The organism is Candidatus Eremiobacterota bacterium, assembly GCA_031082125.1.
Taxonomy (GTDB): domain Bacteria; phylum Vulcanimicrobiota; class CADAWZ01; order CADAWZ01; family Ess09-12; genus Ess09-12.
The window spans coordinates 115,343-161,738 of the sequence record JAVHLM010000010.1 but is presented as its reverse complement, the minus strand read 5'-3'; the positions used below and the strand labels follow the sequence as shown (position 1 = coordinate 161,738).

Genomic DNA, 46,396 nt, shown 5'->3' with positions numbered 1-46,396 from the left:
CTTTTACCGCTTCCTCCGTGACGGCTTCGACAGGCGCTTCCGTCACTGCTTCCGCGGGAGCCTCCGCCACTGCTTCTGCAGGAGCTTCCTCTGTCACCGCCTCAGGCTCTTCAACGGCAGCCTCAGCGGGCTCTTTTACCGCTTCCTCCGTGACGGCTTCGACAGGCGCTTCCGTCACTGCTTCCGCAGGAGCTTCCTCTGTCACCGCCTCAGGCTCTTCAACGGCAGCTTCGGCAGGCGCTGCCGCCACTGCTTCCGCAGGTGCTTCAACTGCTGCTGCCGCCACTGCCCCTTCCGGCGCTTCCGCCGCTTCGGCTGCTTTCTCAGCAGGAGCCTGCGGTGGCGAGGGCTCTATCTCATCGCTGATCAGTCCTTCTATTTCGGCAAGCAGGTCATCATCGACGATATCTATATGTACAGACTCTTTCTTCCCTATCTCAAGAATCTTTTGCGGCGTCTCCGGGGGCGGAGGCTCTTTTTTCGCTATCTCAAGAATCCTCTTTGGCGGCGCCTCTTTCTCTTTATCCTCCGGTGCTCCTTCAGCGGCAACCTCTGCAGGAGCAGCCTCCTTCCTGGTTATCTCGAGGATTTTACGCGGAGGAGACTCCTTTTCCACAGGAAGCTGAAGCACTGAAGCCTCTCTCTTCTCTTCCTCCACGTCAGAGTCCAGAAGAGCCTGAAGCTCATTATCTATCAGATCGTCAAGCGAGATGGATTCTATTTCCTTATCCGGGCCGCCGTGGGATTCCACTTTGACGGCTGCAGCGGCAGCTATCGCCTCATATTCCTCATCCACGGTCATCTCGGGGGACTGCTTGTCAATGCTCTCTTGATCAGCATGCCCCTGGATTTCAATGTCTGCCTTCTCTTCTTCATCATCAAGGGAGATATCAGCAAGGGCATCGTCAATCAGGTTTTTCAGCTTTGAGATGTGCTCTCCCGGTTCTTTACCCCCTTCGTCTTGGCTCTCCTGGGGTGTTTCTTCCGGCTTTCTCTCGTCACCCATATTCATGCTCCTTGTCGAGTGAGTCTGTTGAACCAGGAACTCTCTGCATGCGGGGGACTTTTGACCCATACGAGGCCTTCCCATGGGAAGCAGTCCCATGAAAGTAATTTTCTCTTCTTTGACTTTTACCTTCTTTCTGTGAAATCCAGGAGCCTGAATCGCATATGGAGAAGTCTTGAGGGGAGATGATTCCCTGCCTGATTCCCCAGTGGGGGAATTGTAAGCCCAAGAGAGTGAAAGGAATTCCTTGAATGGATATCACGTGCCCCGCCTGCCAGCGGGTCCATCCTCTTCCCCGGGAAGCCGAATTTCTCTCAGTCACCTGTCGCTGCGGGGCGCATATCGCCATCACATCAGGGCATCCTGACGACAGCCCTGCAAGGCCGAGGAAAGATGAGTTCGTGATGAGACGGGAGCTGACGGCCCTTATCGAGATTTCAAGGCTCATGGTATCCATTTACGATCGCGAGAGGCTTCTGGGTGAGATCCTGGCCCTCACTCCCGGGGTGCTGGGCGTTGAAGCAGCCTCAATCATCCTTTATGACAAAGAGCGGGACGATATGGCCTTTTACCTCTCCAGGGGGCCCGGCGAAAAAGAGGTGGCCAAGATACGCCTCGCCAAGGGTGAAGGCATTGCCGGATGGGTTTTTCTGAACAGAAAATCGGTAATCTCCCTTGATACCTCCCGCGATGAGCGTTTCTGCAGAAAGGTCGATGATTCGGTGCAGTACACGAGCAGAAACCTGATGTGTGTCCCTGTAATGGCCGGGGAGCAGGTGATTGGCGTCATGGAAGCCGTCAACAAGAAGGAGGGAGAATGCTTTACAGAGCTTGACCTGGCACTCTTCGAATCCATCGCTAACCACGTGGGAGAGGCCCTCGAAAAAACCCGTCTCATAGAGGAGAACATCAAAAGCATGCGCCTCGCCGCCATCGGACAGACCCTGTCAAGCCTGGCGCACTGCATCAAGAACATTCTGAACGGGCTCACGGGGGGGTCATTTCTTATCAACAAGGCTCTCGATGGAAAGAACTTTGAGATGGCACAGAACGGCTGGAATATTGTGGAAAAATGCATCATGCGCATCAAGGAGCTGTCGATGAACATGCTTGCCTATTCCAAGGACAGGAAGCCTGACTACAAAATGGAGAGCCCCAACAGGCTCATCCATGAGGTGGCCGATATTCTGTCAAAAAGGATTGAAGAGCAGAATGTCGCGGTGAGGTATGAACTGGACGAGGGCATAAAGGAAATCCCCCTGGATTCCTTCGGCATCTTCCGCTGCCTTCTCAACATCCTCATCAATGCACTGGAGGCCTGCCCCAGAGAGGGGGGAGAAATCACCATCCACACAGGAACCGCCCCTGACGAAAGCATCGCGATAAGGATATCAGACAATGGCGCGGGGATTGGCGATGACGAACTGGACAAGATCTTCAACCTCTTTTACAGCACCAAGGATGGAAGAGGCACCGGCCTCGGCCTTGCCGTCACAAAAAAAATAATTGAGGAGCATGGCGGGAAAATCTGGGTTCATTCCGCTCCCCTCACGGGAACCACTTTTACCATCGAACTCCCCTTAAGAATAGGCAATCAGGCACCCTGAGCCAGAGAGCACTGCAAAAGAGCGCCAATGCATCCTGGCGGGTAAAAATACCTCTTGCCGCCCCTTTATCACCTGTTGCACCTTTAGTGCTGCATGACAGCACTGCAGAGATTATAATTGGCTTGAAATGAACTGTGTTCCATGGGAGTGCCCGAATGACCTGGAAAGCCTTGAAATGTCCCGATATCGAAGTGACTGGCATCCCCCTCGGCAGCGCCCACAGCGCCCCGGGGAGCATCTATAACCATATGATAGACCAGTTTCAGAGAAAGTTATCGCCCCGCCTGCTTCTCGCTGCCACAAAAGAAACGCCTGATGCCATCTGCAGGAAGCTGAACAGGATGATGGAGACTGACGTGATAATAATGCCCTAGGCGCTCTCAGAATGCATGCTCATGCGCCTGTGAAGAAACCCGCACCGAATCATCGAGGCCCGTGATATCCTTTCCCAGTGAAGCCTGGGCGAGGACCTCCGAAGAGAGAAGATAAGGGTCTTTCAGCATCTCATCGCTCATGATGTCCGGAATTTCAAGCTCAAGCCTGTTGACGGCACTGAATACTCCCATACCCTTCTCCACTTCATCAAGCTCCCTCCTGTGCGGATCCGGTTCATTCCCATGCCCCTCCCTCCCCTCCTTGAGGGCAAAGGTCGCCGGGAGAGAAAAGCTCATGGTATCCCTTCTCCCATCCGTCTTCATGGAGTTCGCCGACCTGCTGAGGGAGGCATAGCTCCTGAGCTTGCCTGCGTGCTTGTCTATCGACTGCGAGGCTGACTGCATGAGATCTATTCCCTGCCTGAGAGACTGGATGGTCCAGTCCTGGTAAAACTTCCCCACCATAAGCTCATCATTGGGCCTCTCCTCCGATCTTCCCACTGGTGACTGGCCCTGGGGGAGGTCCGGATAGGACTGGATCTTTTCCGAGAGTTCATTGAAGACCTTGTGGGCCCCTTCAGGACCGACCTCCTGGCCAAGTTTCATTATCTCCTGGTTGCACTCGTTCATTCTCCTCGTCACCTGCGCCATCGGCCCCAGCATCCCCATGAAGCTCCGCATCGAGCCCATCACTGAGCGCATTGAGTTAATAAGGTCCTGGGGGGAGGAATAGACAAGGTTTGACGCTTTGTTCATGGACTGGATTTCCTTGGCAAGGTCGCGGTAGAACTTGGCATAGAGGTTGTTGTAATTGTGAAGGACCTTGGCGAGGCCGATCTTGTAATGTGCCCAGGAGCGGAGGGACTCCTCTTTTCTGGCGGTGGAATATTCCAGGGTGCCCAGGTCAAGCATTACCTGGGACTTCTGTTTGAGCCTGTGGAGATCGGCACCGTCGGCTGATTTCTTTTCATTGGAGCCGGAAAGGGATGTATCGCTGAAGAGGGTATAAAGCCTTTCATTTGTTACAAGAAGGTTCCAGTCCTTCCTGCCCCGCCGCGCCGATCCTTCACGCGGCGCCAGACCCGGCGCCTTCCTCTGTTCCTTCGACAGGTTTTCATGGGCTGCGCCAAGTGCAAACGATGCGGTGAGCTTCTCCATAGAAATATCCCCCGTTCCCTGGATTGTCTCTCTTCACATTGTAACAAAAGCGATGCCGGGGGTCAACCTGGCCTCCCTCTCCAGAGTCTTTTCAATATTCTTCCCTTCAGGCGGTCCAGGAGATCACCATAGGAAATGGTGCCGTTCAACACGGCGCCTGCTTCGGAAGATACATTCACAAGCCCCCCGTAGGTGATGGCAGGAAACGAATAGGCGACCTTCACGAAAGTTCCTGCAATGAGAAGCTCACGGCCCAGCTCATTGTGAATTCTCCTGGAATAGTCACCAGACGATCCTCTCCCTTCCAGCAGATCGCTCAGCACCGCCGCCGCAATCTCCCCGCTTTTCAGGGCATGCTTTATCCCCTCGCCGGAGAGGGGATCAGCCAGGGAAGCCGCGTCGCCGAGAAGGAGAATATTTCCCCTGGCAAGGCTGCGGCGCCCCCCGTAAACCTGAAGAGGGGTAACGCTGAAATCCTTGAGGGTTCCCTGAAGGGAGAGGTTGTCCATGAACTCCCTGGTCTTCCTGTAAAGCAAGGCACGCGATGCCGCACTCCTGGTGTAAAGGCAGAGAAGAAGACGGTCATGCTTGGGAATTATTCCTCCATAGCCGTTCCTGAGAAAGGCGAAATCTATATGAACCTTTCCCTGGTAAGAATCGAGAAGCTTTCTCTCCAGGGGAAAAAGATCGGCCACTGACGCCATGCCGAGTGATTCTTTGCGGTGTGAGAGGGGAAAGCAAAGGTGCGCCGGCAGGGAGAAAGCTCCGCTTGCCAGCGCTGCATAGCGGGCCGTATAGACTCTCCCCCCTGCGGTCTCAATGAGCACAGTCCCCTCATTTTCCCTCACACAGACAACAGCTTCCCCCTCAACAAGCCTGGCTCCCCTTTTCACCGCCTCACATGCCAGGTGATAATCAAATTCCCTGCGCTCGACGGAATAGACTTCAACAGCCCCGGTGCTCCTTTCGCAGTGCCGGGTGTTCCGGAACGAATAGCCCACCCTTGAGAGGCCTATGAATGCTTTCTTGATGGAATCAATGAAAGGATAAGCCTCGACGGTGGCGCGGGGAACTGCGCCGCCGCATGGCTTCTTCCTCGGGAGGCGCTCCCTTTCAACAAGAAGCACATTCAGGTTTCTCCCGGCGAGAAAGAGAGCGCAGCTCGCGCCGGCAGGGCCGGCGCCTACCACTGCCACGTCATATCTGGTCATGGTCCATGCTCCCTCCTGACCATCGCAGGCTTCAGTGAATATTTTTCCACCACCGCTCGTGGTCCTGCCAGGGAGGAGGAAAAATGAGAGGACCATGGAAGCGCAGCACTCCAGCCAATAGGAATCCTGCGGAGCAGCGTGGAACATTAACATTGAAGAGTGACGGGTAAAGAACAGGGGAGCAAAGGAGTGAGGCGCAATGGGAGAGAGACACTGCAGCCTGGATGAGCTCAATGCCAGGATCGAGCGGCATGGGGCATCGGCGGAAAATGCCGAGAACGCCCTATCGTGCTGTTTTTCTGACATAGTGGAATGTTTCAAACCAGGGCGGGCCTTTATGCAGCTCTATGACGAGCAGAAGGATGACTTTTTCATTATAGCGGGCCATAACGTGGATACGTCACATGTGATTGAATCTGAGCAGCTGAGCCTTACTATCCTCAACACGGTGATAAAAAACGAGGAGCCCGTTCTTACCGCCGATGCGATGGAGGATATCCGTTTCAGCAACAAGTCAAGCGTGGTCATCTCGGGCCTCCGGTCGGTCCTCTGCTCACCTATCCTTTCTGATGAGGGGCTGCTTGGAATCTTTTACATGGACAATAATTTTTACAAGGGCGTCTTCAAGAAGGAAGATATGGCCTCTCTGGAGGCAGCCTGCAGAAAGCTCGCCATGGTGGTGAAAAAAGTCCGCCCCGACATAAAGCCGAGGGAAAGGGACTGAGGGGAACCTGCAGATGCTCAGCCGGGGTGATTCATGAGGGCTTTCAGCTTCTCAGCCTGCTCAAGGTTGATCATGGAGAGGTAGGCAAGCTTCCCCCTGAGGGAACGGAGCTCTTCCGCAGCAGGGGAGCTTTTCTGAAAACGGTGAATCCGGGCGCGGATGCGCCTCCTTTCCTTCCTTGAGAGGCCGGGGACTTTGTTCACCACGATACCTGTCACTGTCTGGCGGCGACCTTTCCTCATCACCGAGGTTTTCCCGGGGTGCACCGTAAAACCTTCCTCGCTCACAATCCTTGCGGCGCCTCCCAGCAGGGCCTTCACTTGAGAGAGGTCATCACCCGAGAAGGTAAGGTCGTCGGCATAGCGCGTGTAGGTGAACCCCAGGGCCTTCCCGTACCCGGAAAGCCGCCGGTCCATTTTATGGACAATGGCGTTACAGATGCCTGGACTTGTGGGAGCCCCCTGCACACAATAACGGGGAGTCACCGGCACATGATAGATCGTCCCCTCGACATCCACAGGCTGACGCTCTGCTTCTGTCATAAGCACTGCCAGGACCGTGGCGACCACATAACCGTAACCCAGCGCCACCAGATACCCCCGCACCCTCCCGAAATGCACAGAAGGGAAAAAATCCTTGAGATCCATGTTCACCACGACCTGCCGGCCGGCGTGGGGCCTGGCACCGGTGACTGTTGACCGCAGGCGTATGAAGCCATGGGCACAGGGGCTCACGGGGAGCTTCTCCACGAGGGCCTGAAGAAGCCTGCGCTGCAGCTCCTTCAGGCGTTTCTTGGGTGCCATGATTACCCGCGCTCCTCCACTGCTCTTGGGGATGGAGAAGGTCACATAGTGGGGAGATCTTTCCATTTCGCGGTGTATGGAAAAAAAGGCAAGCTCACCCGGGGAGATGCCCAGGGCCCCTGCAAGGTCCTTTTCGGTCTTCCAGAGAGGGAGGCCGTACCGCTTCAACTGCTCCTCATCGGCAAGGAGATCCCTGATGGAGCGGTCATGGGTTCTCATCGTGGAAGAGAAAAATCGCCGTGCCTCGCGGGCCGGCATATAAGAGGGATGCTTTCCCCCCCCAAAGATCTGTTTCTTCTTGGGAAGAAGCCTGCCATCGCGGAAAGCCTGTCGGCGGTGATGCTCCCTGAGGGGTCCCCCGGACACATCCACTGTTTCAAACACAAGATCGACATCACTCTCGGGTACCGCCTGGAGGCGGGCCACCGAACGCTTCGGGGGCGGCGAGACCATACGCTTCAGCCAGTCAAGAATTCCTACGGTGACCACCTCCCCTGTATGAAGGCTCCGGCCCGGCGATGATGCCCCACGTGCAAGGCTCTGGACCCCTGGCCTCCCATCGTTTCGTACGATGGGAGCCGGGGCGGTGTGAGTGGTACAATAAGCGTCCACGGCGAAGCACCGTGGAATGGACCGCTGGGTGCAGGCCACCGCCGGGCCGGACAGGTAAATTCCTGAAGAATGACGCCGTACGGATCATTCTTCCACATTGCCTGAATTGTCACCTTTTTCTCCTTTATTTCCCTCTCCCTGCGGCAAGGCTGCCTCCACTGATGCGGGACGGTCTTTCTTGACCTTCTCCCCCTCGGCAAGGAGGGCTAGCATGTGCTCACAGGGGCCCCTGTTCAAGAGGTTGTCCTGGAAAAACCTGCAGCCGCAGGTGCCGAAAATGAGGGAGCCGGCATCATTCTGCACCACCTCAACTTCTTTCTCCCCGCCGGCAGATCCCATGATATGCCAGTCACGATAAAGGATCTCTCTTGTCACTTTTCCTGCGGGCGTATCCATGGTCCTTACTTTTCTTGTCTCCCTGGGAGTGCAGGATGCCACGGTGACTCTGTGCTCCCTGAGAAGCACCCGGGCATTCTCTTTTCTTTCATCAGGCGGAAAGATCTCGTGATGAGGCGGGATACTGTCAAGGAGCTCCCGGTAACGGTATTGTCGGTTCTCCAGGTCATAGACCACCCTTCCCTGTCGGCACAGCGCCGCGAGGGCAGCAGTGACTTCCTCTATTCCAGTGCCGAGAGACTCCGCTTCCCTCCTTGCATCAATGGCATATGACGAGGCGAGCTTTTCAGTGAGGCTCTGAAGAAGGCCGCCATCTATTTCACCGTCACTGATAAGGAGATCGAAGCCGGCCGTCTCTGTCCACTGCGCTCCCGACCAGCTTGAAAGGCCCAGGATGAAAGTGATGCTTCCCAGTTTCACGGCATAAAAGCTGGGGAGCGCTCTCCCCTTGAGATAGACCTTCACGGCATCAGCGAAAGGGAGAAGAGGCTCTATGAGGCGGAGCCTCCTGCGCCCCCAGGTCCTTATCACCTTGTGCTCCTCATAGTGGTGCGAGACGCCCCTCAGCTTCACGACGTGCTCCCAGGGCTCAAGGACAATACGGGCGTCCTCCCCCGGAGGGAATTCATACCTCAGGGCCCGCGGCGACATTTTTGCCTTGGTGTAGCGCAGAAACCTTATGGCCGAGAGGAGATCGACAGGCCTCACCTGAAGGGAAGTCCCGGGCATGGCCATGGCTCCCATGAGCTGCAGAAAACCCCGGATCCACGGGATCGGAAGCTCCACCTTCTGTTCAAAGCGACCGCCGCTCCCTGATGTTGCCACCTCGAAGCCGCCGGCATCAATACGTATCCATGTCTCGCGGTGGGACCTGAGCTCCGCAAGGGCCGCCCAGAGCCACGAGGTAAAATCCACATTGGTGGTGCCGCAGCTCACTTCCCCTTCCACCTCGAAGAGGGAGGGATCGACGAGCACCTGCGCATAGGTGCTCTGATCCTGGCTGAAGGCTTCAAAAATAATCCTGTCGGGATGGACAGTGATGACAGGATCGAGGAATGTGCCGCTCTCCCTCCACACATCGCTTGACCAGATGACCTCTCCCAGGGTGCGCAGGGCCAGGCGGAAAAGAAATATCTCGCCCGCCACGCGGCCGTGAAAGCGCACCGGGCGCCTCCTGTCGGACGTGAGGCTCAGATCGGCCCGCTCCCTTGTTGAAGAGAGAGCACTGGGCGTTGCATAATCCAGCACAAGGGAGATCATGGCCGTCCTCCTGTATAAAGCATGGGTTCCTCGCTCTCCTTTCTCAGGGAGGGCCATTTCGCCAGCAAGGCGCCGATGAGCCCTACGAGCTGTTCCTTGGGATAGCGGATATCAGGGAGATCAAGGGCCTCCCGCGCCCTCCTGAGTAATACCATCGCGTTTTCAACAGGAGCGGCGGCATTGAGAAGAGCCTTGAAGGCGGCGATCCTTGTAGCCCTTTGAAGAGGCCTCAGGAGTGTTCCCATCAGGATATGAATATTCTCAGATGCAATCTCCCCGGCCCTCGGATCATCCAGGCCCAGGACGCGGTAGGCAAGAAGCTGCACGTGGATCTCCGGGGCTTCAATAAGATTCCTGAAAGCAATACCGTCATCGAGATAGGAGGAAAAGGATCGCTCAAAAAGAAGGCGGGCAAGTCGGTTCTCCCTTATGAGGGCATCGTAACGATAAATTGCATAGGCGGGAACCTGCCCCAGGACCTCGCAGACCCTTCTTCCAAAGGCCCGGCTGTCAGGCCTGAGATTTTCATAATAAGCGGCAAGCCTCTCGACTACCTGGGCCATTGAGTCCTTCATGATATAACCGCTCCTTGTGAGGGCACGGCTCGCGAGAAAATCGATAAGGGGCTCGTCAGCGGCTTTGAAGAGAAGCTCAAGCAGCTTTGGATAGACATTTCCCCATGCGGCCATGATATGCATTTTGAAAGGGCCGGAGAGATGCCCCGGGAACCTTTCGTAGAGCCTTACTGCATTTGCATCGTCAAGCTGCTTCACTGAAGCTATGCCGAAACCGGGGAAGTTCACCTCGCGGGAGATGCCGCTGATCGCAAGCAGGCGCTTTTTGATCTCGCTGTCCCCCAGGGAGGTGCTGTCAAGGAGGGCCTTTATCTCCCTGTTGTATTCCGCGGGATTGGATGCCACCCTTACGAGCTCTCCCCAGAGGTCGAGCCAGCCTTTTTCCCTGGCAAGGTCCACGAGCTTTTCATAGCCGCTTTTCTGCCAGATGCGCCTGTACCACAGGCGGTGGAGATTCATCTTCACGTAGGGCAGCACGTCGCGGCCGCGCCTCTTAAGGAGCTCGGCAAAAAGATCGCCGGGATCTATGCCGTAACCTTCCGGGTGGCGTTTCTCAAGCTCCTCATTGAGACGGGCAGGGTCCTGGACGGTCCCGCAGAGGGAAATGGCATCTTTCTGCCACTCTGCGCAACGGACCTGCCTGCGGTACAGGGCAAAAGAAAGCTCTTCATCATGATGCTGCCCGGCCAGCCCCCTGAGACTCTGCCAGATGGCCCGCCTGCTCTCATCCCACCACGAGCGGGGAAGATGCCTGAGGATGAAGGCTTTTGAAGCATCGCGGTCAGTGCGGTACAGATCCATAGCCGAGGCCTCATCGAGGGCAAACCACAGATCAAATTTGGAAAGCACCATCACCCGCTTCGCCGGTGTCTCTGCCGACTTGAAGCGTGATACCACCGCTCTTGCTGCCTCCCCGGAGTCAATCCCCCATCCTTTTGCCCTGGTTATCTTCCACTGGAAGAGGCGGCGGAAGAGCTCGACATCGTCGAGGGAATCTGCCTCTTCGAGCCACTCCTGGAGAGATCTTCCCCTGGTGCCCTTCCACTCGATGAATTCCCCGCGAAAGTCGGGCTTCACGAGAGAAGAAGAGAAGTGGGCCAGGATTAATGGCCTGAAAAGCACGCGATTGCGGCGGTAAAGGGGGGGGCCCCAGAGCCACGTGAGCCCGGGAAAGGAGCGGTGCTTTGAGATAATTTCAAGCTCCTTCCTGAGATCGGCGTCACTGCGGGAAGAGATGAGAAGCTCACTGATTCCCGATTCCAGCTCTTTAAGGGAAAGCACCTTCTGTGCCATGACCTACCTCGCTTGCCTCACGGTCAGGGAGACTGGAACTCCTTCACAATGGGTATTATCTCCTCAGGGTATTCGAGATCGAAGATGCTCACCGGGTCCGGGATCACGACTGTCGGAATGCCGGGAAGGGAGAAAGGCTCCCGGGCAAGCTCAAGCCCTTTGAGAGGGGCAAGCACATTGTTCTGAATGGCCTGCAGCTTTTGCCATCTCTTGGCTTTCTCCTCGTCAACCTCTTCGGCTTTCCTCATGCATTCCTGCGACTTCGAGATCTTCTCCAGCCTGAGAAGGCAGAGGGAGTTGAGAAAGAGGGCCTCAAAAAAGAGAGGAAACAGCAGGAGGGCCTGGTTCACGCACTTGAAGGCATGATCAATCTTGTTGTCAATAAAGGCGATGAGGGCAAGGTTGAACCACACCGCAGGCTCCTTGGGAGCCATCTCGGAAGCCTTTTTGAAGCAGAGCATGCCCTCGCTGATCTTCTTCTGCTCCATAAGGATCACCCCTCTCAGAACCCAGACGGGAAGGGCATCGGGCAGTGCGCGGAGGGCGCTTTCAATGCTTTTCTCAGCCTCCTCAAGGTTTCCGTAAGCTCTGAGGCACCGGGCCCTCAGATGCCATGCAGGTCCATAGTCGTTCTTGAGCCTTATGGCTTTCTCCGCCCACTGCTGCGCCTCGAGAAGGCTCCCTTTCTCATAGAGCAGCACTCCCAGGTTCACCAGCGCAGGGGGGGAGATATTGTCCTGCAGAAGGGCCTGCCTGAAGAAGGTCTCTGACAAGGCCTCATTGCCGAGATGGTAATTCACGGCACCCAGATAGAGCCAGAGATCCAGGTTCCTGTAAGTCACTTCGGCAGCTTTCTGAAAGGAGGCAAAGGCCTCCGTAAAGCTCCCCGTCCTGTAGTGGGCAATTCCCTGCGCAAGCAGGCACTCCCTGTCGAGCCTGTTCCAGGTGACGGCAAGATCAAGGCCGGCAATGGTCTTGCCATACTCCTCCAGGGTAAAGGAGGTGAAGGCAATGGCCTTGAGAAGATAGAGGTTTTTCTGGTTCACCGGGAGGGCCCGCGTGAGGAGGTCCGTCGAAGGCCTTTTCTTGGCCATCAGCATGCTGTTGTGAAGGAGAAGGGCGGGAATGAACTTCTTGTCGGCCATGCAGAGCTTGTACGCGAGCTCCAGGCCATCGGTGTAATTCTGCTGCCCGCAGAGCACCTCGGCTTTCCTGAAGAGGAGCTCAAAGGAGCTCTTCCTCAAGGCAATGCCATCATTGATGACTTTAAAGGCCTTGTCTGGGAGGTTTTCCCTGAGATACAGCGATGCAAGCTCATAGAGAGCCAGAAGGGAGACATCTTCTACCGCGGAGAGCTTTTTCAGAAGCGACTCCGCCTCGGAGAGCTTCCCTGACTGCATTTTTATCCTGGCAAGCGCAAAGGCAGAGGGGCACTCATCGGGGTATTCCTTCAGAAGAGCCTCAAAAATCTCCGCTGCTCCTTTGAAACGTTCAATGAAGAGGAGGAGAAGCCCGTAGACAAAGAGATATTCACGGGAGGATTTCCCGAGAAACCACCGCCCGGAATAGGTGGTGATTATCTCCATGGCGAGGATCCTTGCCTGCTCACGATACCCGTGGGAGGCCATGAGCTTCAGGTATGATATCCAGCCGCGGTGGTCGTCAGGGAAATAGCCAATCCACCTTCTGTGGGCAGTGGCGCAGCTCTCAAAATCCATGGAGTCTCCGGCGCCTTTGATGAGCTCCCGGTAAAAGCCGGGAGACTGAGGAAAGGACTGGATGAAGTTGTTGAAGTACCTGTTGGCCTCCTCGCTGTTTCCCATCGCCTCAAAGACCTTGGCTCCGAAGTACCAGCACGCATGGAGGTGGGGATCCTTCCCAAGAGCTTTCTGAAAGGCTTCAAGGGCTTCCTTCAGCTCGTTTTTGTGGAGCTTTTCGATACCGAAGACCATCCACTCCTGGGGACTCCTCTTCTCCTCCCTCCCCAGGGAGAAGAACTTCAGGCCCGAGGACTTTTCTTCAAAGGAATCCATGATGACCTTTTTCATATTCAGGGCTTCGGCGTCATCTTTTTTCGAGGCTTCATTAAGACGGTCAATGTAAGAGAGGGCCTTCTCATTATCTCCTGACATTTTCTCCAGAAAGGCCAGGTAAAGATGGAGCACGGTGTCGGGCTCGTCGTCATGCTCAAGATAATAGCGGAGAAGCTCTTTTGCCCCGTCCACGCTGCAGGTCACGCAAAGCAGGGTGTTCAAATCTTTCAGGATGAAGGATTTTTCCAGGGCATCGCATTCCTCAATGTCTTCCATGAGGCGCCTCAGCTCGGCGAGCCAGTTCCTGGTGCATTTCAGCAGAAGCGCCAGGCGGAAGTTCCCCCGGTCCCTTTTCTGAAGGTCCCTGCAGAGCTCATAGCTTTCATTGTACAGGCCGAGCTCAAAATACACCTGCACAAGCTCGGCTAGAAGCTGGTCATTCTCCCTGTTTTTCTCATACAGGGTATTGATATAGTCCAGGGCCTCCTCGTACCGCGATGCTTCGACCAGGAGGCGGACCTTGGCCAGCTGTGCGGGAAGGCTCTCAGGGTCCACTGAGATGGCTTTTTGGTAAAAATCGAGAGACCTGGTGTATTCCCTGAGCTCCCGGTAACAGTCACCAATCCCCATCAGGCTCGGTACATACTCCCCGTCGAGGGAGAGCACCAGGTTGTGGGCCTTGATGGCCTCAGAGAAGAACCCTAGCTCATAAAAAGCGAGGCCGCGGTGAAACCATGCCTCAAGGTAACGAGGGTTGAGCTCCACCGCCTCGCTGAAGGCCTCCTGGGCCTGAGGATACCGCTGCATCCTCATGAGAAGCACGCCTTTGTAATCCCAGACCTCGGCCATGCTCTCGCTCTTCTCCAGGGCCTTGTCATAATACTCAAGGGCTTCGGTGAGCTTTCCCTGCTCCTCCATCACTTTCCCTATGGCACCGATGATAATGCCATGCTGGGAGGTGAGGGACATGGCTTTTTCCAGGTGGCTGAGGGCTTCCTCGTAATTCCCGCACTGCCTGAGGGTGTCACCCTTGTGATACCATACTTTCCAGTAATCGGGATGGAGCTTCTGGAACTCGTCAAAGGCCTCGAGGGCCTTTTCATACTCACCGAGGGCCGAGAGCGAGATGCCCTTGTGAATGATGGCAGGCGAGCGGTTGTTGAGCTTGAAGGCTTCGTTAAAGGTGATTATGGCCTCCCTGTGAAGCTTCAGTGAAGCCAGCGAGAGGCCTTTCTTGATCCAGTCTTCCTCGCTGAAGGTGTTCTCGCCGCTCTTCTGGACAAAGTCACTGCCGGTAACGCTTTTGAAAACCTCCCTCAGGTCCCGGGTGATCTCGCTGAAATCATTGTACCGGTCCTGGGGATCCTTCTCGATGCATTTATCGACGATTGCCTTCATCGCGGGGGGCACCTCGGGGTTGACCTGTGAGGGATCATCAGGGAAAAGGGTCAGGTGCCTTTCAATGACCTCGGTAGGATCGTCATCAAGGAACGGGTTCAGGCCCGTGAGCATCTGGTAGAGCATGACGCCGAAGGCATAGATGTCGGTCTTTATGCTGGCGCTCTTTATATCGGTAAAAAGCTCCGGCGCCATGAAAGGGAGAGTGCCCACCATCGCCGCCGATGCCAGCACGTCCTTGTCCTTTTCTGCGCTGAGCGAGAAGCCCTTCCTTTCCTTTGTGGACTCATAGACAATCTTTCCCAGGCCGAAATCGGAAATCTTTATAACCTGGTCTCTTGTGATAAAACAGTTTGAAGGCTTGATGTCCCTGTGTACCAGGCCAAGACGCTGAAAAGCATAGTGCATGCCGTCGCAGAACTGCAGTGCGTAATCCAGGGACGTATGAACAGCGAGGAGCCCTTCTTTCAGCAACGTATCGAGATCGCTGCCCTGGATATACTCAAGGATGATGTAGGGCTTTCCCTCACGCTGCATCACCCTCTCTGCCTGCACGATGTTCATGTGCTTGCCGAGGTTGATCCAGATTTCAGCCTCCCTTATGAACTGCTGGATCACCGTCTCCTCCCAGAGGTACTTTTCCTGGAAGGTCTTGATGGCATAGAACCTGGCCCTCAGATTGTCGAGGGCCACATAGACTATCCCCATGCCGCCCATGAGGACCTGCTGAATAATGTAACGGTTATCGATTATCCTGCCTTCTCTCCACTCCTCCCTCGAGGTTATGGGGCCCGTAAGAGTCTGTATCTCCTTGAGATAATCCTTGGAGGCCGGCGCCTCTTCAGAGATGCCCTGGGAGGAGTTAACCACTTTGTCACAGTAAGTGGCAAGCTCTTCCAGAGTGGCGCAGAGAGGGAGGGACGCAGTGCCCTGCTTGAGAAAATCCCGCAAAGGTCCGTCCACAAAGGTCCAGGAGAACTTCCCGCAGATCCTTGAGACCACATCCCTGAACTCGTCATCAATGGGGCTCGACTTCACTGCTGCGCGCTTTATGGAGATGCGCCTCATAAGGATTACACCCTCAAACATGAGCTTCATTGAGCCCAGGGCGCTCCCGTCAAGGAGGAAGTACTGGGGAAACTCCCTGGCCTTGAGGAGAAAAAAGGGAACATTGTGGATACCCTTCTTTTTGAAATAGACAAGAAAGGCATGGGTAAGGGAATCCCATGGAATCGAGGATTGTCCCTTCTCATGGTTCACCGTGACACCGCTTGAGTCCACGGAGCAGCCGAAAATGAGGAGAAACTTCTCAAGGTAGATATCTTTTTCCATTGCCGATTTTTTCTTCCTGTACACCGGCAAATCCTTTTTCCCTCCGGCACCGTCAGAAGGGAAAAATGCTTTACATTTTGCCCCATATCTGATAAAATTAGACTAAAGAAAAGCAAGGAGGGGTTCATATGTCCGGTATTAATCCAATTCAAGGGCAGTACGGCATGCCGGATCACCAGTTTAAGGCGGCCATGGTCACTACTTCCGCCCATGCGGCCCAGGGTACGGGAACGGCAAAAAAGCATACCGAGAGCCTGGAGACCGATCACGATGAAATCCATCTGAGCGACAAGGCCCAGCTTGATATGACCGACGATACGGCCAAGGCTGAGCAGCAGCAGCAGGAACAGAAGATGCAGAAGATGGACCAGCAGGATCAGCAGCTCCAGAAGCAGAGATTCAACCAGGTTTCGGACAAAGCCGCCATGGCTGCGGGAGCGAAAGACAGGGACTACGAAAAGGAAGCCGTCAAGGGCAAAAAGCATGTCGAGGCGGCGGAAGGCGGCGACACGCTCACCGACGTGGAGCAGCACGTGGTCGATCTGGGCCAGGCTCACACGGCGGGGGTGCTTGACGGAGATGCAAAAAAACTGAAGGGGAAAAGGCAGGAAGAAGATCCTCTCCGCAGGAACGCCGCGGAGATGCTGAAGGAGCAGTACAGGACCGAGGGCAGAATCGTTCACCGCAAAGAGCAGGAAGTCAAGCCTGAGCTCATAGAGAAGGTCCTCAACAGGGATCCCAAGGAAATCCTCGCAAACGTGCCCGAGCAGTTCAAGGCAACGGCACAGATGATGGTGAAAGGGCAGGTTGATCCCGCGGGGAAGCCCAAGGAGAGCCTTGTAAACCTGAAGCCGGAGCCAAAGACGGAGTGCTCGGCCCTGGAGCTGATGCCTGAAAAGGATCATCCTCCTCTGGGCATCTTTGACGAGTGCCCGCCGATCCCCGATCTCTTCGAAAGCCCTGCAGAAGTGTAACTCTTTTCCAATGCAGCAAAAAGCCCCGGCGTTCTCACCGGGGCTTTTTTATTATCACCTGTGGGGATATCATGTCACTTTCCTGTATTTCCCCTTCTCCTCCTTGACAAACTTGCTGAAGCCCATGCGGGAAAGTGACTTGTCGCTGAGAAGATCCTTTGTCTTGTTGGTAAATGAGTAGAAAGAGGTGATTATCCGCTCCACTTTCGCCCTGCACAGGGGGCATTCGCCAAGGGGGGCGTCGCTCATTTTCTGCACCACCTCAAAGGTTTCAATGCAATGCTCGCACGAGTGGGCGGGATCTTCAGCCCTGTAACAGTAAATTGGCATTACCTCTCCTCCCTCCTGCCGATTTTCCTTGAGGTGTTCTTTCTCAAAGGGGAAAACCCTTCTCACGCCCTCTCGCAGACCGGGAAGGCGGGCCGGGGGAAGGAGTTCCCGACCACAGGGAGAATGGACATGAAATATGAAAGCAATGGCATCTCAGAACATCATCATCATTTATGCCCTGGCAGCCACCCTTATCATCCAGGTGTCCCTCATCATAAGGGGCCATTCCATGCTGGTGGAACAGACGCAGGAGAAAGTGGAGTTCACGATAAGCATTTATGCCGGCCTGCTCTCATGGGTCTTCCTTGCCCTTCTTGTCCTGCTGTGGTCGGCACTTGGCAGAGAGCCCTGGTATAAAGCCTCGCCCTTCCACTACTTTTATCAGCTGTTCGGAAGGCTCCCCGATATCCTCCCGGGTTTCAGCTTCGCCCACATATTAGTTTTTCTCTGCTTCGGCATTGCCTTCTCCCTCTTCAACCTCATCATCACCTCTTATCTCTGCCGCACTTTCGTGCATGCCAGGATGAAGCGCATTTCCTGAAGGGAAATGACTCTTTCCCAGCAGGAGGGCTGATAAGGCCGCTCCTGCCGAAAGAGCGCCCAGAAGCATGAAGCCTGCCGCAAATCCTCCCGGGCCGTCAAGAATCTTCCCGGCACAATAAGGTCCGGCGAGGCATCCGCACATCATCGAGGAAAAAATAATGCCAAAGCCCGTATTCACCTGGCCGGCCTTCACCACCCGGGGCACCAGGACATACACCGGTGTCATCACAAGCCCCGACCCCATGGCAAGGAGAAACAGGTCCCCCGTGAGGGGGGTCGCATCAAAGGGGATTGCCGCAAGCCCGAGGCCCTGCAAAAAGCATCCCCCCGCAAGGAGAAGCTTTCCCATCGCCCGGTGGGTAGTCAGGTAGCCTGCCACAGGCGAGAGAAGAAGGCTTCCCCAGAGCACTGCCGAGAGCATGGTGCCTGTCCAGGCAGGGGGCGTTCCCCTCTCATGGAAGTAGGAGGGTGCTATGGTCACATATCCCATGGTGGCCATATTGGCAAAAAGCACCACAAGCGCCAGCAGCCAGAGAGGTCCTGTACCGGGCAGAGAGAGGGCATGGCTTCTGCTGCCTTCTCTCCCGCCGGGGAGGAAAAAGAGAAAAAGAATAAAGCAGAGAAAAGCGCAGGCGGCAGGAAAAAGGAAAAGCCGGAAAGGTCCCATGCCGGCGGCAAGAAAGGCGAAGGTGGTGAGGGTAAGAATCGAGCCAACCGGGAGGGCGGCATTGAAGATGCCCATGGCAGACCCCAGGCTCTTCCCCTTGAAAGCTCCTTCAATAAGGCCTGGAAGAAGGACCGACACAAGGGAGCACCCGAGGCCTGCCAGTATTCTCGCCGCGCAGAGGATCCCATAAGAGGGCTTGATGGCAAAAAGCAGGGCCCCTCCCCCCATGAAGGCCCACCCGGCAAGAAGGAGGCCCCTGGACCCTGCCCGGTCCGCCAGGAGCCCACCCGGAAGGGAGAGAAAGATTCCAGGGATCGAAATGGCGCCCATCAGAAAGCCAAGGCTGCCGTAATCGATGCCAAGGGCGCCCTGCACCTCGTGGCTCACGGGCGTAAGGGCCTGGATGGTGACCCCCATGGAGGCCATGCCCAGGGAGCAGAGAAAAAGCACCAGATAAGAGTTCCTGCTGTTTTCTGTCATAGGAACAGAAGCCATGACCCTGCCCCGGGCGCGGGTCTTTCAGGCGCTGCCCGGAGAAAGGCCATGGCATCAATACTCTCCTTGCAGAACTTTAAGATCTCAGCCTTGCGTATTAATAATCATCAATGGGAGGCCTGGTAAGCCAGTTATAGCGGGCCAGGTATTTCATTCTCTCGTCGGACACAGGGTAACCAAGGGCCTTCGCCAGCTTGTAGTGAGTGAGGGCATCTTCCCAGTACCCCATGTCCCAGTAAAGGTTTGCCAGGGCATTATGGGCTTCAGCCTTGTAAGGGGCCTCATAGTAACGGATGCTGTCCTGGAACTCCTTGACGGCCATCTGCCTGTCGCCGCGGGCGAGGAAAAGGGCTCCCGGGCCCGCCGGCACCAGCTCCATCAGGGACTTCTCCCCTGATGCCTCAAGATGGGTTTCGGCTATATTGGCAATCTTCCTCACAAAGGGATTGAATTTCGCAAGCTCTTCCATGGCGCTGTCGTATTCATCGGCAACGCTCGCATAGGTGGGCAGGGGCTGATATTTGTCATTGAAGGGATGGTCGGGATTCAGGGCAAGCTTGAGAGTGCCGATGTACACCACGTTGGATTTCTCGGGCACGACAAACTTGTAGGAAATGGGGAATATCTTGCCGCCATGGCGCATCATGAAGCCCGGGACAATGCCGAGGGGAATGCCCCAGGCATTGTAGTTCATACCTGCCAGCTCGCCTACATGCACATTCTCGATAATGTAAGTGCCTGGCTGAAGCTCAAGGAAGAGGTACCCCCTGCTGCTCAGGATGACGGGAAACTCCTCCCCCGTGTCGGCGCTCTGAATATTCACACAGATGGTGCTGAGATGGAATTTATCCCTTATCCGCTCAAGGTCGCCCCTTTCAATCTTTCCCACGACAACGGCGCGGCCGTCCGTCTCCCTGAGAATGAAATTGGGGGAAACATTTTTCCCATAGGGGGGAAGAGGCCTGTACATCTCGCATGCAGGGCGGGAAAGAACTGCATCGCCCACCTTCAGGCCCTTGGTCTCAGGGAGGGCCATTATCCTGCTGCAATAGAGGCCTGCCTCGCTCACCTCGGCCCTGCCCACGAAGGCCCCCTGGCGGTACACGTAGAGAATCATTCCCTGTTCAATGCCGGTGCTCTTGGGGAGGCTCACGACGGCCACATTCCCTTCCATGCTCGAGATCATGCCCACGAGCTCCTTTGCCTGCACAGCGGGGGAAAGGCAAAGCGCCACGAGGATCATCACGGTGAAAAACATCACTTTCCTCATTTTTATATCCTCCTTTCATATGCTCCTTTATGGTTTCGTCAGAGGGGGCCTCAACTCCTTGGAGCCCTCCCCCTCTTTCTTTACCAGGGAGAGAAAATACGAGGCATTCTCCCTGAGAGAGGCTCTCCGCAAGAAGAGGCTGGACCCGACAAGGAATACGACCTCATCGCCATAAAACCCGCGAAGGGCGGGAATATTCTCCAGCGACATGCCTCCCGCGGGAACGGGGAGGGCTTCTTTTATGCCGAAAAGGGGCTCACTGAGGGCCTTGTTGATGCTGAGGCACTGAGGGCCTGTAAAGGGGAACCTGCCGCAGAAATTCGGGTAAATCACCAGATCGGCTCCCGCCAGGCGCATCAGAGTTCCAAGGAGCACGGCCTGATCAATTCCCTGGCCGGGTCCCTGGAAAAACGAGCCCGTAAGGGCCGGATGAGCCATGAGGGGCACTCCGGCGAATCGGCTTGCCGCGAGATATTTCATGAAAGCCAGGCCTGTGATGAACGGAGAGATAAGAAGGCCCCCCACTCCCTGCCTGACAGCCCACCTGATGTGGCGCTCCATGTCCTCAAAATCGGAATTCACGCAGGGAAAATAGAGGACCCTTCTCCCTGTCGCCTCTTCCGCTCTCCTTACGGCCGCAATGCATTCCTTCACCCTTTCCCTGAAGGGCGAAAAAGACTGATCGGTTATCCCATGATCGTCCTTTATGAGGTCTATTCCCCCGCAGGCCAGCTCATAGCAGAGGGCTCCAAGCTCCTGAGGGCTTTTCCCCATCGGCTTGAGAGGGGCCGCCAAAAGCGGCCTTCCATGGACTCCCAGGATATCCCTCACCCCATGAGCCCCGAAACGGGGTCCCTGGAAAGAGGAGACAAAACTGCCGGGAAGGGAGAGAGCGGAGAGATAAATGCCCTTCTTGAGGGAGATGTTTCCGTAGAGCACGTTGAGAAGGCCGGTGAGGGTACAGGCGGTGATGTCGGGGGAGAAGGAGACTTCGACTTCAAAAAAGCCCTGGTACTGCCGGCATCGCTCTATCCTCCCCACAATGTGATCCCTTATCCATCCTTCCTTGACAAGCTCTCCGGGAACCTCGACAGTCTGCTCAAGACAAAGCTCCTCCGCCTCCCTGGAAGCATCTGAGGGAGGGCAGTGAAGCCAGTAAGTTGCCCGTATTCTCTCTTCAGAGGCCATGGGACTCCTTCATCCTTATGGCATTGAGGGCAGCCTTCTCTATGTGCGGCGCCGTGAGGCCGTACTTTTGGAAAAGGTAGTCTGGCGATCCCGGCTCAGCAAACATGTCAGGCACGCCGACCCGAACCAGGGGGACCGGGAAGCGGCTTCCCAGGATCTCGGCCACTGCCGAGCCAAGACCGCCGGTGGTAAGATGGTTTTCCACCGTCACGACGGCTTTCGCGGTCCGTGCACACGAGAGAACGGCATCGCTGTCAAGAGGCTTTACCGTGGGAACATGAAGAACGGAAGCGGAGATCCCGCTCTTCTCAAGGAGGGCATGAGCTGACAGGGCTTCCCTGAGCATCAGGCCGCATGAGAGAAGGGCCACATCTTCTCCCTCTTTCAGCAGCACGGCACTTCCAATCCTGAAGCGGTATCGGGAGGCGTCAAAGAGAACCGGTACCTCCCTGCGCAGGGCCCGCATATAGACAGGGCCCTGGTGCGCCGCCGCGGCGAAAAGAGCCTGCTCCATCTCAACGGCATCGGCCGGGTCAATCACGGTGAGAGATGGAAGGAGCCGCATGAGAGCCAGGTCGTCAATGGCCTGGTGCGTCGGTCCCAGCCTCGAGGTGAGCCCCGGAACCACGCCTATTATCTTCACATTGGCCCTGTGCATGGCAACCTGCACGCATATCTGCTCATAAGGCCGCCTCGTGGCAAAGACTCCGAATGTGTGCACTATGGGAATCTCACCTTCAAAGGCGAGGCCTGCGGCAATGTTGATCATGTTCTGCTCCGCCGTGCCCACGTTGAAAAAGCGCCGGGGGAACCGCTCCCTGAAGCCGTCGATCTCGGTAGAATTTGCAAGGTCGGCGCCCAGCACAATAATGCGCTCTTCCTGCTCACCCAGAGCGATGAGAGCTTTCCTGTAGGGAGCTGATACTGTTTCCTCCATCGGGAGGAGGCATGCGTCATACGGCATCCCATTCACCTCTGAGCTCTTCCCCTGCGGCCCTGAGCTCTTTCTCATCAAGCCTTGCATAATGAAAGGCGGGATTATTCTCCATGAACGTGATTCCCTTTCCCCTCACTGTATTACCTATCACCAGGCGGGGCATCTCACAGGCGGCGGAGACAGCCCCGTCCAGGGCCTCCACCACCTCGTCCATGCTGTTGCCGTCCACCTCGGAGACTTCCCATCCAAAAGCCCGGTATTTGTCCTGCAGGGGCTCCATGTTCATCACCTCCCTGGTGGGGCCGTCAACCTGGAATCCGTTCTTGTCAATGACGGCCACGAGGTTCGAGAGGGAAAAATGGGCCGCCGATGCCGCGGCTTCCCATATGGAGCCTTCATCCTGCTCACCGTCGCTCATGAATACGAAGATGCGGTGCCCCTTTCCCCTGAGGCGCCCGTGGAGGGCCATCCCGACGCCTACCGACAGCACCTGGGCCAGCGACCCGCCGGTGACCTCCACGCCGGGCACCGTGCCCCTGTGGGAGGCCAGCTCAAGGGGAGAGCCGTTTTCCTTGAAGGTGTAGAGAAGCTCCTCGCTGAAATAGCCCTGATCGGCAAGTATCACATAGAGAGGAAGAGCGTAGTGGCCGGGAGAGAGGAGAAACCGGTCGCGCCCGTCCCAGAGGGGATCGACGGCGCGGTTTCTCACATAGCGGTACCACAGGGCCGTCATCATATCAATGCCGGAAAGGGCCTGCGCAAGGTAGGCTCCTCCCGTGTGGAAGGTGATGTCAAGCAGTTTTTTCCTGTGGCGGGCTGCAATTTCCTTGAGTTCCTGGACGCTATATCCGGTCATCAGGGTCTCCTCCCAGAGGGATATCGCCCTGAGCGTGCTCATCTCTGACGCCTTCCATCGTTGTCTCCATGGGGGCTATCCCGCCCGTGAGGTGCCTGCCGCGCCCTCGTCCCCTCATCATGAAGGAAATTCCAAGGGCCAGAAACATGATGCTGATAAAGCCGCCGATCCCGGCGAGGGCCACGCAGACAAGCACTGTTCGGGTGACGCCCCCCATGAAGTTGTGCAGCAGCACAATCCTTACTTCAGCAGCAGGTCCCTCAATGGTAATAGCATATTCCCCGGCCTGCACCACGGCGAACCTGGCAAAGCTCTGCCCGTGGCGGCCATCCAAGCTGTACTTCGAGCCTTTCTGACTTTTCACCTCAAGGGCCTTTCCGGCGTCGTCTGTCACGGTAACGGCGGGATCGTGAGAATCTGCCTCGGCGCGGGTGTCTCTTTCCAGGAAAAAGGTGTACTCACCAGGCACCAGGTTCATTACCGTGGCACCCTGCGAGTTCACTGTAAGGGCATTCTTTGTAAGGTTGCCTATCCCGGTGATGAGCGTATAGAGAAAGGCTGCCAGCACTGCCAGCGAGAGGAGAGCGCCAAGCGCAATGAAAGCGCATCCTTTCCTGCTCACAGAGAGGCGGCCTCCTTTCCGCGGGTCCTGCGGGCTCTCACTCGATCAGCCCGTCAATCCGGAAAAACTGGAGAATATTGATAAACTCAGGGTAAAGAAGGGGGTTGCTTTTGAAGCGGAAAAGATGCCCCGCGCACCGGCAGTCTGATGAGCCAAAATCGGGAACGCAGTAGGCCGAGATGGAGAAGAGTGCCCTGGCAAGCTCGCATTCAAGCCTCTTGGAGGAGCGCACGGGGAAATCGTCAATAATCCTCGCATGAGACCTGAAGGTATCAATATGCCAGTGAACGGTCTTATTCTCCTTGTAATGGCGGCTGATGCGATCTGAGAGGTTGCTCATGGCAGAGCCGGCATAAATATAGTACCCCGGTTTGAGGCTCAATTCCCCGAGGCTGCCGACGGAGATGGTGATCGGATGGTCGAGCTCCATGAGGAGGAGATAGCTTCCCCTGTCCTGGGCCTCCCTCTCGATGAACTCCCAGGGAATCACCAGCTTTTCTGCGCCGGGGAGCAGGTTCATGTCATTATCCCAGCCCACGGCCACAGGCAAATAGCGGACCTTGTCGCGGCATTCAATAAAGGTCCTGGAAAAGGTGAGGTCGGTATGGAAATCGGGGATAAAAAACTTGGCCTGGGGGTAGTGAACCAGGAAAAACACTATCGGGTAAGCCCCCGGCTTCGCGAGGGCGGCAAGCTCCCTCAGGTGCCGTGCTCCCCTTTCTGTCTCCGCGTCGGGAAACATGGCTATCTTCTCGCCAAAGAGGGTGCAGGACTTTACCTCGAGAAAGACGTCCTGGCCCCTGGTCTCTATGAGGAAATCGAAACGGCTGTCTCCATGGGTGACTTCCTGGCCCTTGATGCGGGCGCCCGAGAGGGACTGCACAAGGTTCTGCTCGATGAGATGCCTCACCACATCATTACAGCGGTGTGTGTGGAGCATCACGTTGTGGCTCTGTTTTTTCACTCCCACGACAGTGTAGTGCGTCTTCCGTTTTGAAGAAGGGGGCTCTTTTACAAGGTAAAGGGTCCTGTTGGGGAGCAGAAGCTCATGGAGGCGCCCCGGGTTGGGAAGGTAGGCCGATACAAGGTTCCCTTCCATGGAGCACCTTACAAGAAATCTATTGGGGCGGTCCACAAAAAGAGCCTTTGTTACCGTATTGAAAAAACGCATAATATCTCTTTCCAAGGGGAATATATTGGGAGAATTATGCATTGCTTCCCAAACTCCTGCCGGGGAAACCGGCAGGCCCCGATACCTTCAGAGGGGCTTTCTGCCCCTCCGGCTACTGGAGATTTTCCATTGCCACGGAGGCTTCAAGATCTTTCAGGAGCTGACGTACATTCTCTTCAAGCTTCTCCACGACGCTCTGTTCTTTTTGAATTGCCTTTTCCCTGTCAAGAAGGCCCTCCCGCACCAGCACCGACAGAAAAAATCCGTCATTGGTGATGTGGTTCCTCTTGTACCCGCGGTAATTCAGGAGGTGGTGCAGTTTGCAGTCCTGGCGCGTTTCCTTTCCCATGAGAGTCTCCCACCCTATCTCCCTGTTGAGGGCTTCAATATGACGGTAAGGATCATAGGCGATGTACTCGTAAAAATACACGACCTCAATTCCCTTGCCCAGAAAGGAAACCTCGGTGAAAGGGTCAATACCGGCATAACGCTCAGGATTTTTCATGGTCCTGTTGTCGTTCACCTTATGGCAGAAGTGGCGCAGACCATGATACATGAAGGGGAGGTTCCAGAAATACTTGAGAACCCTGTAATCTCCGACAATGCCTTCATAGATTTTTTTGACCCTCTTCATGTTAAAGCGGTCGGAAAGGCTCCCATAGGTGACCTTGAACTGCGAGTCATCGCCCTTGAGGAACGCGTCAGGGGCGTCTTCAAAGTCAGTGGAGCTCCATATGATAAAGGGAATATTCCTGGTCCTCGCCTCGTTTATGGCAAAGGAGCGGAGGCTGTTCTCGCAGTTGACGCAGAGGCCCCCTACCCCTGTGACTCCCCCATAGCGGGGTCCGTACTTCGCCATTGCGAAGCTCTCCTGTATCATCTTTTTCCTGAAAGGCGTCGCCCTGCCTATCACAAGATCCACGCCAAGCGACGAAGTGATCTTCTCTATATTGGACTTGGTCTTTTCATCGATAAAGCCCGAGTCGAAATGGGCCGCCAGCGGTTTCAGGCCAAGCTTCTTCACCAGGTGCATGATGGCGTAGCTCGAATCCTTGCCGCCACTGAGGGGAACGAGGCAATGGTAAGGATTCGCCCCCTGTGACGTGAGCTTTTCCCTGAGCAGCTCCTCGCCTTTATAGCTCCGATTGACATGAGGCGCTTTTTCATGGACCCTGCAAAAGGAGCAAAGGCCATCCTCAAAAGTGATATCCGGGTAGGAATCGGGTATGATGCATTTTCTGCAGAGTGCCATCGGTGCAAGCCTCATTTCAAAGTAACCGGCCGTACCGGCCGGAAAGATCCACTGAACTTTTCGGCATTGAATTTGACTCTCCTTTCTGATTTTCTTTCTTTTCCATAGAAAACACAGAGTTTCACTTTAAAAGCCACTCCGGAAAAGGGCTGCTGCTGGAGCAGAAAGGAAAGTTCCCGGGAGCAGAGAAACCCATGGGATACGGTGCGAATTAAAGAAAAGAGGTGCCTGCCTTGTCAAAGTCCTTCTCCCTCCATTCCTGTTTTCTTGCCTTCCTTGTCATTGCGATCACCTTGGAGGCATATCCCTGCCTTGGAGCAGGCCCGGGCAGACAGTTCATCACCGCGGACACCGTGGAAAAGACGGCGGCAGCTCTGATAAAAACCCATGGTGATAAGGAGGCCGCCCTTGTAAGAAAGGGCGTCACGCAGGCCGCATCGCTGTGGACAGGCGAAGACGGAGATCAGAATGCCTTCAAGGCATTCTGCACCAGGCACTTTGCCTCTGATCCAAAAGTGAGGAATCTCATGTTCAGCCGTTCAGAATCCCACTACGACTCGATGAACGGCCACCTCCAGGAGCTGTCCCGGGAGCTCAGCGAGCCCCTCCAGCTTGAAGTGGGCCCCATGGTGCCCCTTGATTATCTCTATGGGGAATTTTCTCCCTGGGCCCACCTCCAGGACGATTACTTCAAGACAGGCATCGCCTTTTCGGCACTGCTGAACTACCCTCTCTGCACGCTTGAGGAGATGCTCGAGAAAGGCCCGAAGTGGTCAAGGAGGGAATGGGCCGAAGCGCGCCATGTCCAGCGCTTCGACTCCCGGGTCCCCGCCGAGATCAACCAGAAGAGCACCGTGGCCTATCTGAATGCAGAGAACTACATATCAAGCTATAACATCCACATGTATCACCTGCTGAACCCTGAGGGGAAGCGCCTTTTCCCTCATGGACTGAAGCTCATCACCCACTGGGGCCTCAGGGACGAGCTCAAAGGCCAGTATAGAAACGCCGACGGCCTGGCGCGCCAGGAGCTCATCGTGAAAGTAATGGAGAGAATCATCACTCAACAGATCCCCGGGGAAGTGATCGGCAGTGCCGACCTTGACTGGGACCCTTTCAGCAACAAGGTTTACAGGGAGGGGAAAGAGGTTGCCGCCACCAGTGAAGCCAATGTGCGGTACCGCCACCTGAAAAATATTTTTGATGTGGCATGCCTGAGTGATCCCTACTTCCCGGCTCACCCCACCCTCATCTCGCGCAATTTCGAGCAGGGCATGGAGATTCCCGAAAAAACCGTAGAAGAATACCTCGTGGCAATGCTCTCCGATCCCTCCGTCAGGGAATGCGCCCGGTTCATTGAAAAACGGCTGGGGAGAAAACTCCGCCCCTTTGACATCTGGTATGACGGCTTCCGCTCCACTGTGAGCATAAGCGAGGGCGAGCTTGACAAGGTGGTGAAAAAGCGCTATCCCACCGTGGAGGCCTTCCAGAAAGACCTGCCCGAAATCCTTAAAAAGCTGGGCTTTTCTGATGAAAAGGCCCGGTTCCTGAGCGAGCACATCGTAGTCGATCCTTCCCGAGGAGCAGGCCACGCGATGGGAGCCGGCGGGCGGGACTTCAAGGCCCACCTGCGCACCCGCTTCGGCCCCGACGGCATGAATTATAAGGGCTTCAACATCGCCATTCATGAGCTCGGGCACTGCGTGGAGCAGGTTTTCTCCCTCAACCTGATGGACTACACCCTCCTCTCGGGCGTCCCCAACACGGCCTTTACGGAAGCCTTCGCTTTCATGTTCCAGGCCCGTGACATCGAGCTCCTGGGCCTTGAGGAAAAAGGCGAAAACAGTGAAGAGCTCCACGCCCTGGATTGCCTCTGGGATACCTATGAGCTTTCAGGTGTCTCTCTCCTCTGCATGAGGGTCTGGCACTGGATGTATGACCATCCCGGCGCAACACCCGAAGAACTGAAGGAGGCTGTCATAACCCTTTCCAAGGATGTCTGGAACCGCTATTACGCCCCGGTCATCGGCGAAAAGGACTGTATTCTCCTCGCCGTTTACTCCCACATGATAGAGTCAGGACTTTACCTTCCCAACTACCCGGTGGGGCACCTCATCGAGTACCAGATGGAAAACCATATGAAAACCAGGAGTATAGCGGGGGAGATGGAAAGAATGTGCCGCCTCGGCCGTGTCACTCCCGATTACTGGATGAAATGCGCCGTGGGCGGGCCTGTCTCACCGGAGCCGCTTCTCTCTGACGCCCGCGCAGCCCTCAAGAAATTCGGGGGGAGGGCCGGAGAAGGTCAGAACCTGAAGGTGGCACAGTAGTTCAGCATGCGGGCTTCAGGTTTGCGGCTCACCGTGGAAAAGCCGTACCACACGTGGAATGACGAATCCTCGCCGACATTGCATTTCACCTTGGGCCCCAGGTAAGCGTCAGGATGGGCCTTGGCATCCATGAAGAGATAATATGAGAGGTCCAGGTTCTTGCAGAGCTTCAGATCGGCAAAGGTCTGGTTGAAATCTATCTCGGTGCCGGCGTAACTTTTCTGCAGCACCGAGAGGCCAATTCCAGGTATGCTCAGGTTGAGGTGGCCCCCGTAAAAGAACCGGTCATATTTCTCGCCAGCCCTCGGCAGAGCGGTGTTGATGACCATGATGCCGGGAAGATAATTGAGCTTGACGCTTTTGCTGTCTAAGAGCGGAATTTTCCCGATATTGAGCCAGTATCTCCGCCTGTCAATATTGTATTGATCATACCTCAAAGTGACGCTGTCATAGGCAAGCTGGGTATAGATGAAGGAGAAGTCCGCCGAGCGGCTGGAATTCCTGAATGACTCGACCCACGACCCCACTGAGACCTTGACCGGCTCATGCTTCTTTACGGTCTTCTCTTCCGCTCCGGCATGAGAGGGGGCAAGGGCGGCAACAAGAACGGCGGCAAGAAGAACACCGCAAAGAAACGGGCCTGCAGGATACTTCATAGTTACTCCCCCCGGCGAGAAGATTCACACGATACGAGCGTCATCCTTCACCTGTATCACTTCATTCACAGCTGATCCTGTGGGCCAGGACATAGCGGATAATATCGGCATTATTCTTGAGATGCAGCTTTTCCAGTATACGGAAGCGGTAAGTGTTGATCGTCTTTACGCTCAGGCCGAGCTCTGCCGCTATATTCTTGGGCTTCTTGCCCTCTGCTATCTCGCACATGATCTGAAACTCGCGGCGGGAGAGATCTTCATGATCAGGCTTCCTGGACCCCGCTTCAATCTCACCGGCAATTATCTCTGCCACGGTTGGGCTTATGTAACGCCCGCCGGAGGCGACTTTCTCCACGGCCTTCAGCAGCTCCTCGGGAGCGCTTTCCTTGGTCAGATAGCCTGTCGCCCCGGCCTTGAGAGCCCTCACGGCAAACATCTCCTCGGGAAGAATGCTGAGAATCAGCACCGGGCACCGGGGGCAGGTCTCCCTTATCTGGCTCAGCACATTGAGGCCGTCAATATCCGGGAGAGAGATATCAAGCAGCACCACGTCATATCGGTGAGCGGTCACCTTCTCCATGGCCTCGGAGCCTTTTGAGGCCTCGTCCAGCTTCACGCCGCCCGGCAGGTCGGCCAGTATCTGCATCATGCCTTTTCTCACGACGGGATGATCATCAACTATCAGGATTTCAAGCATTCTTCTCCCCCTCTTTCAGGTAAGGGATCCTTATCCTTATTTTTGTGCCCTGCCCGGATTTCCCTTCAATGTGAAAAGTTCCCCCCATGGAAGCCACACGCTCCCTTGCTCCTATTATTCCCAATGAAGAGGAGCCGGAAATTTCTTTCCTTTTAATCCCCCTGCCGTCATCTTCTATGACAAGGGTAAGAAATTCCCTTGTTTTTTTCAGGGCGATGGTGACTTCCGAAGCGCCCGAATGGCGGGCCACGTTGGTGAGGGCTTCCTGGCATATCCTGAAGATCGCCACTGAAAGATCCTTTCCCGGAATTATCATTCCCGGGCTCACCTTGAGGCGGCAGCCTATGGAAGTGCGCTTCTGGAAATCCTCGGCAAGCCATTCTATGGCGGCGACCATGCCCAGAACATCAAGTATCTGGGGGCGCAGCAGCGTGGTGATACGCTTGACGGTGTCAATGGCTGAGAGGATCATTCCCTGCATGCCCTCAATCTTGTCACTGTAAATGGCATCGGCGCCTTTAAGCCTGCTTCCAAGCCACGCCACATCGAACTTGAGAGCCGTGAGAACCTGTCCAAGCTCATCATGTACTTCCCGCGCAATGAGCTTCCTCTCTTCCTCCCTTGCCGCCTCGAGACGGGATGAAAGGGAGCGGAGGGCTTCATTTGCCCTCTTGATATCGCGGGTACGATCCCGGACTCTCTCTTCAAGTGAGGAGCGGGCCTTGAGAAGGGCCTGCTCGGCTTGCTTGCGCGCGGTGATATCCCTGTTGCTGGCCCTTCTGCCCATTAAAATCCCGCTCCTGCTGAACATGGGCTGGCAGTAATGGCTCAGCCACACCACAGACCCGTCCTTCCTCACCACCCTGAAGTCAATGTTGTGGATCTTGCTGTACTCTCTGAGCTCAAGGTTCAGATGGTCCAGGTAACGCTTGCGGTCATCAGGATGGATCACCTCAATGAGAAGCTCGGGCCTCTCATTGAAATCAGCCACATCATAGCCCGTGATGCGCTCACATGACGGAGACAGATAAAGGTAAGAGCCCTCCGGGTCGCTCATGGTCTCAAAATCATAGGTGAAATCGGCGATGGTGCGGAACATCTCCGCGCTTGTGAGGAGGGCTCTCTCCCTGCCCTTGAGCATTGCAATATTGGTGCCCATCAAGAAAAGGCTCCCTGGAGATCCCTCACTCTTCCCGTAAACCGTGACATCGCAGAGCACAGGGGTCTCATGGCCGTTGATATGAAGGACTTCCAGCTCGCAACTGCCTGCCGCTCCCTCGATAAAAGCTCTCCTGAGAGCCTCACGGGCTTTTGCCGCCTTGCTGAAATACCTGGCAAAATCTGTGCCGATGAGGGCTTCCCTCTGGAAGCCCGTCATTTCTTCGGCGGTCCTGTTTGCCTCAATGATTATTCCCCGGCAGTCGGTGTGAAGAAAAAGCCCGGGGCTTGCCTCCATGAGGTGGCGGTAAAAGGAAGCCTCCCATGAAGGCTCCTCATGGGAGGATTTTTTGCACCTCGCCTTGTGCTCCATGTCACTTGATGGTAATCCCTTTTTTTTCAGCCTGGACCTTGATGAAGCCCGTCACTTTCGCATCAAAGGACGAGAGGCCGCCGCCCTTCTTTCTGCTCTGCTCATCCATATACTTTTCGCGATCCTTTGAGAGCTCGACGATCTTCTTCTTTATCTCATCGCGCTTCTCTGCCTGCTCTTTCACGTACGATTCCCTTTCCTTCTCGTCCAGCTTCTGGAGCTCCTCGGGAAGCTCGGCAAGCTCCATCTTGTCGAGCTTTACCTCCTTGTTCTTGACGGCGTCCACAAGGTCGCCGCGGTCCACAAAGCTGCTCTTGGCGCTGAACTCGGCACGCTCGGCCTGCATCGAGGGAGCGAGTGACTCGCTCTTGCTCTGCCGCGTAATCACCCCTGCCCGCCTCTCGCTGCTCCCATAGGGGATAAGGGTCGTGCCAAGCTCCGCATTGAGGTCGGCAAGCTCCTTATCCATCGGCGTGTCGATAGTCACCATCCCTCCCGTCTGCTCAATAGCTGCATACTGGCCGCTCCCGCGAGAAGCGATGTCCTTCCAGTAAGTGGTCGTTTCGCCTATGTTCCCGCACTGAATCGTGTTGATGATGATATCCTTCTGCCGGGCCTCCGTGCAGAGCTTCCTGTAGTTATGGCCGTCCTGGTAATCCATGTGGGGAGGATAATCGCCCACCAGAAAAATCATCTTGAGGACCTTGTCACCGCTGCTCCACTGAATCTCCTTTATTGCATCATTGAGAGCCTTGCTGACATGCTCGGGGCCGTCGCCGCCGCCTTCGGCCTTGAAGCTCATAAGATTTTCATAGGTCTTGTCCATGCTGTCGGTGAGGGAGAAGACCTTGGTGACATACTGGTCACCATTGTCGCGGTAGGCCACAAGCCCCATCCGCACAATGGGCTTTGGCTCCGCCTGGAGAATGTAATTGGCGATGGTCCATATCTTTTTCTTTGCACCGGCGATAAGGCCGCCCATGCTTCCCGTGGTGTCCACGACAAAAACAACCTCCACGCGGGGCACATTGGCCAGGTTCCCGGTGTACGGAGTCTCCTCCTGATTTGCTGATTTCTGAATGGCTCCCGTCTGATCCTGAGGTGTCTGGGCGGTGCCTGGTGAGCGCACCACAGAGATGCTGCCCGACATGGGAGTGCTTGTGCCTTGTTGAACAGCCGGTGGCGCTTTCTGAGTGCAGGATACAAGGACCGCGAGAAGAGCGCACAGGATAATCCCCCTGGTGAGTTTCATAAGTTCCCCTCCCTTTGATTTGTTCACTACTCCATAGTATTACTTTCCGGTGAAAAATTCCCTTTTATACCAGTAAACCTGAAGGCACCTTCGGCCCCTCTGAAAGGAAATACTGCCCGGGGAAAAGAACTCTATGTGAACACTTGGCCGTGAAGAGGTGATAATTCTGTTGAAGCTCACTGTCCGGTGGCTCTGGGCCTTTCTTTTTCTTGTGATGGTCGCTTGCAGCTGCAACGACGCAAAGCAGAATGCGAAGATCCATTATGAGCAGGGACTTGCCAGTAAAAAAGAGGGGAACGTCAAGAAGGCCACCGAGGAGTTCTATAGCGCAATCAGGCTTAACCCGGGCTTCATTCAGGCTCACAGGGAATACCAGGACCTCATGCTCCAGAGGGGCAGGAAAACTGAGCTTGTAGAGTTTTACCGCAAGCAGACGCGGGATAACCCGAGAAACCCGGCATACTTTTACCTCGAGGGGAGGCTCCTTGACAGCTCCAAAGAACGTATAGGAAGCTATCAAGAGGCACTCTCGATAGATCCCAATTATCTGTGGGCTCTTGATGCCATCGGCCTCGAGTACCTCAAGCAGGGCACCATCGAAAATGCCATAAAGCAGATGAAGAAGGTTATCGAGATAGATTCCGAATTTGCCCCCGTTCACCTGAGCCTCTGCAGAGCCTTTCTTGTGAAAGGTAACTATGATGCCGCTTACAGCGAGATAAGAAAGTTTCTCGAGCTTGAGCCCGGCTCGGCCCAGGGCAATGAGCTCCTGGGTCAGGTGATGTGGAAGAGAAAGCAGCCCCAGAAAGCCATTGAGGCTTACCAGAAAGCCCTTGAGCTTTACCCTGAAAGGATGCAGCCTCTTATTGACACTGCCCTGATCTACCATGAGCAGAAAAACCATGAAAAAGCACTGGAGATCCTCCGCGATGTGAGAAAGCGGACTCCGCAGAACCCGGCCCTCCCTCTGCTCTTTGCCTCCATTTACAAGGAGCAGGGCAGGAATGACGAGGCCCGAGCTGAAACCCTCAGGGCTCTGGAGCAGAAACCTGACAGCCTCGAGGCTGAAGAGCTTCTGGGAGAGCTGCTTCTTGCTTCAGGAGCTTATGAAGAGGCGAAGGAAGCCTTCAGCAAGGTGCTCTCGAGAAACCCGCGAAAAACAGGAGCCCTCACAGGTATGGCTGAAGTATCGCTTCTGGAAGGTGACATGGCAAGAGCCCTCTCCCTTCTCAAAAGCGCCCTGGCCATCGACGGGAGGCTTGCAGAAGCTCTCAGGATGAAGGCAGATATCCTGGCCGGCCGGGGAAACCTCCAGGAGGCTCTGGGCGATTACAGGGCGGTGCTGAAGACCGACGAACAGACAGCCCGTGACCACTTTGAAGCGGGCCTCCTGCTCTGGCAGCTGAAAGAGATAAAGGCTGCCCGGGAAGAAATGGCAGCCGCAATGCACCAGGAGCCGGACAACATTGACTTCATCGTGTTCACCGGCCTCACAGGGGAGGTGAAGAATCTCTCCCATGACGCCGCCAGGTTTCTCCGGGAGCTCTCCCAGGAGACGGCCCTCACAAAAATATCACAGCTCTATACGATAGCCTCCTTAACGGCCGAGGGGAAGAATGATGCCGCCCTCTCTCTGCTCTCCCGGATACCGGAGAACCAGAAAAACACCTCCCTGGCCTTCTTTCTCGCCTCAAAGGCCTCCTACGGGAAAAAGAAAAATTCCGACGCCCTCCTCTCGGCAGAGAAAGCTTTTGCCCTCAAGGACAGCAGGGAGCGCACGGTAAGGCTCCTTGCACTCTCCATGATTTACCGCATAGAGGAAGAGGGGAAAAAGCATCCCACCGGAGGGGAGATAACCGATCTGGTCGAAGGGAACCGCCACTACCTTTTGAGGGCAAAGATGAATTATGAGGCGGCAAGGCTCTATGCACTGATGCCGATGGAGAAAGAGAGCCTCCTGTATCTCAGGAAAGCCTTCAACGAAGGGTTCCGTAACAAAACCCTCATTACGGGCGACAAGGCTTTCGCTTCTCTCAGGAAAAACAAGGAATTCCAGGATCTGTTCAAGGAACGGAGCCTCGAGAACAAAGCCCCGGCGAAATCTTCCAGGGGAGAGAAAAAATGAATGACAGGATTCCTGCAATGATCGTGGCAGGCAGCAAAGGGTATTCCCTGTAAAGAAGGCTGAAAAGAAAAAAGGGGAGCCCGCGCGGGCTCCCCTTTTATTTATGCCTGCCTATCCTTTGGGCCCCTGAGCCTCTCTTGATGGCGAGTTGTTGAGCATCATGACCAGAACGTTCTCGAACTGTCCGCTTGTATCTCCCTTGATGGCATTCTCGAGGGACTGGCCGTAAGTCTGCTGATAGACCTGCTTGATAAGGTCAATCTGCTCCCTGTTCCTCCCGGAGAGAATATTGACGATGGTCTGCTCATCAGTGCCCCATCCATCAACGGCCTTGTGAATAGCCGCCGCATCGGCGCGGGCCTCGCCCTCGTTCGGAGCCCCGTTGCTGCGCCTGCCCTGGCAGAGAGCAATGAGGGTGTTCTCATACCAGCCGCTCGTATCACCTTTAATATCATCTTCGAGGGAATGGCCGTAGAGTGACTGGTACTCTTCCTTGACAGCCTGTATCTGGGCGTTGCTCCTGCTTGAGAGGACCGAAGAGAGGACCTGCTCGTTGGTCCCCCACCCTGCCATGGCTTCGTGGAGCGCCACAGCATCGGCACGGGCGGCTCCCCTGTCAACGGGGGGCTGCCCAGTCTGCTGCGTCGTCGCAGGGCTGGCATTCGGCGTCTGGTTGGGCGTCTGATTCGGCGTCTGATTCGGCGTCTGATTCGGCGTCTGATTCGGCGTCTGGTTCGGCGTCTGATTCGGCGTCTGATTCGGCGTCTGATTCGGCGTCTGATTCGGCGTCTGGTTGGGCGTCTGGTTGGGCGTCTGGTTGGGCGTCACGCCTGTACCCTGCGTTCTCCCGGAAGGCGCATTGTTGATGATGCTGATGAGGGCATTTTCAAAATGACCGCTCGTATCGCCCTTGATGGCTTGTTCAAGGGACTCGCCGTAGGCCTGCTGATAGACCTGCTTGATGAGCTCTATCTGCTCCTTGTTCCTATGGGCAAGGATGTTGATAATTGCCTGCTCATCAGTGCCCCAGCCTTTCACGGCTTTATATATCCCTGCAGCATCGGCACGGGCTTCTGACTCGTTGGGGGCCCTGTTGCCCTTGTTGCCCTCGCTGAGGGCGAGGAGCGTCGTCTCGTACCATCCACTCGTGTCACCCTTGATATCTTTTTCAAGGGGGTGGCCGAACATTGACTGGTATTCCTGTTTTATGGCGGCAATCTGGGCATCGTTCCTGCTCGAAAGGATGGACGTGAGAACATGCTCATCGGTCCCCATGCCCTCCATCGCGTTATGGAGCGCCACGGCATCGGCACGGGCAGCTCCCCTGTCAACGCCCTGGGTGCCCTGGGTCTGCTGGGTGCCCTGAGTGCCCTGGGTCTGCTGGGTGCCCTGGTTTCCCTGATAGGAGGGAGGTGGCGTCGATGGGAAATTCTGCTGTCCCATGAGCTGCCTCATCTGCTCCCAGGGAAGCTGATTCTGCTGGAGAAGCATGGCCATCAGCTGCTGCTGCATCTGCGCCTGCTGCTGCATCATGAAGCACATCATGATCGTCATGTTGCTCTGCTGCTGCTGCATCTGCAGATACTGCATGATGGAGGGATCCAAGTAAGCAAAGGTATTTGATGAAGGCATCCCTGCCATGAGCCCGCCCATTGTGGAACCTGGAGGCATCCCCTCAAAGAGCCCGCCGGGGAAGGGCACTCCGTAGCGGAGCTGCTGGATATGGCCCAGGCACCCGTTATAAAAGCCCTGCATGCTCATGACCTCGGCAAGGCTGGGCTGAGGCATGGGCATGTAAGCCCCTTCCAGGGCCGACTGCCTCATCATCATCCTCTGCTGGTACGCCATCATCTCGGGCGACCCCACCTGGAATCCGAGGTTCACTCCCACATTGAAGTTCATCGGGTAACTGCTCATTATCTCTGCCTCCTTATCTCTTTAGCTCTTTCAATTCAGTTTTTACTGTCAACACTTTCTACCGTCAACTTTATTATAATATATATATGAAGAAAATGCAAGAGGTTTTCAGGGCAAAATAGTTCTTTTAACATATTTTTAACATTCTCTTCCCTTTCCCTGCATCTGCCCGGACAGACCGAACTGAAACATTTCCTGCCTTAGATCTTTCCCCGCTGTGCTTCTGCCGGGTGAAGGCCGTGATACAGCCAGAACGGAGACAGCCTTGAAGAAGGATTAAAAAGATACCTCAACGAATGTTATTTCAGGCCATTTCTGTAAATGGACCTCCGGCACAGAGGCAGGGGCGCAAAGAAAAACCTTTCTGAAGGGGGAAACCTATGTCCAAGGCTCACAGCAACGAATTCACCGAGAAATCTGACACCGGAACCCTGGAGGAATCAAAGGATCCGGAGATTCACTATAACTCAGGCGTCAAGCATGCCCAGCGGGGTGAATGGGGGCTCGCAAGCAAGGCGTTGAAAAAAGCCATCGATCTTGACCCTCATCACTCAAATGCACGCTATATGCTCGGCATTGCTTACCTTTCCATAGGAAAGCTTGCTGAAGCCGTGGAGATTTACCAGCAGGCCATCGAGTTTGATCATGCCGATGTCTCGGCCTACAACAACCTTGGGCTCATTCTTGCCAGGCAGGGGAAGTACAACGAGAGCATAGATGTCCTCAGAAAGGCCATCGAGATTGATCCGGATTACAGCCAGGCCCATTATCACCTGGGGCTCATTTACTCAAAACTGGGCAAGATAGACGAGGCTGTCAGCGAGTACAAAACAGACCTCCAGATAAACAGCAGGGATGTATATGCCCACAACAACCTGGGCCTCCTTTATGCGCAGCGGGGAGACCTTGAAGAGGCAATGACGGAGTTCCGGCTTGCCATCGAGATAGACCAGAACGATCTCTATGCCCACAACAATCTGGGCAAGGTCCTTGAAAAACTGGGAAACATCGAGGAAGCCGAGGTGGAGTTCCGCCAGGCTCTGGAGATCAATCCCAACGATATTTACGCCCGCAACAATCTTGGAAGGGTTCTTGCCAAGCAGAGCAGGTGGAATGAGGCGCTGGAGCAGTTCAACGGGATCATCGAATACAACCCGAAAGACGCCGTTGCCCACCATAACCTTGGAATGGTCTATGCGCAGCTTGCACAGTGGGAGAAGGCAATTGACGAGTTTCACAAGGCCCTTGAGATCAATCCGATGGATACCTATGCCAGAAACAACCTGGGCAGGGCTTATCTTACCATTGACAAGCTCGATCTGGCCGAGACGGAATTCAGGGTATCCCTTTCCATTGATCCCAGGGATATTTACGCCCACAACAACCTGGGGCTCTGCCTTATAAGGATGGGGCGGATCCGGGAGGCAATAACCCAGTTCAGGCGCACTGTCGAGCTTCAGCCCCAGGATATTCTTGCCCTCAACAACCTGGGATTCGCCCTCTGCTCGATGGGGAACCTTTCAGAGGCAATCGAGCACTTCGCGCGGGTTCTCTTCATTGATAACCATGATACCTATGCTCTTAACAATCTGGGACTCTGTTACGCGAGGACCGGCCAGATAGACAAGGCAATACATCATTATGAAAAATCACTCACCATAAATCCCCGGGACCTTTTTACCTATAACAACCTTGGGCTGGCCTATATTTCCATAAATGACACGGCAAAAGCAATCGAGGTGTTCAGGAGAGCCCTCGAGATTGATCCCCAGGATGCCTATACCTACAACAACCTGGGCCTTGCCTTCACCTATCAGAATCAGCTGGAAAAGGCCCAGGAGGCTTTTGAGAAATCAATCCAGCTTGATCCCAATGATATTTACTCCCATAATAATCTCGGCATAGTCTATGCCCGGCAGAGAAAGATAGAAGGGGCCGTGGAGATGTGGAAGAAGGCCATAGCCCTCAACAGCCGCTATGCTGAAGCACATTTCAACCTGGGCCTTGCTTACTCGGAGCTGGGGAATCTGGAGTCGGCCATTCTGGAGTACCAGGCCGCCATAGAGATAGATCCCAACCTGCTCCCCGCACAGGGGAACCTGGGACTTCTCCACGTAAAGACCGGCGAGATTGATAATGCAAAGGTGCAGCTTGAAATCGCCCTCGACCTGGCAAAGCGCCAGGGAAAGGCAAAATACCAGGCCATGATAGAAAAGGAACTGGAGAACCTCACGGAGCATCCCAGGACACAGCCGGCGAAAAAGGGCAGAAAAACCCCTGAAAAGCCGCCGCAGGCCACTACCGAGGACAAGGTGAAGACCGCACCGAAAAAGAAAAAGAAGCCCTCTTCAAAGAAATAACCGCGGGGCTTCGAGGCGTGCTTTTCAGGTCAGCGCGCGAGACCGATGAGAACCTTCTTTTTTTCCGCTATCTCTTCCAGGCTGCTGAGGATGTTATGGGCAGTCCGTGCTTTCCCAAGTGCCGCAATGAGGATCTCCCTTCTCTTTGAAGAGATGTTCTCCTTTATCTCGTGAATGGAATCGAGATAAAGCTCGATCCCCTTTAGCATGAGTCCGTTCATCTCGGTAGAAAGGGTATCCTGAGGGGCTTTCTCCTGATAAGCACACTTGAGCTTCTCCAGGTTCGCTATCACCTCGTTGAGCCACTCCTCAACCTCTGCCCTGTTGTATCTCCCCAGGATGACACGGCCGCAGAGCTTCTGCAGAAACCTGAGAAGGTCCATCTTCTCGGCCCGGTGCTTCATTATCTCGTTGTCGCGGGCCTTCTTGAAAAAATCCACGACACCCTCCCGGATATCGGAATCAAGATCGAGAAGATACTCCTCCACATACTTGCCCGCCTCGTCGGATCGGAGCCATGAGCTGAGCATTCTCTCCAGGTACAGCTTCAAGGCATCGAGAAGAGTCTTTTCGGAAACCTCGCTTGTTGAGGCAGAGAGAAACTCCTTCCAGGCGATTTTGGACTCTGAACCGAGAAGGGCCTCGAGGTAAGCATGGGCCATCTCACGCTTTTCATCCTTTCCCGTGACATCAATGAGCACATCAAGCTCCTTGCTCTTTTCCTCAATGAAGAGCTTCTTGATCTGCTTGAGGGAAAATCCCCTGTTCTTGAGCTGAAATATCCTTTTGAGCTCATCGATAACCCGGGCGGGATAGAATTTAATCCTCTTGTCTCCCTGGGGATAGGGATTCTTTACCGGTTTAGAGATGATCTCAAGGGAGAGATAATATTTGAAGGTCCGCTCATCAATCTCAATGGCAAGCTCCTTTGAGAGATCAAGGACCTCTTCCATGGTATAGAAGTCTTTTTCTTCAATGTTCATCGCTACCCCGCCACGAACTCACTGAGCCACTGCTTGTTCTGCTCAATGATGTACTCTATCGAGCTGAGGATGTCATTGGCTTCCTCTGCATTCATCACGCCAATTCTGAGATGCTCGACGTCACCGTCCTCAAAGAAGGTAAAGAACTCTCCGATGGCGCTTTCAAAAAGGTCAAGGGCCTCCAGCATGAATTCCCTGATGGTTTCCGTCCCGGGAGGGGAAGGATTCTGATACTCGGCACGGATTGATAACACATTTTCTATCACCGCGTGGAGGCTGTTTTCTATCTCGCTTCCTTCGAACTTCACTCCTGCAGCCAGGTAATCAGCCAGATTCCTGAGGAACGTGAGGAGATCCATCCTGTCATCACCGAATGTCATATTGCCCCAACTCCTTCTGATAATCTTCGACTCCCGTCTTCATCACTCGCGGAAGAAGGGAGAATCATCGAGCTTTTCTTCCCTCCTTGGCACCAGCTTCCTCTGCACGAGCTTTTCAATGTTCTCGCCTATGCGGCTGTAAAATTTGTAAAGCTCGTCAAGGCTCTGGTTGGACACTTTCCCTTTCGAGAGGACTTTTTCTTCAAGCTCTTCACCGCTGGTCTGATCAAGGAGGAGAAGAATAGCCTCTTCGGGCGAGATGCCGCCTGTTGCCATTCCACGCAGCAATTCCTGCTGCTGCAGCATCTTGTATTTTATCAGGTTGCTCTGGAATCGCTGCGATATGATATCGCTCACCACGAGCTTGAGCTGATCCTCCTTTATGGGCGCCTTCCCCTCTTTTTCCATCATTTCCTTTATCTTGGTGATGGGTGTTCTTTGCGGACGGGACTCGTCCATGTCGGGGAAGCTCTGGTACTTTATGTACCTGATGCTGGAGAGGAGGTGATCATAGAGGGGGAGGTTTCCCGCTGCTGAGAGACTATCCTTTTTTTCCATGGTCATTCAGTTCCTTATCAAGATTTATCGCCGGGGGAGCGCCCCTTCCCCTGATCTTCTTCTTTCAGCACCGCATTATCAAGAAGAACCAGGCTCAGCTTGTGAAGGTCCTCGAAAATCATTGTCTGTGCCGTCAAGCCGCATTTTTTCACCCCATGGGCGAAATAGGGACACTCTGTGAAACATTCCTTTTTCTTGAAGGGACAAAATGGCATGATTACACCTTTCCCAAATATTTGACAGTCTCCCTCACTATTCCTCTCACATCCTATCGTGAGGGAGAGGGAAGAGCCTTTGGAAGCGATGGCGCCATAGGCTCGGAAGGTACTGCCGGCGGGGTTCCCTGAACCGCGCCGGGCTTTACCCCCGGCGACCCGCCCGGTGAAAAGGGCGGTACCCCTGACGGCATAACATCAGGTGAAGCCGGCGCTCCTGAAGGCATAACGCCCGGCGAGGCTGGCGCCCCTGAAGGAGCAGTGCCCGGCTTCACGGAGGGCTCAGCTTCAGGCTTCATCTTCGCGATAATCGGCGCCAGCATATTGAGGCGCTCCTGAATCCCCTTCAACATGCCCTTGTCATTCAGCACGTTCGTCACGTATATCTTGGACACTTCAAAGGATCCCTGGGCTTTCCGGTAATCCTTCTTCACCACGTAAATATCTCCCTGAAGCACCAGTATCTCCACGGTGAGCTTCACCAGGTTGCCCTTCATCACCGGGTCGTTCACCATGCCGAGCTTTGCCTGCGAGATCTCGAGGGCATCTTTGAGGAGCCCGAGGGATTTTTCGCTGTCCTTCTGGCCGAAATAAGCCCTTGCAAGGTAATAGAGCACATTGTAATTTCCCTGGTCCTTTTTGAGAACTGCCTCTCCTATCACTATGGCATTCTTGTTGTCACCTGATTTCACATAGGCATCGCAGAGCTTTTCCATGAGCACAAGCGTATCCCTGTCGTCAAGGTTGACTGCCGGTGTTCCGTCATTCTCAAGCTTGCCCTGGCTCTTCAGGAGACTTTTCAGCACCGTGAGCGCTTCCTTGTGCTTGCCGGTGCTCAGGTAGATATCGGCAAGGTTTGTCGCGGCAAACACGTAGTTCCTGTCAACGTCAAGGGCTTTCCTGTAGTACTCCTCTGCGCTCTTTGAATACTCATCGAGCCTGGTTTTGTCCTCGGGGGCCATGGCGCTTCCCGAATCCTTTGCGAGGATCTCAAAGACTCCCTCCTGGTAGGCATAGGCAAGGTTGCTCAGGCTTACGGCATCATTGGGCTTTTCCTGGACCCGCTCCTTCCAGTACCTGACATTCTCGCCTATTTTGTCCACCTTCTGCACGTCAGGTGACTTCTTCTCCTTCTCGGCCTCATTAAGCTGATTCACATAGAATATGGCACCAAAACCTATGCAGGTGGAGGCAAAGGCAATGACCAGAGCCCAGGTGACGAGGCTCTTATTACGCTGGAACCAGTCTCCAGACTGCTTGAGCGATTTCGAATCGGCCTTTTTTGCTCTCGCTTTCCTCTTTGCCACAGATTCAGATTCGTTGCTTCTTCCAGTAGCCATTGCAAACTCCCTTCATGCGCTGTCGCGATCATTTCACTCCCAATTTCTGCACCACTTTTGTAATTACCTCTTCATCCTGCACTCCCAGAAAATCCCCTGCCACGGTGCCGTCCCTGCTGACTATCACAACCCTTGGCACGGCATCGACGCCATAGTTCTTTGAAACACTCCCTGCGGTATCATAAAGGTCAGTGAAGGTAATCCCATGGAGCGCGCGGAACTTCTCGCGCGCCGTCCTGTCGGCCTCTTCATTGATGCCGAGCACCACGATCCCTTCTGCCTTGCCCTTGTTCTGGATATTCTGCATTATTTTCATATCCTTTATACAGGACTTGCACCATGAATCCCAGAAATCCAGGATCAGCACCTTGCCTTTCAGGGAGGCGATGCTCACCTTCTTCCCCGAGGCATCCTCCAGCGTGAAGGGGGGGGCTTTTTTCCCCGTGAGGTCAACCCTTGCGGCCTTCCCTCTCTCCTCATCCTCTGAGACTATCTCCACTCCATCAGGGGGCTTCCAGGCAAATTTCTCATCAGGAATCCCCTTGTCAGCCTCCACGACCTTCATGGTCTCCGTCGAAACGAGCAGCACCTCAGATTCCGGATCCTTCTGCCCCGGCGACGGCGAGGGAACAATTGCCTCCCCTATCAGAGAAGCCTTGGTGACTGTTATCATGTTTTTCCAGATGAAGAGATCGTGCACCCCGATCCAGAGGGTCTGCTTTTCACCGGTAGGGAGAGTGATATCGATGACATGACACTCCGTGGTGCCGATTTTTTCGCGCTTCTTCCGGATCTCTGACGATTTGATCCCTTTTGCGGGAAGCTTCCCGTCCAGAAGGTATGTCTCAAGTATCACATGGGATGGCTTGATGAGACCTCCACCCCCGACTTTCTCGTAAAAAAGAGAGATGCTACCGGGAGCGGCTCCTGTATGGCATTTGTTGAGGGAGCTCACAAAGAGATAGAAGAGCTTGCTGTCGCAGGCCGCTACCGCAGAAACCTGGCCCGAATTCGAGGTGAAGAGGATCCTGTTGGGCTTCCGGTACCACATTTCCGTTTCCGTGGTGCTCACCTTGCCTTCATCAAGGTTATTCACCACTTCGGCAGTGGAGACCTCGTGGAAGTCCGCCACCTGGGAATACTTTGTCTTCACCATGTTCAGCAGTTCCTCGGGGGTCCTCCTTTTCTCGCAGCCGCAGAAAAAAACCACCATTGCAAGGGCAATGCCAAAAAAAATAATGCCTGTCCTGCTTTTCATTCTCTCCCTCTCTCCTGTCAACAGGCCGATTGAGGCGCCTTTTCTCTGGAAGAAGTTATGGTACATTCTTCCTTTTTATGAAAATTCCTACCTGAGCATTTCAAGGAAACTTTCAAGGCGCACTTTTGTCCGCTCGTCAAGCCCTCCAGGCCTGTCCCCTTCAAGCAGAAGGAGAGGGACCCTGAGCTTTTCACGCAGCAGTAAATGTTCCATCTGGTGGTGGCAGAATGACTGGGTATAGTGGATGATCCCCCAGAGGCCCCTTGCCGCCGTCTCCCTCCTGATATCATCTATTCTTTCAGGCAGGCCGTAAGGATAGGTATACTCCAGGAACCTCTCAACGAGATTTTCCTTCAGGCCGGGCATGGAAAACTGCCGCTGCACCTCGTTGAAGATCACCTTCGCCCCCTTTTCCTCAAGGAAATCATAAAAATCGGAAAAAATAGGCGGCACCCCGACAAAGCCCAGAGGCACCATGGAAAAGTCGCTCTTTCTCTCCGAGGCCTCTGCGATAAACTCATCAAGACGCTTCTCATAACTATCGGGCTCACCTTGAAAATCACTGGAAGAGACCAGGTAAAGATGATTTTCCAGGCCGGTAACCTTCCCCTCCTTCCAGCAGAGCTCATCAACCCTGTGGACTTTCCTGCGTATTGCATCAAGCCTTGTTCTCCAGGCTTCAAGGGCGTCCTTTTCAGAGGGAAAGCGGGCGGTGAGCTTTTCCATCTCCCTCTCCAGGTGATGACGGTCCCTGTCGAAGGGGAAAGAAAAAGGTATCACCTCCCTGCCTTCGTCCCTGAGGATTTCCAGGAGGGGAAGGGTGTTGCTGCAGTCCCCTTCAACGACGGCCACGACAGTCTCGATATCCTGCCGCTCGCAGAGGATTCCGTATATGCCTTTTATCCAGCTGCAGAGAGTTCTTGGAAGTCCTCTGAACTCGGCACGCTCTATCAGCTCGAGAGGGTTCTGACGGGTAATGAAGATATTGTTCAAATCAACGGGCACATGGCCCGAGGCGAAGAGCAGCTCAACAGGGATGGTGGTGGTGATGCCGATTAAAGCCATAATGATTGTTGTGTGGGCGCACCAGGGGCCGGCTTCAGATATGCTGGTCGTAGCTGTGAACAGTCTCCTCCCTTTGCCCCTCCCTGAAGCCTTCCATGGAGAGCTGTTCCCTGAGCCTTCTCACCGCGCGGCTGTGGATCTGCGAGATCCTCTGCTTGGAAACTCCCATTATCTGGGCAATCTTGTCAAAGGGAACGCCATCAAAATAGTGCATCTGGATAAGGGTCCGCTCCCGCTCGGAAAGCTCCTCAACGCTGCGCCGCAGTATCTCGCGCTGCTCAATGAACTCGATCTCTATCGAGGGATCGGTGCCGTCCTTGTCCTCTATGATATCAAGAATGCTTGCCTCGTCATCGTCGCTTGTGGGGAAGGGCTGATCAAGCGAGAGCAAGTAAACACAGCCAAGATCGGTGATGAGCTCATAAACTTCCGAGGTGCTCATTTTGAGCTCTTCGGCAAGCTCCTCCTCGGTGCCGGGCCTCCCGTAGAGCACTGAAAACTTCTCCATGGCGCGCTGAAGAGCCCTTGCCTTCCCCCTGGTGCGCTCAGGCATCCAGTCCAGGGCGCGGAGGCCATTATAAATAGCACCCCGAACGACAGGAGTGGCGTAAGTTTCAAACTTCACTCCCCGTCCGGGGTCAAACTGCTCCACGGCCCGCATGAGGCCAAAAGTGCCGTCGCTTATGAGGTCGTCAAGATCAACACCCGGCCTGAGCTTCTTGATGATGCTTACTGCAATCTGCCTCACCAGGGGGAGATAGGAGGCAATAAGCGTCTCCTTGGCCCCGAGATCAGCCTGGGATTTGAACTTTCCCCACAGCTCAGCAACGTCTACCGGCATGCATAAACCTCCATAAGGAGAAGAAACTACCGGCAGCCATGCTCCCTTTCGCTCACATGATATCCTTCATCTGCTGATAGAGAATATTGGCCATACCGATTCCGCCCGAAGCCGCCATTGACTTGGAGATCTCCTCGTACATGAGATCCTCATACATATCCTTGTCTTTTCCCTCTTCACCTTCGGCCTTTGGTATGGATTTTTTCATCTCCTTCAGAATCTGGGACAGGAAAAGAGACTCGAACTGCTGGCAGGCATCCTTCAGCTTCGACTCCTCCTGCTTCTTGGAAGGGGTGACATCAGCTGCATCCTTAATCGGTTGGGGTGTAATACCCTCGATCTGCATCTTCCCCTACCTCCTTTATTAGTCAAGATATCCCCGTTTTCCTTCCGCTCCCTCACACCAATGGGCAACTTTTTCACCCTGGGCTGTCCCTCATGGTTATTTCTGGAGCTGGTTGGCCATTCTCACCATTTCATCGGAAGCCTGAACGCCCTTCTGGTTCATTTCATAGGCGCGCTGGGCCTGCACGATACTGATCATCTCCTCGATGACATTCACGTTGGCTTTTTCAAGGTGGCCCTGGGCAAGCGTACCCAGCCCTTCCTTGCCGGGCGTGCCCTTGAACATGTCACCGGCAATGGGCGTCCTGTCATAGAGGTTGCTCCCCATCGACTTGAGGCCCGCAGGGTTCAGGAAGCGCACCAGGGTGAGATGGCCTATCACCTTGGGCTCTGTCGAGCTTATGGGCGTTCCCTTGATGGTGCCGTCAGATTCTATCACAAGGTTGGAGACATCCT

At 54.9% G+C, this 46,396-nt stretch carries 39 protein-coding genes (1 of these 39 only partly in view); 8 read left to right on the top strand and 31 right to left on the bottom strand.

From position 1 onward, the window contains the following. Positions 1–1,006: hypothetical protein (locus tag RDV48_13465; protein ID MDQ7823801.1), on the bottom strand; the 1,006-nt coding region annotated here is incomplete at its 3' end. A 251-nt stretch (positions 1,007–1,257) separates the two neighbouring features. Between RDV48_13465 and RDV48_13460 the strand changes: the two genes are divergently transcribed. After that, on the top strand, positions 1,258–2,613 hold the full coding sequence (locus RDV48_13460; GenBank protein ID MDQ7823800.1) for an ATP-binding protein: 1,356 nt from the start codon (positions 1,258–1,260) through the stop codon (positions 2,611–2,613). A 155-nt stretch (positions 2,614–2,768) separates the two neighbouring features. Continuing rightward, positions 2,769–2,987, top strand: coding sequence for a hypothetical protein (locus tag RDV48_13455; GenBank protein ID MDQ7823799.1), 219 nt, complete (start codon positions 2,769–2,771; stop codon positions 2,985–2,987). A gap of 6 nt (positions 2,988–2,993) precedes the next feature. On the opposite strand, the gene RDV48_13450 is transcribed toward RDV48_13455, so the two are convergent. Together RDV48_13450 and RDV48_13445 are read right to left on the bottom strand one after the other, a co-directional pair. Then, a complete protein-coding gene (locus RDV48_13450) occupies positions 2,994–4,145 on the bottom strand; it encodes a hypothetical protein (GenBank protein ID MDQ7823798.1) in 1,152 nt (383 codons plus the stop codon). Between the two features lie 62 nt (positions 4,146–4,207). Further along, entirely contained in the window at positions 4,208–5,356 is a 1,149-nt protein-coding gene (locus tag RDV48_13445; protein MDQ7823797.1) for an FAD-dependent oxidoreductase, read from the bottom strand. 199 nt (positions 5,357–5,555) lie between these two features. Here RDV48_13445 and RDV48_13440 point away from each other — a divergent pair, with 199 nt between their 5' ends. Next, positions 5,556–6,080 carry a GAF domain-containing protein gene (locus tag RDV48_13440; protein MDQ7823796.1) on the top strand — a complete coding sequence of 175 codons (525 nt, stop codon included), beginning with the start codon at positions 5,556–5,558 and terminating at the stop codon, positions 6,078–6,080. A gap of 17 nt (positions 6,081–6,097) precedes the next feature. Here the strand turns inward: RDV48_13440 and RDV48_13435 are convergent, their stop codons facing one another. From RDV48_13435 to RDV48_13420, 4 genes are all read right to left on the bottom strand, one after another. Continuing rightward, positions 6,098–7,372 (bottom strand): reverse transcriptase family protein, encoded by a 1,275-nt coding sequence (locus tag RDV48_13435; GenBank protein MDQ7823795.1) that lies wholly within the window; start codon positions 7,370–7,372, stop codon positions 6,098–6,100. A gap of 207 nt (positions 7,373–7,579) precedes the next feature. Beyond that, positions 7,580–9,151, bottom strand: coding sequence for an SWIM zinc finger family protein (locus RDV48_13430; GenBank protein MDQ7823794.1), 1,572 nt, complete (start codon positions 9,149–9,151; stop codon positions 7,580–7,582). Further along, a complete protein-coding gene (locus tag RDV48_13425; protein MDQ7823793.1) occupies positions 9,148–11,019 on the bottom strand; it encodes a gliding motility protein in 1,872 nt (623 codons plus the stop codon). The genes RDV48_13430 and RDV48_13425 overlap by 4 nt, the downstream gene beginning before the upstream one ends. Positions 11,020–11,042: 23 nt before the next feature. After that, entirely contained in the window at positions 11,043–15,806 is a 4,764-nt protein-coding gene (locus tag RDV48_13420) for a tetratricopeptide repeat protein (protein MDQ7823792.1), read from the bottom strand. Between the two features lie 104 nt (positions 15,807–15,910). Here RDV48_13420 and RDV48_13415 point away from each other — a divergent pair, with 104 nt between their 5' ends. Next, positions 15,911–16,756 carry a hypothetical protein gene (locus tag RDV48_13415; protein ID MDQ7823791.1) on the top strand — a complete coding sequence of 282 codons (846 nt, stop codon included), beginning with the start codon at positions 15,911–15,913 and terminating at the stop codon, positions 16,754–16,756. 69 nt (positions 16,757–16,825) lie between these two features. On the opposite strand, the gene RDV48_13410 is transcribed toward RDV48_13415, so the two are convergent. Beyond that, complete coding sequence (locus tag RDV48_13410; GenBank protein MDQ7823790.1) at positions 16,826–17,086, bottom strand: zinc ribbon domain-containing protein; 261 nt, start codon at positions 17,084–17,086, stop codon at positions 16,826–16,828. 136 nt (positions 17,087–17,222) lie between these two features. On the opposite strand from RDV48_13410, the gene RDV48_13405 reads away from it, so the two are divergent. After that, the gene (locus tag RDV48_13405) at positions 17,223–17,627 is read left to right on the top strand and encodes a hypothetical protein (protein MDQ7823789.1); all 405 of its coding nucleotides are present in this window, start codon (positions 17,223–17,225) and stop codon (positions 17,625–17,627) included. Here RDV48_13405 and RDV48_13400 read toward each other — a convergent pair. The 8 genes from RDV48_13400 to RDV48_13365 all read right to left on the bottom strand — a co-directional run bounded on the left by RDV48_13400 (position 17,523) and on the right by RDV48_13365 (position 26,087). Continuing rightward, a complete protein-coding gene (locus RDV48_13400) occupies positions 17,523–18,791 on the bottom strand; it encodes an MFS transporter (protein ID MDQ7823788.1) in 1,269 nt (422 codons plus the stop codon). The genes RDV48_13405 and RDV48_13400 overlap by 105 nt on opposite strands. 97 nt (positions 18,792–18,888) lie before the next feature. Then, entirely contained in the window at positions 18,889–20,061 is a 1,173-nt protein-coding gene (locus RDV48_13395) for a tetratricopeptide repeat protein (GenBank protein MDQ7823787.1), read from the bottom strand. Between the two features lie 27 nt (positions 20,062–20,088). Next, positions 20,089–21,249, bottom strand: a complete 1,161-nt coding sequence (locus RDV48_13390) for a RuBisCO large subunit C-terminal-like domain-containing protein (GenBank protein ID MDQ7823786.1) — start codon at positions 21,247–21,249, stop codon at positions 20,089–20,091. Then, positions 21,239–22,213 carry a transketolase C-terminal domain-containing protein gene (locus tag RDV48_13385; GenBank protein ID MDQ7823785.1) on the bottom strand — a complete coding sequence of 325 codons (975 nt, stop codon included), beginning with the start codon at positions 22,211–22,213 and terminating at the stop codon, positions 21,239–21,241. The genes RDV48_13390 and RDV48_13385 overlap by 11 nt, the downstream gene beginning before the upstream one ends. Further along, the gene (locus tag RDV48_13380) at positions 22,203–23,042 is read right to left on the bottom strand and encodes a transketolase (protein ID MDQ7823784.1); all 840 of its coding nucleotides are present in this window, start codon (positions 23,040–23,042) and stop codon (positions 22,203–22,205) included. Before RDV48_13380 ends, RDV48_13385 begins: the two co-directional genes overlap by 11 nt. Further along, positions 23,029–23,664: a hypothetical protein gene (locus RDV48_13375; protein MDQ7823783.1), complete on the bottom strand. Its 636-nt coding sequence runs from the start codon at positions 23,662–23,664 to the stop codon at positions 23,029–23,031. Before RDV48_13375 ends, RDV48_13380 begins: the two co-directional genes overlap by 14 nt. A 37-nt stretch (positions 23,665–23,701) precedes the next feature. Next, on the bottom strand, positions 23,702–24,835 hold the full coding sequence (sfsA, locus tag RDV48_13370; protein MDQ7823782.1) for a DNA/RNA nuclease SfsA: 1,134 nt from the start codon (positions 24,833–24,835) through the stop codon (positions 23,702–23,704). A 112-nt stretch (positions 24,836–24,947) separates the two neighbouring features. Beyond that, positions 24,948–26,087 (bottom strand): hypothetical protein, encoded by a 1,140-nt coding sequence (locus tag RDV48_13365; GenBank protein ID MDQ7823781.1) that lies wholly within the window; start codon positions 26,085–26,087, stop codon positions 24,948–24,950. A gap of 233 nt (positions 26,088–26,320) precedes the next feature. Between RDV48_13365 and RDV48_13360 the strand changes: the two genes are divergently transcribed. After that, a complete protein-coding gene (locus tag RDV48_13360; GenBank protein MDQ7823780.1) occupies positions 26,321–28,417 on the top strand; it encodes a hypothetical protein in 2,097 nt (698 codons plus the stop codon). Here the strand turns inward: RDV48_13360 and RDV48_13355 are convergent. From RDV48_13355 to RDV48_13340, 4 genes are all read right to left on the bottom strand, one after another. Then, a complete protein-coding gene (locus RDV48_13355) occupies positions 28,393–29,073 on the bottom strand; it encodes a hypothetical protein (GenBank protein ID MDQ7823779.1) in 681 nt (226 codons plus the stop codon). The two genes, RDV48_13360 and RDV48_13355, sit on opposite strands and share 25 nt — an antisense overlap. Before the next feature lie 61 nt (positions 29,074–29,134). After that, a complete protein-coding gene (locus RDV48_13350; GenBank protein MDQ7823778.1) occupies positions 29,135–29,770 on the bottom strand; it encodes a response regulator transcription factor in 636 nt (211 codons plus the stop codon). Next, on the bottom strand, positions 29,763–31,301 hold the full coding sequence (locus tag RDV48_13345) for a PAS domain S-box protein (GenBank protein ID MDQ7823777.1): 1,539 nt from the start codon (positions 31,299–31,301) through the stop codon (positions 29,763–29,765). Before RDV48_13345 ends, RDV48_13350 begins: the two co-directional genes overlap by 8 nt. Position 31,302: 1 nt before the next feature. Further along, on the bottom strand, positions 31,303–32,553 hold the full coding sequence (locus RDV48_13340; protein ID MDQ7823776.1) for a VWA domain-containing protein: 1,251 nt from the start codon (positions 32,551–32,553) through the stop codon (positions 31,303–31,305). 169 nt (positions 32,554–32,722) lie between these two features. On the opposite strand from RDV48_13340, the gene RDV48_13335 reads away from it, so the two are divergent. Further along, positions 32,723–34,678 carry a tetratricopeptide repeat protein gene (locus tag RDV48_13335; protein ID MDQ7823775.1) on the top strand — a complete coding sequence of 652 codons (1,956 nt, stop codon included), beginning with the start codon at positions 32,723–32,725 and terminating at the stop codon, positions 34,676–34,678. 111 nt (positions 34,679–34,789) lie between these two features. Here RDV48_13335 and RDV48_13330 read toward each other — a convergent pair whose 3' ends face one another. Continuing rightward, positions 34,790–36,595, bottom strand: a complete 1,806-nt coding sequence (locus RDV48_13330; protein MDQ7823774.1) for a hypothetical protein — start codon at positions 36,593–36,595, stop codon at positions 34,790–34,792. Between the two features lie 380 nt (positions 36,596–36,975). Here RDV48_13330 and RDV48_13325 point away from each other — a divergent pair, with 380 nt between their 5' ends. Next, on the top strand, positions 36,976–38,955 hold the full coding sequence (locus RDV48_13325; protein MDQ7823773.1) for a tetratricopeptide repeat protein: 1,980 nt from the start codon (positions 36,976–36,978) through the stop codon (positions 38,953–38,955). A gap of 29 nt (positions 38,956–38,984) precedes the next feature. Here RDV48_13325 and RDV48_13320 read toward each other — a convergent pair whose 3' ends face one another. From RDV48_13320 to flgG, 10 genes are all read right to left on the bottom strand, one after another. Next, positions 38,985–39,938 (bottom strand): MerR family transcriptional regulator, encoded by a 954-nt coding sequence (locus RDV48_13320; GenBank protein ID MDQ7823772.1) that lies wholly within the window; start codon positions 39,936–39,938, stop codon positions 38,985–38,987. Between the two features lie 2 nt (positions 39,939–39,940). Then, on the bottom strand, positions 39,941–40,318 hold the full coding sequence (locus tag RDV48_13315; protein MDQ7823771.1) for a hypothetical protein: 378 nt from the start codon (positions 40,316–40,318) through the stop codon (positions 39,941–39,943). 42 nt (positions 40,319–40,360) lie between these two features. Beyond that, entirely contained in the window at positions 40,361–40,876 is a 516-nt protein-coding gene (locus RDV48_13310; GenBank protein ID MDQ7823770.1) for a hypothetical protein, read from the bottom strand. A 17-nt stretch (positions 40,877–40,893) separates the two neighbouring features. Beyond that, entirely contained in the window at positions 40,894–41,091 is a 198-nt protein-coding gene (locus RDV48_13305; protein ID MDQ7823769.1) for a hypothetical protein, read from the bottom strand. Between the two features lie 53 nt (positions 41,092–41,144). Next, the gene (locus RDV48_13300) at positions 41,145–42,431 is read right to left on the bottom strand and encodes a tetratricopeptide repeat protein (GenBank protein MDQ7823768.1); all 1,287 of its coding nucleotides are present in this window, start codon (positions 42,429–42,431) and stop codon (positions 41,145–41,147) included. Between the two features lie 28 nt (positions 42,432–42,459). Then, a complete protein-coding gene (locus RDV48_13295) occupies positions 42,460–43,689 on the bottom strand; it encodes a TlpA disulfide reductase family protein (GenBank protein MDQ7823767.1) in 1,230 nt (409 codons plus the stop codon). A gap of 87 nt (positions 43,690–43,776) precedes the next feature. Beyond that, positions 43,777–44,754: a 2-hydroxyacyl-CoA dehydratase gene (locus tag RDV48_13290; protein MDQ7823766.1), complete on the bottom strand. Its 978-nt coding sequence runs from the start codon at positions 44,752–44,754 to the stop codon at positions 43,777–43,779. Between the two features lie 34 nt (positions 44,755–44,788). Then, complete coding sequence (locus RDV48_13285) at positions 44,789–45,595, bottom strand: FliA/WhiG family RNA polymerase sigma factor (GenBank protein MDQ7823765.1); 807 nt, start codon at positions 45,593–45,595, stop codon at positions 44,789–44,791. Between the two features lie 52 nt (positions 45,596–45,647). Beyond that, a complete protein-coding gene (locus RDV48_13280) occupies positions 45,648–45,941 on the bottom strand; it encodes a rod-binding protein (protein MDQ7823764.1) in 294 nt (97 codons plus the stop codon). Positions 45,942–46,037: 96 nt separating this feature from the next. After that, positions 46,038–46,396 carry the final stretch of a flagellar basal-body rod protein FlgG gene (gene flgG, locus RDV48_13275; protein ID MDQ7823763.1) on the bottom strand. It continues 406 nt past the right edge of the window, so 359 of the gene's 765 nt are visible here — the last part of the coding sequence; the start codon falls outside the window, past its right edge — the gene reads right to left on this strand; the stop codon is at positions 46,038–46,040.

Bases quoted from the DNA above. Each gene is read 5' to 3' on its own strand.
- RDV48_13410 (MDQ7823790.1), bottom strand. From the start codon at position 17,086: ATGCCAATTTACTGTTACAGGGCTGAAGATCCCGCCCACTCGTGCGAG.
- RDV48_13280 (MDQ7823764.1), bottom strand. From the start codon at position 45,941: ATGCAGATCGAGGGTATTACACCCCAACCGATTAAGGATGCAGCTGAT.
- RDV48_13415 (MDQ7823791.1), top strand. From the start codon at position 15,911: ATGTCCGGTATTAATCCAATTCAAGGGCAGTACGGCATGCCGGATCAC.
- RDV48_13445 (MDQ7823797.1), bottom strand. From the start codon at position 5,356: ATGACCAGATATGACGTGGCAGTGGTAGGCGCCGGCCCTGCCGGCGCG.
- RDV48_13305 (MDQ7823769.1), bottom strand. From the start codon at position 41,091: ATGCCATTTTGTCCCTTCAAGAAAAAGGAATGTTTCACAGAGTGTCCC.
- RDV48_13285 (MDQ7823765.1), bottom strand. From the start codon at position 45,595: ATGCCGGTAGACGTTGCTGAGCTGTGGGGAAAGTTCAAATCCCAGGCT.
- RDV48_13390 (MDQ7823786.1), bottom strand. From the start codon at position 21,249: ATGGCCTCTGAAGAGAGAATACGGGCAACTTACTGGCTTCACTGCCCT.
- RDV48_13320 (MDQ7823772.1), bottom strand. From the start codon at position 39,938: ATGAACATTGAAGAAAAAGACTTCTATACCATGGAAGAGGTCCTTGAT.
- RDV48_13455 (MDQ7823799.1), top strand. From the start codon at position 2,769: ATGACCTGGAAAGCCTTGAAATGTCCCGATATCGAAGTGACTGGCATC.
- RDV48_13450 (MDQ7823798.1), bottom strand. From the start codon at position 4,145: ATGGAGAAGCTCACCGCATCGTTTGCACTTGGCGCAGCCCATGAAAAC.
- RDV48_13325 (MDQ7823773.1), top strand. From the start codon at position 36,976: ATGTCCAAGGCTCACAGCAACGAATTCACCGAGAAATCTGACACCGGA.
- RDV48_13345 (MDQ7823777.1), bottom strand. From the start codon at position 31,301: ATGGAGCACAAGGCGAGGTGCAAAAAATCCTCCCATGAGGAGCCTTCA.
- RDV48_13400 (MDQ7823788.1), bottom strand. From the start codon at position 18,791: ATGGCTTCTGTTCCTATGACAGAAAACAGCAGGAACTCTTATCTGGTG.
- RDV48_13460 (MDQ7823800.1), top strand. From the start codon at position 1,258: ATGGATATCACGTGCCCCGCCTGCCAGCGGGTCCATCCTCTTCCCCGG.
- RDV48_13440 (MDQ7823796.1), top strand. From the start codon at position 5,556: ATGGGAGAGAGACACTGCAGCCTGGATGAGCTCAATGCCAGGATCGAG.
- RDV48_13330 (MDQ7823774.1), bottom strand. From the start codon at position 36,595: ATGAGCAGTTACCCGATGAACTTCAATGTGGGAGTGAACCTCGGATTC.
- RDV48_13340 (MDQ7823776.1), bottom strand. From the start codon at position 32,553: ATGAAACTCACCAGGGGGATTATCCTGTGCGCTCTTCTCGCGGTCCTT.
- sfsA (MDQ7823782.1), bottom strand. From the start codon at position 24,835: ATGCGTTTTTTCAATACGGTAACAAAGGCTCTTTTTGTGGACCGCCCC.
- RDV48_13430 (MDQ7823794.1), bottom strand. From the start codon at position 9,151: ATGATCTCCCTTGTGCTGGATTATGCAACGCCCAGTGCTCTCTCTTCA.
- RDV48_13315 (MDQ7823771.1), bottom strand. From the start codon at position 40,318: ATGACATTCGGTGATGACAGGATGGATCTCCTCACGTTCCTCAGGAAT.
- RDV48_13355 (MDQ7823779.1), bottom strand. From the start codon at position 29,073: ATGAAGTATCCTGCAGGCCCGTTTCTTTGCGGTGTTCTTCTTGCCGCC.
- RDV48_13300 (MDQ7823768.1), bottom strand. From the start codon at position 42,431: ATGGCTACTGGAAGAAGCAACGAATCTGAATCTGTGGCAAAGAGGAAA.
- RDV48_13365 (MDQ7823781.1), bottom strand. From the start codon at position 26,087: ATGGCACTCTGCAGAAAATGCATCATACCCGATTCCTACCCGGATATC.
- RDV48_13310 (MDQ7823770.1), bottom strand. From the start codon at position 40,876: ATGGAAAAAAAGGATAGTCTCTCAGCAGCGGGAAACCTCCCCCTCTAT.
- RDV48_13395 (MDQ7823787.1), bottom strand. From the start codon at position 20,061: ATGAGGAAAGTGATGTTTTTCACCGTGATGATCCTCGTGGCGCTTTGC.
- RDV48_13405 (MDQ7823789.1), top strand. From the start codon at position 17,223: ATGAAAGCAATGGCATCTCAGAACATCATCATCATTTATGCCCTGGCA.
- RDV48_13290 (MDQ7823766.1), bottom strand. From the start codon at position 44,754: ATGGCTTTAATCGGCATCACCACCACCATCCCTGTTGAGCTGCTCTTC.
- RDV48_13425 (MDQ7823793.1), bottom strand. From the start codon at position 11,019: ATGGCACAGAAGGTGCTTTCCCTTAAAGAGCTGGAATCGGGAATCAGT.
- RDV48_13350 (MDQ7823778.1), bottom strand. From the start codon at position 29,770: ATGCTTGAAATCCTGATAGTTGATGATCATCCCGTCGTGAGAAAAGGC.
- RDV48_13295 (MDQ7823767.1), bottom strand. From the start codon at position 43,689: ATGAAAAGCAGGACAGGCATTATTTTTTTTGGCATTGCCCTTGCAATG.
- RDV48_13385 (MDQ7823785.1), bottom strand. From the start codon at position 22,213: ATGCCGTATGACGCATGCCTCCTCCCGATGGAGGAAACAGTATCAGCT.
- RDV48_13380 (MDQ7823784.1), bottom strand. From the start codon at position 23,042: ATGACCGGATATAGCGTCCAGGAACTCAAGGAAATTGCAGCCCGCCAC.